The 57041-nt window shown below is 69.9% G+C and carries 55 protein-coding genes (2 of these 55 only partly in view); 12 read left to right on the top strand and 43 right to left on the bottom strand.

What is annotated here, in order from left to right:
• Positions 1 to 582, bottom strand: partial view of a dipeptidase gene (locus V6S02_RS05200; protein WP_248242888.1) — the 5' end (the start) only. The gene continues 813 nt to the left of window position 1, outside the view; the window shows 582 of its 1395 coding nt (coding positions 1–582); it begins with the start codon at positions 580 to 582; its stop codon lies beyond the left edge, outside the window.
• 49 nt (positions 583 to 631) lie between these two features.
• Between V6S02_RS05200 and V6S02_RS05195 the strand changes: the two genes are divergently transcribed.
• The gene (locus tag V6S02_RS05195; RefSeq protein ID WP_336400115.1) at positions 632 to 1228 is read left to right on the top strand and encodes a DUF3043 domain-containing protein; all 597 of its coding nucleotides are present in this window, start codon (positions 632 to 634) and stop codon (positions 1226 to 1228) included.
• Between the two features lies 1 nt (position 1229).
• Here V6S02_RS05195 and V6S02_RS05190 read toward each other — a convergent pair whose 3' ends face one another.
• The 5 genes from V6S02_RS05190 to dnaE form a co-directional block, all read right to left on the bottom strand.
• A complete protein-coding gene (locus V6S02_RS05190; protein WP_336400114.1) occupies positions 1230 to 2270 on the bottom strand; it encodes a quinone-dependent dihydroorotate dehydrogenase in 1041 nt (346 codons plus the stop codon).
• Between the two features lie 10 nt (positions 2271 to 2280).
• Positions 2281 to 2766 (bottom strand): transcriptional regulator NrdR, encoded by a 486-nt coding sequence (gene nrdR, locus V6S02_RS05185; protein WP_248242891.1) that lies wholly within the window; start codon positions 2764 to 2766, stop codon positions 2281 to 2283.
• Between the two features lie 12 nt (positions 2767 to 2778).
• A complete protein-coding gene (gene hisD, locus V6S02_RS05180) occupies positions 2779 to 4077 on the bottom strand; it encodes a histidinol dehydrogenase (RefSeq protein WP_336400113.1) in 1299 nt (432 codons plus the stop codon).
• A 16-nt stretch (positions 4078 to 4093) separates the two neighbouring features.
• Positions 4094 to 5320 carry a hypothetical protein gene (locus V6S02_RS05175; protein WP_442927897.1) on the bottom strand — a complete coding sequence of 409 codons (1227 nt, stop codon included), beginning with the start codon at positions 5318 to 5320 and terminating at the stop codon, positions 4094 to 4096.
• Positions 5321 to 5506: 186 nt separating this feature from the next.
• Positions 5507 to 8971, bottom strand: a complete 3465-nt coding sequence (dnaE, locus tag V6S02_RS05170; RefSeq protein ID WP_442927916.1) for a DNA polymerase III subunit alpha — start codon at positions 8969 to 8971, stop codon at positions 5507 to 5509.
• A gap of 123 nt (positions 8972 to 9094) precedes the next feature.
• Between dnaE and V6S02_RS05165 the strand changes: the two genes are divergently transcribed.
• Positions 9095 to 9568: an NUDIX domain-containing protein gene (locus V6S02_RS05165; RefSeq protein WP_336400110.1), complete on the top strand. Its 474-nt coding sequence runs from the start codon at positions 9095 to 9097 to the stop codon at positions 9566 to 9568.
• A gap of 12 nt (positions 9569 to 9580) precedes the next feature.
• Here V6S02_RS05165 and V6S02_RS05160 read toward each other — a convergent pair whose 3' ends face one another.
• The 20 genes from V6S02_RS05160 to V6S02_RS05065 form a co-directional block, all read right to left on the bottom strand.
• Entirely contained in the window at positions 9581 to 10150 is a 570-nt protein-coding gene (locus tag V6S02_RS05160) for a GNAT family N-acetyltransferase (RefSeq protein ID WP_336400109.1), read from the bottom strand.
• A gap of 38 nt (positions 10151 to 10188) precedes the next feature.
• Entirely contained in the window at positions 10189 to 11109 is a 921-nt protein-coding gene (locus tag V6S02_RS05155; protein WP_336400108.1) for an RluA family pseudouridine synthase, read from the bottom strand.
• A 1-nt stretch (position 11110) separates the two neighbouring features.
• On the bottom strand, positions 11111 to 11692 hold the full coding sequence (gene lspA / locus V6S02_RS05150; RefSeq protein WP_336400107.1) for a signal peptidase II: 582 nt from the start codon (positions 11690 to 11692) through the stop codon (positions 11111 to 11113).
• A gap of 3 nt (positions 11693 to 11695) precedes the next feature.
• The gene (locus V6S02_RS05145; protein ID WP_248242897.1) at positions 11696 to 12289 is read right to left on the bottom strand and encodes a DivIVA domain-containing protein; all 594 of its coding nucleotides are present in this window, start codon (positions 12287 to 12289) and stop codon (positions 11696 to 11698) included.
• A gap of 120 nt (positions 12290 to 12409) precedes the next feature.
• Positions 12410 to 12712 (bottom strand): YggT family protein, encoded by a 303-nt coding sequence (locus tag V6S02_RS05140; protein WP_124293021.1) that lies wholly within the window; start codon positions 12710 to 12712, stop codon positions 12410 to 12412.
• A gap of 9 nt (positions 12713 to 12721) precedes the next feature.
• Positions 12722 to 13177, bottom strand: a complete 456-nt coding sequence (locus tag V6S02_RS05135) for a cell division protein SepF (RefSeq protein ID WP_179559412.1) — start codon at positions 13175 to 13177, stop codon at positions 12722 to 12724.
• 33 nt (positions 13178 to 13210) lie between these two features.
• A complete protein-coding gene (locus tag V6S02_RS05130; RefSeq protein WP_336400106.1) occupies positions 13211 to 13933 on the bottom strand; it encodes a YggS family pyridoxal phosphate-dependent enzyme in 723 nt (240 codons plus the stop codon).
• Positions 13934 to 13949: 16 nt separating this feature from the next.
• Positions 13950 to 15110: a cell division protein FtsZ gene (gene ftsZ / locus V6S02_RS05125; protein WP_248242899.1), complete on the bottom strand. Its 1161-nt coding sequence runs from the start codon at positions 15108 to 15110 to the stop codon at positions 13950 to 13952.
• A 215-nt stretch (positions 15111 to 15325) separates the two neighbouring features.
• Positions 15326 to 16372 (bottom strand): FtsQ-type POTRA domain-containing protein, encoded by a 1047-nt coding sequence (locus tag V6S02_RS05120; RefSeq protein ID WP_336400105.1) that lies wholly within the window; start codon positions 16370 to 16372, stop codon positions 15326 to 15328.
• A gap of 4 nt (positions 16373 to 16376) precedes the next feature.
• Positions 16377 to 17846 carry a UDP-N-acetylmuramate--L-alanine ligase gene (gene murC / locus V6S02_RS05115; RefSeq protein WP_336400104.1) on the bottom strand — a complete coding sequence of 490 codons (1470 nt, stop codon included), beginning with the start codon at positions 17844 to 17846 and terminating at the stop codon, positions 16377 to 16379.
• Between the two features lie 53 nt (positions 17847 to 17899).
• Entirely contained in the window at positions 17900 to 18991 is a 1092-nt protein-coding gene (locus tag V6S02_RS05110) for a UDP-N-acetylglucosamine--N-acetylmuramyl-(pentapeptide) pyrophosphoryl-undecaprenol N-acetylglucosamine transferase (RefSeq protein ID WP_336400103.1), read from the bottom strand.
• Complete coding sequence (ftsW, locus tag V6S02_RS05105; RefSeq protein ID WP_336400102.1) at positions 18988 to 20214, bottom strand: putative lipid II flippase FtsW; 1227 nt, start codon at positions 20212 to 20214, stop codon at positions 18988 to 18990. Before ftsW ends, V6S02_RS05110 begins: the two co-directional genes overlap by 4 nt.
• Positions 20162 to 21721 carry a UDP-N-acetylmuramoyl-L-alanine--D-glutamate ligase gene (murD, locus tag V6S02_RS05100; RefSeq protein ID WP_336400101.1) on the bottom strand — a complete coding sequence of 520 codons (1560 nt, stop codon included), beginning with the start codon at positions 21719 to 21721 and terminating at the stop codon, positions 20162 to 20164. Before murD ends, ftsW begins: the two co-directional genes overlap by 53 nt.
• On the bottom strand, positions 21703 to 22815 hold the full coding sequence (mraY, locus tag V6S02_RS05095; protein ID WP_124293012.1) for a phospho-N-acetylmuramoyl-pentapeptide-transferase: 1113 nt from the start codon (positions 22813 to 22815) through the stop codon (positions 21703 to 21705). Before mraY ends, murD begins: the two co-directional genes overlap by 19 nt.
• A complete protein-coding gene (locus tag V6S02_RS05090) occupies positions 22812 to 24224 on the bottom strand; it encodes a UDP-N-acetylmuramoyl-tripeptide--D-alanyl-D-alanine ligase (RefSeq protein ID WP_336400100.1) in 1413 nt (470 codons plus the stop codon). Before V6S02_RS05090 ends, mraY begins: the two co-directional genes overlap by 4 nt.
• Positions 24225 to 24242: 18 nt before the next feature.
• Complete coding sequence (locus tag V6S02_RS05085) at positions 24243 to 26030, bottom strand: peptidoglycan D,D-transpeptidase FtsI family protein (RefSeq protein ID WP_336400099.1); 1788 nt, start codon at positions 26028 to 26030, stop codon at positions 24243 to 24245.
• A 5-nt stretch (positions 26031 to 26035) separates the two neighbouring features.
• The gene (locus V6S02_RS05080) at positions 26036 to 26644 is read right to left on the bottom strand and encodes a hypothetical protein (RefSeq protein WP_124293009.1); all 609 of its coding nucleotides are present in this window, start codon (positions 26642 to 26644) and stop codon (positions 26036 to 26038) included.
• Entirely contained in the window at positions 26641 to 27597 is a 957-nt protein-coding gene (rsmH, locus tag V6S02_RS05075; RefSeq protein WP_124293008.1) for a 16S rRNA (cytosine(1402)-N(4))-methyltransferase RsmH, read from the bottom strand. Before rsmH ends, V6S02_RS05080 begins: the two co-directional genes overlap by 4 nt.
• A 101-nt stretch (positions 27598 to 27698) precedes the next feature.
• On the bottom strand, positions 27699 to 28130 hold the full coding sequence (gene mraZ, locus V6S02_RS05070; RefSeq protein ID WP_124294432.1) for a division/cell wall cluster transcriptional repressor MraZ: 432 nt from the start codon (positions 28128 to 28130) through the stop codon (positions 27699 to 27701).
• Positions 28131 to 28342: 212 nt separating this feature from the next.
• Positions 28343 to 28711: a DUF3040 domain-containing protein gene (locus V6S02_RS05065; RefSeq protein WP_141938128.1), complete on the bottom strand. Its 369-nt coding sequence runs from the start codon at positions 28709 to 28711 to the stop codon at positions 28343 to 28345.
• A 62-nt stretch (positions 28712 to 28773) separates the two neighbouring features.
• On the opposite strand from V6S02_RS05065, the gene V6S02_RS05060 reads away from it, so the two are divergent.
• Positions 28774 to 29877: a polyprenyl synthetase family protein gene (locus V6S02_RS05060; RefSeq protein WP_336400098.1), complete on the top strand. Its 1104-nt coding sequence runs from the start codon at positions 28774 to 28776 to the stop codon at positions 29875 to 29877.
• 10 nt (positions 29878 to 29887) lie between these two features.
• Here V6S02_RS05060 and V6S02_RS05055 read toward each other — a convergent pair whose 3' ends face one another.
• Positions 29888 to 30235 (bottom strand): Rv2175c family DNA-binding protein, encoded by a 348-nt coding sequence (locus V6S02_RS05055; protein WP_124293005.1) that lies wholly within the window; start codon positions 30233 to 30235, stop codon positions 29888 to 29890.
• A 126-nt stretch (positions 30236 to 30361) separates the two neighbouring features.
• Between V6S02_RS05055 and V6S02_RS05050 the strand changes: the two genes are divergently transcribed.
• Complete coding sequence (locus V6S02_RS05050; RefSeq protein WP_336400097.1) at positions 30362 to 31384, top strand: LysM peptidoglycan-binding domain-containing protein; 1023 nt, start codon at positions 30362 to 30364, stop codon at positions 31382 to 31384.
• Positions 31385 to 31448: 64 nt separating this feature from the next.
• The gene (gene pknB / locus V6S02_RS05045) at positions 31449 to 33389 is read left to right on the top strand and encodes a Stk1 family PASTA domain-containing Ser/Thr kinase (RefSeq protein WP_336400096.1); all 1941 of its coding nucleotides are present in this window, start codon (positions 31449 to 31451) and stop codon (positions 33387 to 33389) included.
• Positions 33390 to 33450: 61 nt separating this feature from the next.
• Here the strand turns inward: pknB and V6S02_RS05040 are convergent, their stop codons facing one another.
• From V6S02_RS05040 to V6S02_RS05030, 3 genes are read right to left on the bottom strand one after another with little or no spacing between them, the layout of a single operon-like run.
• Positions 33451 to 34788 (bottom strand): class II 3-deoxy-7-phosphoheptulonate synthase, encoded by a 1338-nt coding sequence (locus V6S02_RS05040; protein ID WP_336400095.1) that lies wholly within the window; start codon positions 34786 to 34788, stop codon positions 33451 to 33453.
• A 52-nt stretch (positions 34789 to 34840) separates the two neighbouring features.
• Positions 34841 to 35536 carry a lysophospholipid acyltransferase family protein gene (locus tag V6S02_RS05035; protein WP_124293001.1) on the bottom strand — a complete coding sequence of 232 codons (696 nt, stop codon included), beginning with the start codon at positions 35534 to 35536 and terminating at the stop codon, positions 34841 to 34843.
• A 6-nt stretch (positions 35537 to 35542) separates the two neighbouring features.
• The gene (locus V6S02_RS05030; RefSeq protein ID WP_336400782.1) at positions 35543 to 36478 is read right to left on the bottom strand and encodes an ROK family glucokinase; all 936 of its coding nucleotides are present in this window, start codon (positions 36476 to 36478) and stop codon (positions 35543 to 35545) included.
• A 134-nt stretch (positions 36479 to 36612) separates the two neighbouring features.
• Here V6S02_RS05030 and V6S02_RS05025 point away from each other — a divergent pair, with 134 nt between their 5' ends.
• The gene (locus V6S02_RS05025) at positions 36613 to 38439 is read left to right on the top strand and encodes an AMP-dependent synthetase/ligase (RefSeq protein WP_336400094.1); all 1827 of its coding nucleotides are present in this window, start codon (positions 36613 to 36615) and stop codon (positions 38437 to 38439) included.
• Positions 38440 to 38496: 57 nt separating this feature from the next.
• Here the strand turns inward: V6S02_RS05025 and V6S02_RS05020 are convergent, their stop codons facing one another.
• The 3 genes from V6S02_RS05020 to V6S02_RS05010 are packed head-to-tail and all read right to left on the bottom strand — an operon-like array spanning position 38497 to position 44114.
• The gene (locus V6S02_RS05020) at positions 38497 to 38988 is read right to left on the bottom strand and encodes a peptide deformylase (protein ID WP_124292999.1); all 492 of its coding nucleotides are present in this window, start codon (positions 38986 to 38988) and stop codon (positions 38497 to 38499) included.
• A gap of 10 nt (positions 38989 to 38998) precedes the next feature.
• A complete protein-coding gene (locus V6S02_RS05015) occupies positions 38999 to 40648 on the bottom strand; it encodes a MinD/ParA family ATP-binding protein (RefSeq protein ID WP_336400093.1) in 1650 nt (549 codons plus the stop codon).
• 58 nt (positions 40649 to 40706) lie between these two features.
• Positions 40707 to 44114 (bottom strand): pyruvate carboxylase, encoded by a 3408-nt coding sequence (locus tag V6S02_RS05010; RefSeq protein WP_336400092.1) that lies wholly within the window; start codon positions 44112 to 44114, stop codon positions 40707 to 40709.
• A 74-nt stretch (positions 44115 to 44188) separates the two neighbouring features.
• On the opposite strand from V6S02_RS05010, the gene V6S02_RS05005 reads away from it, so the two are divergent.
• Positions 44189 to 44998 carry a ParA family protein gene (locus V6S02_RS05005; RefSeq protein WP_124292997.1) on the top strand — a complete coding sequence of 270 codons (810 nt, stop codon included), beginning with the start codon at positions 44189 to 44191 and terminating at the stop codon, positions 44996 to 44998.
• A gap of 42 nt (positions 44999 to 45040) precedes the next feature.
• Here V6S02_RS05005 and V6S02_RS05000 read toward each other — a convergent pair whose 3' ends face one another.
• The 3 genes from V6S02_RS05000 to V6S02_RS04990 form a co-directional block, all read right to left on the bottom strand.
• Positions 45041 to 45586: a MerR family transcriptional regulator gene (locus V6S02_RS05000; protein ID WP_124292996.1), complete on the bottom strand. Its 546-nt coding sequence runs from the start codon at positions 45584 to 45586 to the stop codon at positions 45041 to 45043.
• A 115-nt stretch (positions 45587 to 45701) separates the two neighbouring features.
• Positions 45702 to 46397 (bottom strand): transcriptional regulator FtsR, encoded by a 696-nt coding sequence (ftsR, locus tag V6S02_RS04995; RefSeq protein WP_336400091.1) that lies wholly within the window; start codon positions 46395 to 46397, stop codon positions 45702 to 45704.
• Positions 46397 to 46888, bottom strand: a complete 492-nt coding sequence (locus V6S02_RS04990; RefSeq protein WP_124292994.1) for an FHA domain-containing protein — start codon at positions 46886 to 46888, stop codon at positions 46397 to 46399. Before V6S02_RS04990 ends, ftsR begins: the two co-directional genes overlap by 1 nt.
• Positions 46889 to 47068: 180 nt before the next feature.
• Between V6S02_RS04990 and V6S02_RS04985 the strand changes: the two genes are divergently transcribed.
• Positions 47069 to 47407 carry a hypothetical protein gene (locus tag V6S02_RS04985; RefSeq protein ID WP_336400090.1) on the top strand — a complete coding sequence of 113 codons (339 nt, stop codon included), beginning with the start codon at positions 47069 to 47071 and terminating at the stop codon, positions 47405 to 47407.
• A 19-nt stretch (positions 47408 to 47426) separates the two neighbouring features.
• On the opposite strand, the gene V6S02_RS04980 is transcribed toward V6S02_RS04985, so the two are convergent.
• Positions 47427 to 47825 carry a hypothetical protein gene (locus V6S02_RS04980; protein ID WP_124292993.1) on the bottom strand — a complete coding sequence of 133 codons (399 nt, stop codon included), beginning with the start codon at positions 47823 to 47825 and terminating at the stop codon, positions 47427 to 47429.
• A gap of 103 nt (positions 47826 to 47928) precedes the next feature.
• Here V6S02_RS04980 and V6S02_RS04975 point away from each other — a divergent pair, with 103 nt between their 5' ends.
• Positions 47929 to 48585, top strand: coding sequence for a copper resistance CopC family protein (locus tag V6S02_RS04975; RefSeq protein ID WP_336400089.1), 657 nt, complete (start codon positions 47929 to 47931; stop codon positions 48583 to 48585).
• A 9-nt stretch (positions 48586 to 48594) separates the two neighbouring features.
• Entirely contained in the window at positions 48595 to 49992 is a 1398-nt protein-coding gene (gene lpdA / locus V6S02_RS04970) for a dihydrolipoyl dehydrogenase (protein WP_336400088.1), read from the top strand.
• A 5-nt stretch (positions 49993 to 49997) separates the two neighbouring features.
• Here the strand turns inward: lpdA and V6S02_RS04965 are convergent, their stop codons facing one another.
• Together V6S02_RS04965 and V6S02_RS04960 are read right to left on the bottom strand one after the other, a co-directional pair.
• Complete coding sequence (locus V6S02_RS04965; protein WP_124292990.1) at positions 49998 to 50636, bottom strand: CYTH domain-containing protein; 639 nt, start codon at positions 50634 to 50636, stop codon at positions 49998 to 50000.
• Complete coding sequence (locus tag V6S02_RS04960) at positions 50608 to 50826, bottom strand: response regulator (RefSeq protein ID WP_124292989.1); 219 nt, start codon at positions 50824 to 50826, stop codon at positions 50608 to 50610. Before V6S02_RS04960 ends, V6S02_RS04965 begins: the two co-directional genes overlap by 29 nt.
• Positions 50827 to 50899: 73 nt before the next feature.
• Here V6S02_RS04960 and glgP point away from each other — a divergent pair, with 73 nt between their 5' ends.
• Positions 50900 to 53461 carry an alpha-glucan family phosphorylase gene (glgP, locus tag V6S02_RS04955; protein WP_336400087.1) on the top strand — a complete coding sequence of 854 codons (2562 nt, stop codon included), beginning with the start codon at positions 50900 to 50902 and terminating at the stop codon, positions 53459 to 53461.
• Positions 53458 to 54198 carry a glutamine amidotransferase gene (locus V6S02_RS04950; protein WP_336400086.1) on the top strand — a complete coding sequence of 247 codons (741 nt, stop codon included), beginning with the start codon at positions 53458 to 53460 and terminating at the stop codon, positions 54196 to 54198. The genes glgP and V6S02_RS04950 overlap by 4 nt, the downstream gene beginning before the upstream one ends.
• A 10-nt stretch (positions 54199 to 54208) precedes the next feature.
• Here the strand turns inward: V6S02_RS04950 and V6S02_RS04945 are convergent, their stop codons facing one another.
• The 4 genes from V6S02_RS04945 to V6S02_RS04930 form a co-directional block, all read right to left on the bottom strand.
• A complete protein-coding gene (locus V6S02_RS04945; RefSeq protein ID WP_336400085.1) occupies positions 54209 to 54910 on the bottom strand; it encodes an NAD(P)H-hydrate epimerase in 702 nt (233 codons plus the stop codon).
• The gene (locus V6S02_RS04940; protein ID WP_336400084.1) at positions 54897 to 55976 is read right to left on the bottom strand and encodes a YihY/virulence factor BrkB family protein; all 1080 of its coding nucleotides are present in this window, start codon (positions 55974 to 55976) and stop codon (positions 54897 to 54899) included. Before V6S02_RS04940 ends, V6S02_RS04945 begins: the two co-directional genes overlap by 14 nt.
• A gap of 109 nt (positions 55977 to 56085) precedes the next feature.
• Positions 56086 to 56583 carry a prepilin peptidase gene (locus V6S02_RS04935; protein ID WP_336400083.1) on the bottom strand — a complete coding sequence of 166 codons (498 nt, stop codon included), beginning with the start codon at positions 56581 to 56583 and terminating at the stop codon, positions 56086 to 56088.
• Between the two features lie 84 nt (positions 56584 to 56667).
• Positions 56668 to 57041, bottom strand: the end of a protein-coding gene (locus V6S02_RS04930; protein ID WP_336400082.1) for an aldo/keto reductase. It continues 619 nt past the right edge of the window; the window shows 374 of its 993 coding nt (coding positions 620–993); the start codon falls outside the window, past its right edge; it ends in the stop codon at positions 56668 to 56670.

The raw sequence follows: 57041 nt of genomic DNA, 5'->3' as shown, positions 1-57041 counted from the left end.
CACGACGATCACGTCGGCGCGAAGGGTCTCGGCGTTGTCGGAGAGGAACTGCGCGAACGAGCGCGAACCGGCCTCCTCCTCCCCCTCGATGAACAGGGCGATGCCGAGTCCGAGGTCGTCGCCGGCGGCGTCGCGCAGAGCCCGCACCGCGGCGATGTGCGCCATCACACCGGCCTTGTCGTCGGCGGCACCCCGCCCGTAGAGCCGCCCGGCGCGCACCGTCGGCTCGAAGGGCGGCGACTCCCACAGCGACTCATCGCCGACCGGCTGGACGTCGTGGTGCGCGTACAGCAGGATGGTCGGCCGCCCCGGCGCCGCGGCACGCGTGGCCAGCACCGCCGGCATCCCGCGCTCGTCGCTGTCGGGGATGGCGGCGTCGACGATCCGGACGTCGTCGAAGACCTCCGTCTCCCGTGCGAGGGTCGCCACCGCCTCCGCCGAGCGACGCACCTCGGCGTGGTCGAAGCCGGGGAAGGCCACCGAGGGGATGCGCACGAGCGCCCCCAGATCGGCCAGTGCGGTGGGGATGCCGGAGAGCGCGGCGTCGCGGACGGCATCGCGCCGGGTGGGGGTGGAGGTCATGCGGGTAATCTTAAGCGGACACCCGTCCTCCGCTTCCAAGGATCTCCCCGTGGCCAAGACTCCCGGCGCACCCACCCCCGCAGCCCCCACTCCGAAGGACGCGCCCGAGAGCGCCACATCCGCCACCGGCAAGGGCCGTGCGACGCCGACCCGCGCTGAGCGCGAGGCCGCCCGCAAGCGCCCCCTCGTCCCCGACACCAAGGAGGCCAAGGCCCGAGCCCGCGCCGACCTCGCCGCACAGCGCGAGAAGGCGCGCGCGGGCATGGCCGCCGGCGACGAGCGCTACCTCCCGGTTCGCGACAAGGGTCCGCAGCGCCGCTGGGTGCGCGACTTCGTCGATTCGGGTTTCCACCTGGGCGAGGCGGTCATGCCGGCCATGGTCCTGGTCATCGTGGCGACCTTCGTCCCGGTGCTGGCCGTGCAGTACTGGTCGTTCGTGGTGCTGTGGATCTTCATCCTCTTCGTCATCGGCGACATGATCATCACCTCCATCCGCGTCAAGCGGGGCGCGAAGGAGAAATTCGGGGCCGACAAGATGGAGAAGGGCCTGGGATGGTACGCCGCGATGCGCAGCATCCAGATGCGGTTCCTCCGCCTTCCCAAGCCGCAGGTCAAGCGCCGCGGATTCCGCGGCGGCGTCGCCTGACTCAGCCGCGAGCGCGCGGCGCCGAGCGGGCGAGCGACCGGTTGATCTGACGCGCCCAGAGCGGGCCGCGGTACAGGAAGCCGGTGTAGCCCTGCACCAGGGTGGCGCCGGCGTCCAGTCGTTCGCGCACGTCCTCCCCCGTTTCCACCCCGCCCACGGAGATCACCGCGAAGGACGCGGGAACGCTTCGGCGGAGCAGTTGCAGCACGGCGAGCGAACGGTCACGGAGGGGCGCTCCGGACAGGCCGCCGGCGCCCGCGGCGGCGACCGTCGCGGGATCGGTGCGAAGGCCTTCCCGGCCGATGGTGGTGTTCGTCGCGATGATGCCCGCGAGACCGCCCTCCACCGCGAGACGGGCGACCTCGACGATGTCGTCATCTGCGAGATCGGGCGCGATCTTCACCAGGAGCGGGGTGGTGCCCGCGGCATCCTTCACCGCCTCCAGCAGCGGCCGGAGACTGGCGACGGCCTGCAGGTCGCGGAGGCCGGGGGTGTTGGGTGAGGACACATTCACGACCAGGTAGTCAGCGAGGGGGCCGAGCAGACGCGTGCTGTGGACGTAGTCGGCGGTCGCGTCGGCCACCTCCACGATCCGGCTCTTGCCGATGTTCACCCCGATGACGGGCCGCCGCCGACGTCGTCGGAGAGCCCTGAGCCTCGCGGCCGCCGCCTCGGCGCCGGCGTTGTTGAACCCCATGCGGTTGATCACGGCACGGTCGGGGATCAGCCGGAACAGGCGCGGACGCGGATTCCCCGGCTGCGCGTGGGCGGTGATCGTGCCCACCTCGATATGGCCGAATCCGAGCGCGAACAGTCCCCGCGCGGCGCGGACGTCCTTGTCGAAGCCTGCGGCCACCCCGAACGGCGTCGGGAAGGTCAGGCCGAGCGCGGAGGTCTCCAGCGTCGGCGCCGGCCGGGTCAGACGCGCGGTGAGGGCCGCCAGGGGCGGCACCCCGAGCACCCGGATGACGGCCACCGCCGCGTGGTGGGCGGTCTCGGGGTCCATGCGCGCGAGCAGCGTGCGGAAGAGGAGGGGGTACATCACCTCCAGGCTATCGAGTCGCGTCCGTGGTGCCCGCGCGCACACGATCACCGTGGTCGGCGCGGAGCCCGGCGATGGCCGACTCGAAGTCCTCGAGCGAATCGAACGCCTGATAGACACTGGCGAAACGGAGGAAGGCGACCTCATCGAGCTCGCGCAGCGGCCCCAGGATCGCCAAGCCGATCTCGTTCGTGTCGATCTGCGACGCGCCGGTCTGGCGCACCGCCTCCTCGACCGACTGGGCGAGCACCGCGAGGTCGCCCTCGGTGACGGGCCGCCCCTGACACGCTTTCCGCACGCCGGACATGACCTTCTCGCGGCTGAACGGCTCGATCACCCCGGATCGCTTGATCACGTTGAGACTCGCCGTCTCGATGGTCGAGAATCGTCCGCCGCACTGCGGGCACTGCCGGCGGCGCTTGATGCTCAGCCCGTCGTCGCTCGTACGCGAATCGATGACACGGGAGTCGGGGTGGCGGCAGAAGGGACAATGCATGGCGAGAACAGGTTACGCCGAGAAGCGGGCTGTCACCGCTTCGCCGTGCGCCGGCAGGTCTTCGGCCTCGGCGAGCGTCACGACGGCGTCACGGACCTCCGCCAGCGCGTCGTGGTCGTACGTCACCACCTGCTGCGGGCGGAGGAACGTCGATGCCGACAACCCGGCGGCGTAGCGGGCCTGCCCGCCGGTGGGAAGCACGTGGTTGCTCCCGGCGAGGTAGTCGCCGAGACTCACCGGCGTGTGCCGACCGACGAAGACCGCACCGGCGTGGACGAAGTCCTGCGGGCGGGGGTCGGCAAGGTGCAGCTCGAGGTGCTCGGGAGCGTAGGCGTTGCTGAACGCGGCCGCGGCGTGCTGATCGTCCACGAGGACGATGGCCGACTGCGCGCCGGCCAGCGCCGTCTGCACCCGCGTCGCGTGCCGGGTGACGGCCGACCGCCGGGCAACGGCGGTGGCGACCGCGCCGGCCAGCGCCGGCGAGTCGGTGACGAGGACCGCGGATGCCTGCTCGTCGTGCTCGGCCTGGCTGATGAGGTCGGCGGCGACGATGTCGGCGTCGGCGGTGTCGTCCGCGACGATGAGGATCTCGGTGGCGCCGGCCTCGGAATCCGTTCCGACGAGCCCCGCCACCGCGCGCTTCGCTGCGGCGACGAAGTTGTTGCCCGGACCGGTCACCACATCGACCGGCGCGAGCCCGATGGATGACACGCCGTGCGCGAAGGCTCCGATCGCCCCCGCACCCCCCATGGCGTAGACCTCGTCGACGCCCAGAAGCCGCGCGGCGGCGAGGATCACGGGGTGGACCCGTCCGCCGTGCTCGCGCTGCGGGGGCGAGGCGAGCGCGATCTCGGCGACGCCGGCGATCTGAGCGGGAACGACGTTCATCACCACGCTCGAGGGGTAGACCGCCTTCCCCCCGGGCACGTAGAGACCCACCCGTCGCACCGGCTGCCAGCGCTGCACGATGCGGGCGCCCGGACGGACGTCCGTGACGATCTCTGCGGGCACCTGCGCGGCGGAGCCGACGCGGACGCGGGCGATCGCCTCCTCCAGCGCGCTGCGGATGTTGGGGGCGAGGGCGGCCAGCGCCTCGTCGAGGTGCGCCGCCGGAACCCGGAGGTCATGCCCGGTGACCCCGTCGAACCGCTCCGCCTGGTCGCGCAACGACGCCTCGCCGCGCGCGGCGATGTCGGCGACGATGTCGGTGGCCGCGGCGAATGCCGCCTCCCGCGTGCCGGCCGCACGCGGGACGGCGGCGAGCAGGTCTGCGGGCGTGAGGGCGCGCCCGCGCAGGTCGATCGTGCGCATGTCGACGGGGTTCTCCTCAGCCGCGGGTGACGCCGGAGACGTCGTGAAGGTACCCGGTGCGACCGTCCTCGTGGCGGACGACGAAGTGGGTCTGACGATCTTCGATCACGAGGGCCCACGCCGTCGGACCGATGCGGAACAGCGTGCTGCCGCTCTCATCGACGATGTCGCGCTCTTCGGGAACGAGGGCCCAGAACGCCTGGTAGCGGGTCTCGGGTTGGATCACCGTCGTCGCGGTCTGGTCGGCCGAATCAGCGGCGGTGTCGGCGGTGTCGGCAGAGTCGGCCGAAGTCCCGGAGGACACGGTGTCGGCGGACACGGTGTCGGCGGACACGGCGTCGGCGACCGCCGTTCGCGGCTGGGCGTCGTCGGTCTCGAGACGCTCGGTGCGGGTGGGCCCGAACATCGACTCCAGCGCGCCCGTCTCGCTGTCGTCGCCGGCACGTCGGTCGTCGGTTCCGCCCATGGTGTTGGGGCCGACGGGCACACCTGCCGAGGCGTGCGCTCCGGCTGAGGCGGGCGCGTAGGGGTTCACACCGTACGCATCGGTGTCGTACGCCCCGTTGTCCTCTCCTCCGGTGCCCTGCGCGGACACCGGCGCCGGTGAGGCGGCGGGAGCGGGCTTCGGCGGACGCGGCGCCCGCGGGCGCGGTGCGACCGGGCGTGCCGGGCGGGCGAAGCGGTGCGCGACGATCTCACGACGGTCCTGGAAGTCCTCGGCCAGCGCGGGGATGAGGGGCGCGAAGACGGTGAGCACGACACCCGCCAGCATGAGGAAGAACTCCACCCAGATCACCCAACCGCGCAGCCAGGGGCCGCCGGCGATGACGATGGCGACGGTCTCCCAGATCAGGTGCAGCCAGATGACCGCCGAGACGGTGAAGGCCACGGAGGCGAACTGGTCGATGCCGAGCGAGCCGACACGTCTGATGCCCTCGGGCGAAAGGCGGCGCAGCGCCAGCAGGAAGACCGCGGCCGTCGGCGTGCCGATGGTGAGGATCCACCACAGACCCGTGGTCCACACCGAGCTGAACTGCACCGTACTGAACGAGAAGAACGACACGATGAAGGCCACGAGCCAGACGCCGCCGATGATCACCTCGCGCAGAGAGAACGGGCCCACGCCGTACTGCACGCCGGTGTCGGGGCGGCCGGCGACGGCGGGTGCGTCATCCTCCGCAGGCGTCGTCGCGGGGGTGTCCACGGTCGGTTCGTCGTTGCTGATTCCGTCGGTCACAGTCATCCTTCCCGGGGGCCACGCGGTCCGCGCGGCGACTCCCGATCTTACCCGCGCCGCCTCCGCCGCTCGTGGGGTTGCCGCGGCGCGACGAGGTCGCTCACCTTCGAGACGCTCAGCCACCCTGAGCAAGTGCGGCCACCTCGAGGCCGGCGGCTCCCCGAGGCACTCCGTCGATGGACGACGCCGGTGCTACCCCAGGCACTGGGGCCCGAGGAGGCCCTTCAGCTCGCCGTACAGGTCGGCGGTCACCGTCACCGGCAACGGCACCTCGAAGACTTTGGCCATACCGCCCTTGTGCAGGCGCAGGGTGACCTCGGTGTCGCCGCGATGACGTGTCAGCACCTGGGCGAGCTCGGTCACCACCGTCTCGGTCGCCCGGTGCTCGGGGACGAGCAGGACCAGCGGTCCCGTGGCATCCACCGCCCCCAGATCGGGGACGAACGCCGACACCGCGTGCAGGTTCATCCCGTCATCGCGTCGCGACACCCGCCCGCGCACCACGAGGATCGAGTCGGCCTGCAGCATCGACTGGAACTCGATGTACGTCTTGCCCATGAACATCACGGTCACTTCTCCATCGAAGTCCTCGACGGTGATCATGCCGTAGGGATTGCCGCTGGACTTGGCGACCCGATGCTGCACGCTCGTGACGAGCCCGGCCACCGTGACCTGTTCGCCGTCGGCGATGTCCTCTGAGGCCAGAAGGTCGTGGATCGACAGCGAGGCATGCTTGGCCAGGGGGATCTCCAGCCCCGCGAGCGGGTGATCGGAGACGTACAGCCCGAGCATCTCGCGCTCGAAGGCGAGCTTGTCCTTCTTTGTCCACTCCGGTCGGTCGGGCACCTTCTGCACCTGCTGCGGTTCATCCCACAGCGAATCGAAGTCGAAACCGACCTCGCCGTTGGCCTCACGACGCTTGTCGAGGACGGCCTGCTCGGTGGCATCCTCATGGATCTCCATCAGCGCCCGACGAGTCGATCCGAGCGAGTCGAAGGCGCCGGCCTTGATCAGCGACTCCACCGTCCTCTTGTTGGCGACGTGGACGGGCACCTTGCCGAGGAAGTCGTGGAAGGAGGTGAAGGGCGCCTCCTGCCGCGCGGTGACGATGGCGTCGACGACGTTGGCCCCGACGTTGCGCACCGCGCCGAGACCGAAGCGGATGTCTTCGCCGACGGCGGCGAAGTAGCGGATGGACTCGCCCACATCCGGCGGCAGCACCTTGATGCCCATCCGGCGGCACTCGTTGAGGTAGACGGCCATCTTGTCCTTCGAGTCGCCGACGCTCGTGAGGAGCGCGGCCATGTACTCGGCGGGATAGTGGGCCTTCAGGTACGCCGTCCAGTAGGAGACGAGACCGTAGGCGGCGGAGTGCGCTTTGTTGAAGGCGTAGTCCGAGAAGGGGAGCAGGATGTCCCACAGGGCCTTGATCGCGGCCTCGCCGTAGCCCCTCTCCTTCATTCCGCCGGAGAAGCCTTCGTACTGCTTGTCGAGCTCGGACTTCTTCTTCTTGCCCATCGCGCGACGGAGGATGTCGGCCTGTCCGAGCGAGAACCCCGCCACCTTCTGCGCGATCGCCATGACCTGCTCCTGATAGATGATCAGGCCGTAGCTGATGTCGAGGATGTCCCGCAGCGGCTCTTCGAGCTCCGGGTGGATCGGGGTGACCTCCTGCTGCCCGTTCTTGCGGAGCGCGTAGTTGATGTGCGAGTTCGCCCCCATGGGACCGGGACGGTACAGGGCGATGACGGCCGAGACGTCCTCGAAGTTGTCGGGCTTCATCAGACGCAGGAGAGAGCGCATCGGCCCCCCGTCGAGCTGGAAGACGCCGAGGGTGTCGCCGCGGGTGAGCAGCTCGTACGCCGCCGCGTCGTCGAGTGCGAGGTGCTCAAGGTCGAGCTCCTCGCCCCGGTTCATGCGGATGTTGTCCAGCGCGTCGGAGATGATGGTGAGGTTGCGCAGCCCCAGGAAGTCCATCTTGATGAGACCGAGTGCCTCACAGGACGGGTAGTCGAACTGGGTGACGATCTGCCCGTCCTGCTCGCGGCGCATGATCGGGATGATGTCGAGCAGCGGCTCCGAGGACATGATGACGCCGGCGGCATGGACGCCCCACTGGCGCTTCAGCCCCTCGAGTCCGAGCGCGCGGTCGAACACCGTCTTGGCCTCTGGATCGGTGTCGATGAGGGCCCGGAATTCGCTGGCCTCCTTGTAGCGCGGATGCTGGGGGTCGTACATGCCGCTCAGCGGCATGTCCTTGCCCATGACCGCAGGGGGCATCGCCTTGGTCAGACGCTCCCCCATGCTGAAGGGGAACCCCAGGACCCGTCCGGCGTCCTTCAGCGCCTGCTTGGACTTGATCGTGCCGTACGTCACGATCTGCGCGACCCGCTCCGAGCCGTACTTCGCGGTGACGTAGTCGATCACCTCGCCGCGGCGGCGGTCGTCGAAGTCCACATCGAAGTCGGGCATCGACACGCGGTCGGGGTTGAGGAAGCGCTCGAAGATGAGTCCGTGCTCGAGCGGGTCGAGGTCGGTGATGCGCATCGCGTAGGCCACCATGGACCCGGCGCCCGATCCGCGCCCGGGCCCGACCCGGATGCCGTTGTCCTTGGCCCAGTTGATGAAGTCGGCGACGACGAGGAAGTAGCCCGGGAAACCCATTTGCAGGATGATGCCGGTCTCGTACTCCGCCTGCCGGCGCACCCTGTCGGGGATCCCGCCGGGGTATCGGTAGTGCAGGCCCTTCTCGACCTCCTTCACCAGCCAGCTGTCCTCGGTCTCTCCGTCGGGGACGGGGAAGCGGGGCATGTAGTTGGCGCTGGTGTTGAACTCGACCTCGCAGCGCTCGGCGATGAGGAGGGTGTTGTCGCACGCCTCGGGGTGCTCGCGGAAGATCTGCCGCATCTCCTGCGCGGTCTTGACGTAGTACCCGTCGCCGTCGAACTTGAACCGGTTGGGGTCGTCGAGGGTCGATCCGGACTGCACGCATAGCAGCGCCGCGTGGGCGTCGGCCTCGTGCTGGTGGGTGTAGTGGGAGTCGTTGGTCGCCACCAGCGGGATGCCCAGATCCTTGGAGATGCGGATCAGATCGGTCATGACCCGCCGCTCGATGGCGAGTCCGTGATCCATGATCTCGGCGAAGTAGTTCTCCTTGCCGAAGATGTCCTGGAACTCCGCGGCTGCCGCCCGCGCCGCGTCGTACTGGCCGAGGCGCAGACGCGTCTGCACCTCGCCCGACGGGCATCCCGTCGTGGCGATGAGGCCCTTGCCGTAGGTCTCGAGCAGCTCGCGGTCCATGCGGGGCTTGAAGTAGTAGCCCTCCATGCTCGACAACGAGCTGAGGCGGAAGAGGTTGTGCATGCCCTCCGTGCTCTGGCTCCACATCGTCATGTGGGTGTACGCCCCCGAGCCCGAGACGTCGTCGCTGCGCTGCTCGGGAGTGCCCCACTGCACCCGCGACTTGTCGCTGCGATGCGTGCCGGGCGTGACGTAGGCCTCGAGCCCGATGATCGGCTTGATTCCCGCCGCCTTCGCGGCGTTGTAGAACTCGAACGCGGCGAAGGTGTTGCCGTGGTCGGTGACGGCGATGGCAGGCATGCCGTAGTCGGCCGCGGCCTGGGTCATCGCACCGATCTTGGCGGCGCCGTCGAGCATCGAGTACTCGCTGTGCACGTGCAGGTGAACGAAGGAGTCGGATGCCACGGATCCAGCGTACGCGGCGGGTCGGACACCGACGGCGTGTCGGATAGCGTGGCAGCCGGACAGAGGGAGAACGCCATGCCGACACCTGATTTCGTGCGAGAGCTCCGCCGCTTCATCGGCACCCGCCCCCTCCCCCTCGTCGGGGTGACGGCGGTGATCGAGCGCGACGGCGAGGTCCTGCTGGGTCGCCGCAGCGACAACGGACGACTCACGCCGATCACGGGCATCGTCGATCCCGGCGAGGAGCCCGCCGACGCCGCCTGCCGGGAGGCGGAGGAGGAGGCGGGGGTGGTCGTGCGCGCACTGAGGCTGGCCCTCGTGCACCAGATCCCGCGGATCACGTACGACAACGGCGACCAGAGCGACTACCTCGACCTGACCTTCCGGTGCGCGTGGATCTCCGGCTCCCCCGAGCCCGTCGACGGGGAGATGACCGAGGTCGGCTGGTACCCCGCCGATGCGATCGAGGAGATCCTCGACGACGACATGGCCGAGCGCGTCCGTCATGCCCTCCAGGACGGACCGGCGATCTTCCGTCAGGCGCGCTGAGCGGTCGCCCGCTCAGGTCAGGTCGCGTCTCATGAGGACGCGCGGAAACCCGTTCAGCACCGAGGTGGTGTCGGCCGCATGCACGAACCCGGCCCGCTCGAACAGGGCCCGGGTGCCGACGTAGGCCATCGTGAGATCGACCTTCGCTCTCCGGTTGTCGACCGGATAGCCCTCGATCGCCGGCGCGCCGTTGTCGCGTGCGAAGTCCACCGCACCGCCGAGCAGCGCATGGGAGATCCCGCGTCCGCGATGACCGGGGCGGACGCGGATGCACCACACGCTCCAGACATCCTCGTCGTCGACGTGCGGGATCCTCCGGTTCGTGGCGAACGAGGTGTCGGCGCGCGGGTGCACCGCCGCCCAGCCGACCACCTCGCCGTCGTCGTACGCCAGGACGCCCGGGGGCCCTTCAGCGAGCAGCTCCCGCACCTTCTCGCCGCGCGCGGGTCCGGCCAGAGCACGATTCTCGCCGCCGGGCAGGCGGTAGCTCAGACACCAGCAGACATTCGACGTCGGCTTCTTCGGACCGACCACCGTGCGGATGTCGTCGAACTCCGCGGCCGGTCTCACCTGGATCACCATGACGCCACCCTGCCGCCGGCCGCCGACATCGTCGCGTGTCACTCGCCGCGGAGAATCTCCAACGCGGCAGCGAGATCGGGGGGATAGTCCGAGGCGAACTCCGTCCACGCCCCGGTGCCGGGGTGGGTGAAGGCGAGGCGGTGAGCATGCAGCCACTGCCGGGACAGCCCCAGCCGCGCACTGAGGGTCGGATCGGCGCCGTAGAGAGGGTCGCCGACGCAGGGATGCCGGTGGGCGGCCATGTGCACGCGGATCTGGTGCGTCCGCCCCGTCTCCAGGTGGATCTCCAGCAGTGAGGCGCCGGGAAAAGCCTCGAGGGTCTCGTAGTGGGTGACCGAGTCCTTCCCCGAGGGCGTCACCGCGAACTTCCAGGAGTGGGTGGGGTGCCGTCCGATCGGCGCATCGATCGTGCCCGCCAGCGGGTCGGGGTGCCCCTGGACGACGGCGTGGTAGACCTTCTCGACCTCGCGCTCTTTGAAGGCGTGCTTGAGTGCGGTGTACGCCGCCTCCGTCTTCGCGACGACCATGAGGCCGCTCGTCCCGACGTCGAGGCGGTGGACGATGCCCTGACGCTCGGCCGCGCCGGTCGTGGCGACGCGCACGCCCGCCGCCGCGAGGGCACCGAGGACCGTGGGGCCCTCCCATCCGACCGACGGATGTGCGGCGACGCCGGCCGGCTTGTCCACGACGATGAGGTCGTCATCCTGGTGCACCACGCCGAGGTCGGGCACGGCCACGGGGATCACGCGAGGCTCTTCCTTGGCCGCCCACTCGACATCGAGCCAGGCACCCCCGCGGAGGCGATCCGACTTCACCAGGGCGCGCCCGTCCATCCGCGCCCCACCGGCTTCGAGCACCTCGCCGGCGAACGTGCGGGAGAAGCCCAGCATCTTCGCCAGGGCCGCGTCGGCGCGGGTGCCGTCGAGGCCGTCCGGGACGAGGAGATGTCGTGACTCCACGTCAGTCGGCCGCCCGCTCGGAGCGCGGTGCGGAGTCGGCCGGGGCGGGTTCCCCCTTGCGCGCGGAGCGCTCCTGAGGGGTGCCGTCGAGGTGCGGACCGAACAACACGAGGGCGGCGACGGAGATCATCATCGTCACGATGAAGATGTCGGCCACGTTGTAGATCGCAGGCATCATCCACGGGGTGTTGATGAAGTCCACCACGTGACCGACCGGGAACCCGGGTTCGCGGAGGAGCCGGTCGGTGAGGTTGCCCAGGACCCCGCCGAGAAGCAGACCGAGGACGACCGCCCAGAGGCGGGAGCGCAGCCGCGTCAGTGCCAGGAAGACGATGACGACGGCGACCACCGCGAGGGCGATGGTGAAGATCCAGGTGACGTCCTCACCGAGGGAGAAGGCAGCACCGGGATTGCGGGTGAGGTAGAAGACCAGGAAATCGCCGAGGATGCGGACCGGCTCCTGATAGGGCAGGTTCTCGAGGGCGAGGTACTTCGTGAACTGGTCGGCGGCCAGCACGATCGTCGCGAGGATCACGACGATGATGCTGGCCGCCGCCCGGTGAAGCGGGGTTCGACCGGTCAACGACTACAGGCCGACGGCCGGCACGGGGGCAGACCCCGTCGCGGTCGAGGATGCGTCCAGATCGCGCAGGTGCCCCTCGATGTAGCTGCGCAGCTGCGTGCGGTAGTCGCGCTCGAACTGGCGCAGCTCGCTGATGCGGCCCTCCAGGGTGGCGCGCTCCTTCTCGAGGCGGGCGATCTCGTCGCGGCCCCGGGCCTCGGCCTCGGACACGATCGAGGCGGCCTGGGCCTGCGCGTCGGAGATGAGCTGGTCGCGCTTGGCGCGGCCCTCGGCGACGTGCTCGTCGTGCAGACGCTGCGCGAGCTCGATGATCCCCGCGCTCGCCGCACTCGGCGAGCCGGCGTCGGCGGCGGGCGCGGCCTCGGGGGCGGCTGCCGGAACCTCGGCGACGGGGGCGGCGACGGGCGCCGGGGCGGCGGACTCGCCCGACTCGAGCGCGGCGAGCTTGGCCTTCAGCTCCTCGTTCTCGGCGATGGTCTTGCGCCATTCGACGACGATCTCGTCGAGGAAGTCGTCGACCTCGTCCGGGTCGAAACCCTCCTTGAAGCGGACGTGCTGGAACTGCTTGGTGACGACGTCATCGGGGGTCAATGCCATGGTGATTCCTCTTTCGAGCTGGTCGTTGGCCGACGTCGCGGCCCTCCCACCGTCCTGCGGCGGTCGTATCCAGCCAAGCATAGCCCCGGGCCCCGGAGGTGTCGAAGGCGCCGGAGGGGGTCAGACCATCGTGAGCGAGCGGGTGACGGCGAGCAGGATGAAGCAGAGCAGCATCGTCAGCGCGAAGCCGAAATCCAGTGCGACCGGCCCCACCCGCAGGGGCGGGATGAAGCGCCGGAACATCTTGATCGGCGGATCGGTGACGGTGTAGACGACCTCGGCGAGCACCAGGCCTACGCCCTTCGGCCGCCATTCGCGGTTGAAGAAGGGGATCCACTCGAGCACCAGGCGCCCGAGCAGGACGAAGACGTAGATGAAGAGGATCGCGTTGAGGATGGAAGCGATGAACGCGATGACGGGCACGTACTAAGGCTACGAGAAGGGCACGGCTTCCGGGTCCGCGTGCGCGATCGCACCATCTCCGGACACGGCGACATTCTCGGGCGAGAGCAGGAACACCTTGCTGGTGACACGCTCGATACGGCCGTAGAGTCCGAGCGAAAGACCGCTGGCGAAGTCGATGAGGCGTCGCGCATCGGCATCGGACATCTGCGACAGGTTGATGATCACGGGGATACCGTCCCGGAAGTTCTCGGCGATGACCTGGGCGTCCCGATACTGCTTGGGGTGCACGGTCAGGATCTCGCTCACCGCCGTGGGCGCCGGCTGACGGACCACCGCGGGACGGTGGATCGGGGTGATGGGGGCCGCTTTCTCGACCGCCTGCGGCTTCTGCCGAGCTGCCGGCTGGGACGCGGGCTCTTCGTAGACCTCTTCCTCATCGGCGAGGCCCAGGTACACCATGGTCTTCTTGAGCGGGTTCGACATCGGATCCTCCGTTTGCTCGTGTCCTTTCCGAGGTTAACCGCGCTCGGGCCGCGGGCCGGTGATTGCCGTGCCGATGCGTAGGTGTGTCGCGCCGACGGCGATCGCCTCGGCGAAGTCTCCGGTCATCCCCGCCGACAACCAAGTCGCATCGGGGACGACGGTCCGCACCGCCTCCGCGTACCGCGCGAGACGCTCGAAGGCCGCCGCAGGGGCCTCGTCGAGGGGAGCGACGGCCATGACGCCGCGGACGCGCAGCGTGTCGCGGGCTGCGGCGTGGACCGCAAGGGCGGTCAAATCGCCGGGCGCCACGCCGCCTCGCCCGGGGTCGTCGGTGAGGTTGACCTGGAGGAAGACATCCAGCGGAGGCTCGGACTCCTCGGCGGCCCGATCGAGGGCGTCGGCGATCTTCGGCCGATCCACCGAGTGCACGACGGAAGCGGCCGAGCGGATCGCCCGGGCTTTGTTGGTCTGCGCCTGCCCGATGAAGTGCCAGCGGAGACCTGCCAGTGAGCCGACGGCCTCGTGCTTGGCCGAGAGCTCCTGCTGACGGTTCTCACCCACGTCGCGGACGTCCAGCTCGTACAGCCGCTCCACGAGACGGGCGGGGTGGAATTTCGTCACCACGATCCGGGTGATCTCCTCGGGCCTGCGACCCGACGAGCGCGCCGCGTCGGCGATGCGCGCATCCACGGCGGCGAGCCGCCGGGCGAGGTCGTCCTCGTCCGGCGGCTCGCCGTGTGTCGCGGGGATGCTCATCGCGCGGCGATGTGCGTCACTTCAGGAAGTCGGGGATGTCGAGGTCGTCATCACCGAACGCCGAGTCGTACCCGGTGTCGGGCACGGACGCACCCACCGAGACGGACTCCTTCTTCGGCTCGACCCGCTCGGGCTCGACGTCGCGCGCAGCATCGACAGCGGGCATCGCGGGCACGACCGGCACGGTGGCCGGGCGGGCCGCGGCGACCGGATCGATCCGCAGCGACGGCTCGCCGCCGTCGAATCCGGCTGCGATGACCGTCACACGGACCTCGTCGCCCAGGGTGTCGTCGATCACCGTGCCGAAGATGATGTTGGCCTCGGGGTGCGCGGCCTCCTTCACCAGCTGCGCAGCATCGTTGATCTCGAAGATGCCGAGGTTGGAACCACCCTGGATCGACAGCAGCACGCCGTGCGCACCCTCGATCGACGCCTCCAGCAGGGGCGACTCCACAGCGAGCTCGGCGGCCTTGATGGCCCGATCGGCCCCGCGGGCGGAGCCGATGCCCATCAGCGCCGACCCGGCACCCTGCATGACCGACTTGACGTCGGCGAAATCGAGGTTGATCAGACCGGGAGTCGTGATCAGATCGGTGATGCCCTGCACACCGGCGAGCAGCACCTGATCGGCGGTGGCGAAGGCCTCCACCATGGAGATGCCGCGATCGCTGATCTCGAGCAGGCGGTCGTTCGGCACGACGATGAGGGTGTCGACCTCTTCCTTCAGCCGCGCGACGCCGGCCTCGGCCTGGCTCTGCCGGCGACGGCCTTCGAAGGAGAAAGGCTTGGTGACCACACCGATGGTCAGGGCGCCGATGGACTTGGCGATCTTCGCGACCACCGGGGCGCCGCCGGTGCCGGTGCCGCCGCCTTCGCCCGCCGTGACGAAGACCATGTCGGCGCCGCGCAGGGCCTCTTCGATCTCCTCCGCGTGGTCCTCCGCCGCACGACGCCCCACCTCGGGGTCGGCGCCTGCGCCCAGACCGCGCGTGAGTTCCCGGCCGACGTCGAGTTTGACGTCGGCGTCGCTCATGAGCAGCGCCTGGGCATCGGTGTTGATCGCGATGAACTCCACGCCGCGCAACCCGAGTTCGATCATGCGGTTGACGGCGTTCACGCCGCCGCCACCCACGCCGACCACCTTGATCACGGCGAGGTAGTTCTGGTTCTGGCTCATGCCGGCCTCCGTCTTCCCGAACCTTCAACCTCTACTAGAGGTATAAAGAATTGCTCGGTATGCAATTCCTGTTCTTGAAGGTAAGGGGCCGACGCGGCTCGGCGCGGAGGGACACGGCGTGTCGCGACATCCTGATTCGCAAGCCCCGCCTCGGCTCCGTCCGGTTGCCCCGCGACGCCCATCACGACCGCGAATTCACGACCATGTGACCCGCGTCAGCGGATCACGACGGCGTCAGGCGAGGAGACGTCGTACTCCGTGACGGTGTCGGCCGGCCGCGCGGCCATGACGGTCTCGAGAACGCGGGCCTTCATCGCCGATTCCTCCGCACTCCCCCACACCACGCGGGAGGACGAGGTCAAGGTCAACGTCACGTCGAAGGCCGACGTCGCACTCACGGCCGTCACCTGGTCGCCGATCGAGGCCGGAAGCGCCCGCATCACCCTGCCGACGGCCGCGAACGCATCGCCGTCGACCCCGCCGCGGACATCGAGGACCGGCTCGCCGGCCGGCGGTTCCGTGCTGGCGGCGAGGACGACCCCCGCGGCATCGACGACGGAGTACCCCGAGGCCGACGCGATCGCGCCGATGGGCGTGCGTTCGACGATCCGGACGACGAGCTCGTGCGGCGGCCGCGCCTCGAGGGTGTAGCTCTGCACGAACGGGAAGTCCGAGAGCGTGTCCTGGATGGCCGCTTCGTCGACGAGCGGAAGCGGCGTGCCCAGCTGCGAAGCCAGCGCCGCCTCGACACCGCCGGCGTCGAGCTGGACCGCTCCGACGACCCGCACACGTTCGACGGCGAAGAGCGGACTGTACGCGACGGCGGCGGTCACCCCCGCCACGACGAGGATCGCGCCGATCGCCGACACCCACAGCGCCCGCCGGCGGCGCTGTCGCACGGTGAAACGCCGGACTTCTGCGCGCAGCGCCTTCCTCCGGGCCCGCGACGCGCGCCACACCGCCAGCAGGCCGACCGGCTGCTCCACCGGCTCGATGTCGTCGGCGGGTGGGGCGTCCGGCCCGGCGCCCGACGCTCCCCGCGCCGCGCCGTCGGGCTCCGATCCGGGCCCCTCGCCGGCGTCCTGTCCGCCGGAACGTCCCCGTGCTCTCCCGCGCGAGCCCGGCGCGGAACCGACGGCGGTCGGGAGCGGGAGGATGACCCCCGAGCCCTCGTCACCGTCGACCGTGTCGTCCGCCGTCGCCGCAGACCCGCGCCGCGCCGGCGCGGCCGGCGGCGGGAGGGGGGACGGCCGACGGACCACCGGATCAGCCTTCGACGGCGGCGGTATCGGTGTCGCTGAAGACAGGAGTGTCGCTGGAGACCGCGGGAACGGGGGCGCCCGGACGGATGCGGGTCAGCGCCTCGAGGATCTGCGGGACGATGAGGTTCACGTTCCCGCAGCCGAGGGTGATGACGTAGTCGCCCGGTCGCGCGACCGCCGCGGCGTGGTCCGCAGCACGCTGCCAGTCGGCGACGAAGCGCACCCGATCGGGATCGGAGAAGGCGTGGGCGACGAGATCGCCCGTGACGCCGGGGACGGGATCCTCCCTCGCGCCGTACACGTCGAGGACCACGGTGTGGTCGGCATGGCGTTCGAGCACTTCGGCGAACTCCCGGTACATGTGCTGCGTCCGCGAGTAGGTGTGGGGCTGGTGGACGGCGATGATGCGACCGTCGCCGATGACGCTCCGAGCGCCGGCGAGGGCAGCGGCGACCTCGGTCGGGTGGTGGGCGTAGTCGTCGTAGACGCTCACCCCGCGCTCGATGCCGTGCAGTTCGAACCGCCGGTCGGTTCCGGCGAAGCCGGTGACCGCGTCGGCCGCGGAGCCGAGCGGGAAGCCGAGGCCGACGAGCGCGGCCACCGCGCCCGCGGCGTTGACGGCATTGTGCACACCCGGGATCTGCAGGCGGACCTCGACCGTCTCGCCCTCATGCGTCAGTCGGAAGCCGACGGGCCCGTGCGCGTCGATGTCGCTCAGGCGCACGTCGGCCTCGGCGCCGAGGCCGAACGTGATCACGCGAGGGTGAGCGAGCAGCGCCGCGACCTCTTTCGCGCCGGGGTCGTCAGCGGAGATCACCACCGCCTCGCGCGCCTCGCCGCCGAACCGGGCGAAGGCCTCGACGAAGGCCTCGGCGGATCCGTAGTGGTCGAGGTGGTCGGGGTCGACGTTGGTGATGAGGGCGACCGAGGTGTCGTAGAGGAGGAACGTGCCGTCGGATTCATCTGCTTCGATGACGAACAGGTCGTCCGCACCCGTTCCGCTGGAGACGCCGAGCTGCGCGATGACACCGCCGTTGACGAAGGTGGGGTCTGCACCCAGAGCCTGCAGCGAGGTGACGATCATGCCCGTCGAGGTGGTCTTCCCGTGCGCACCTGCGACGGAGATCAGTCGGCGCGCGCCGATGAGCCAGTGCAGCGCCTGCGAACGGTGGATGACGGCGAGACCGCGCTCTTTCGCCGTGACGTACTCGGGGTTCTCCGGCCAGATGGCTCCCGTGTGCACGACCGTGTCGGCGTCGCCGAGGTGCGCGGCGTCATGGCCGACGTGCACCGTCGCACCGAGCGCCGCAAGAGCCCGAAGGGACGGGCTGTCGGCTCGGTCGGAGCCGGACACCCGGATTCCTCGAGCCAGGAACATCCGGGCCAGTCCCGACATCCCGGATCCTCCGATGCCGATGAAGTGGGCGGCGCGGATGTCATCCGGAATCGGCAGAGACAGGTCAGGTCTGATCATGGCCCGTCAATCCTAGATCGGCCTCCTGCGCACCCCCTCCCGGCGCGCTGAGGTCACCGGGCGCGGGCGAGCGCCTCGTCGATGAGGGCGAGGACCGCCTCACTTCCCGAGCGCGAGCCGACGGATGCCGCGGCGCGGCGCATCGCCTCCAGGCGCGCCGGCTCCGCGAGGAGCGGGATGACCTCGCGACGCACCCGCTCGGCGGTGAAGTCCGCATCCAGGATCAGTGCCGCCGCCCCGGCGGCGACGGCTGATGCCGCGTTGAGCGCCTGTTCGCCGTTTCCGACCGCATAGGGCACGTAGACCGCGGGGATGCCGAGCGCGCTGATCTCGCTGACGGTCGCTGCTCCGGCGCGGGAGACCACCGCGTCGGCCAGCGCGAACGCGAGATCCATCCGATCGATGTAGCGGCGCACAGAGTACCCGGCGACGCCCGGATCGGGGGTGGTGCTTCGCTCCCCCGTGACGTGCAGCAGCTGCCAGCCGGCATCGAGCACGTCCCGCCAGGCTGCGCCGCCGTCTTCCCCGAAGGCCTCGTTCAGGCGCTGCGCGCCGAGCGACCCGCCGAACACCAGCAGCACGGGCCGCGCCGGGTCGAGACCGAACACCGCCGCAGCCTCGCCGCGCCGCGCGCCGGCGTCGAGGTCGACGATCTCCCGGCGCAGCGGCATCCCGACGACCCGGGCCCCGCGCAAGCGCGTCCCCGGGAAGGCGACACCCACCGCCGCCGCGCGTCGCGCCCCGAGCACGTTGGCAAGCCCCGGCCGCGCGTTGGCCTCGTGAACGACGGTCGGGATGCGCTCGCGCCGGGCCGCGACGTAACCCGGCGCCGCGGCGTATCCGCCGAAGCCGACGACGACCTCGACCCCCCGATCGCGCAGGTGACGCCGCACCTGCGCGACTGCCCGCCCGAATCGCTGCGGGAACATCGCGGCGGCGCGATCAGGACGCCGGGGGAAGGGCACCTTGTCGACGAACAGCAGCTCGTAGCCGCGTTCGGGGACGAGTCGGGCTTCCAGACCCTCTCGCGTACCGAGGACGAGCACCTCGGCGTCGGGCTCCCGCGCGCGGAGAGCGTCGGCGACCGCCAGCAGCGGATTGACGTGCCCGGCGGTGCCGCCGCCGGCCAGGAGGTAGGTCGTCACCCGACGACACTAACCGCCCGTCTGGGTGGGAGCGAACGCGCGAAGGACAGCAGCACGCCCGACGCCACGAGCACCGAGACGAGCGACGTCCCGCCCTGCGACATGAACGGCAGCGGCACCCCGAGCACAGGGAAGACACGCAGGACCACGCCGATGTTGATCAGTGCCTGACCGACGATCCAGACCGTGATGCCGCCGGCCACGATGCGGACGAACGGGTCGTCGGTACGCCGGATGACGTGGAAGGCGCCCACGGCGTAGAGGGCGATGAGGCCGAGCACCACGGCGCATCCGATGAGGCCGAGCTCCTCGCCCACGATGGCGAAGATGTAGTCGTTGGCCGCGGCGGGGAGCCAGTCGTACTTCTCTTTCGAGTTCCCGAGCCCGAGGCCGAAGACACCGCCCCCGGCCAGGCCCCACATGCCGTGGAGGGGCTGATAGCAGTCGTTGAAGTAGTCCTCGAGGCAGTTGGGATTGAGGAAGCTGAGGAAGCGCCGCATGCGGTCGGGGCTCGTCACAGCGAGCACGGCGACCGCCGCTGCCGCGGCGATGGCGGGAAGGATGAAGATGCGCAGCCGAACGCCCGAGAAGAACAGCGCCCCGAGCACGAGGAGCACGAGGATCATCGCCGTGCCGAGATCGCGGCCGGCGAGCACCGTCGCGATGGCGAGGCCCGCGACCGGGACGAGCGGGATGTAGACGTGCCGCCACATCGCCAGCAGTGTGCGCTTGCGGTAGAGGACGTACCCCACCCACAGGGCCAGCGCGAGCTTGAGGAACTCCGAGGGCTGCGCCTGGAACCCGGCGAGCGTGATCCAGTTGCGGTTTCCGTCCGCGCCGTGGCCGAGGGGTGTGAAGACCAAGAGCTGGAAGGCGACCGCTCCGATGAGGGCGGGCCACGCGATCCGTTTCCAGAACGTGATCGGCAGGCGACTGGCGATGAACATCAGGGGGACGCCGATGACCGCGAACACCGCCTGCTTCATCGCGGCATCCCAGGGGGCCTGGCCTGCGGCGGTGGAGGTGGCGGAGGTGGCGGAGAGCACCATCACCAGACCGAAGATCGTCAGCAGCAGCGCCGTGGAGGCGATGAGGAGGAATTCGCTCGGCACCGGGGCGAAGACCCTGCCGAGCGACACGCGGGCCGCGAGTCCACGCCGTTCGTCGACGTCAGGCGTGCGTGCCGTGCGGGGGGTGCGGGTCTGCGTCGTCGTCACCGTCATCCCCCATCTCGATCCACCGCTGCACGGCGGCAGCGAACTTCCTTCCGCGGTCGGCGTAGGACGAGAACTGGTCGAACGACGCCGCGGCGGGGGCGAGGAGGACCACATCCCCGTCACGGGCGACCTGCGCGGCCAATTCGACCGCCTGCGCCATGACGTCCTCAGTCTCGCCGCGGGTGACCTCGTAGACGGGGACGTCCGGCGCGTGTCGCGAGAACGCCGCGATGACCGTGGCCCGGTCCTCACCGATGACGACGGCGGCGCGCACCTTCCCTGCGACCTGGGCGACGAGCGGGGCGATCTCCACGCCCTTCAGCAGTCCCCCGACGATCCAGATCGCCCCGGGGAAGGCCGAGAGCGACGACGCCGCGGCGTGCGGGTTGGTGGCCTTCGAGTCATCCACCCAGACGATCCCGCGGTGGGACGCGACGACCTCGATGCGGTGAGGGTCGAGCCGGAACCCGCGGAGCGCGTCGCGGATCGCCGCCGGGGCGACATCCAGCGCCCGGGCCAGGGCCGCAGCGGCGAGGATGTTCGCCACCATGTGCGGTGCGGCGAGGCCGCGCTCGGCGAGTTCGGCGACCGTCGTCAGCTCCAGGGCGCTGGTGCGGCGATCGTCGAGGAAGGCACGGTCGACGAGGATCCCGTCGACGACGCCGAGGTCGCTCGGCCCCGGAACGCCCAGGTCGAACCCGATGGCGCGTGCGCCCTCGACGACCTCCGCCTCCTCCACCATGGTGCGGGTCGCGACATCCGACTTGTTGTAGACGCACGCGACGCGGGTGTTGTCGTACACGTGCGCCTTCGCATCGCGGTACGCCTCGAACGAACCGTGCCATTCCAGGTGGTCCTCAGCGAGATTCAGGCACACGCTGCCGTGCGGTGAGACGCGCGACGGACCGGTCTGGCGTCCGAGGTACCAGAGCTGATGGCTGGAGAGCTCGACGACGAGGACGTCGAAGCCGCCGGGGTCGCGGACGGCGTCGAGCACGGGAGTGCCGATGTTGCCGACCGGGGCTGCCCGCAGCCCGCCCGCGACGAGCATCTCGGCGACGAGGCGCGTCGTGGTCGTCTTGCCGTTGGTCCCGGTCACCAGGACCCAGTCGGCGGGTCTGCCGTCCTGGCGGACCACCTTGTCGCGCACACGCCACGCCAGTTCGATGTCGCCCCACAGGGCGATGCCCTCGTCTGCGCACCACGCGATGACGGGGTGGTTCGGAGAGAAGCCCGGCGAGGCGATGACGACCTCGGGCGCGAAGGCGCGCAGCGCCCCGGGAACCGTGCCGAGGGGCCCGATCACGGCGTCGACGCCGATGACGGGAAGGAGCCTCTCGTATTCGGGCTCGGCCGCCTCGGAGAAGACCCGCACCTCCGCGCCGAGTTCGGCGAGGGTGTCGGCGGCGGCGAAGCCCGTCACCGACAGTCCCAGGACTGCGACGCGCAGCCCCGACCAGTCCGCGTGCCAGCTCGTGAGGCCGTCCAGACGCGTCATGTCTGCGAGAGCCATTCGACGTAGAAGAACCCGACACCCGAGACCGCGAGGAGCCCGGCGATGATCCACATCCGCACCACGATGGTGATCTCCGACCACCCGCGCATCTCGAGGTGATGGTGCAGGGGACTCATGAGGAACAGCCGTTTGCCGCGCGTCACCTTGAAGTACACGCGCTGGAGGATGACCGATCCCGAGGCGATCACGTAGACACCGGCGACGAGCACCATGAGCAGTTCGGTGCGGGTCAGGATCGCCATCGCGGCGAGGACGCCCCCGATCGCCATCGATCCGACATCGCCCATGAAGACCTGCGCCTTCGGCGCGTTCCACCAGAGGAAGCCGACCAGCGCCCCGACGAAGGCGGCGGAGACGATCGCGAGGTCGAACGGGTCCCTCGTGGCGTAGCAGGCCGAGAGCCCGCCCGGACTCAACTCCCCGCCGCCGAAGCAGGCCTGATTGAACTGCCAGAAGGCGATGAGGCTGTAGGCGCCCACGACGAAGATGCCGGCTCCCGCAGCCAGACCGTCCAGCCCGTCGCTGACGTTGACCGAGTTGGATGCGGCGACACCGATGAACGAGATCCAGGCCAGGTACAGCAACCAGCCGAGGATGGGACCGAGGGCGAAGAACCACAGCACCTGGACGTCGCGGAACACCGAGATGTAGGGCGACGCGGGCGTTTCGTTGTAGATGTTGGGGAAGTTCAGCGCGACGATGCCGAACGGCACCGCGACGATGACCTGACCCACGATCTTCCGCCACCCGCTCAGGCCGAGACTGCGCTGACTGCGGACCTTCATGAAGTCGTCGATGAAGCCGACGGTGCCGAACCCGACCATCATCCACAGCACCAGAAGACCCGACACGGTGGGTGGGTTGTTCCCCGCCACACCGCCGACGAGATAGCCGATGATGGTGCCGGCGATGAAGATCGTCCCGCCCATGGTGGGCGTGCCGCGCTTCTCGCCATGGCTGGGGTTGCGGATGTCGTCGGGTGTGCGGATCACCTGACCCCAGCCCCACTTGCGGAACAGGCGCAGGAACACCGGGGTGAGAAAGAGCGTGAAGGCCAGCGAGATCGCCGCGGCGGTCAGGAGGGATCTCACGAGAAGAATTCTCCCAGTCGGTCGCCGAGGAACCTCAGGCCCGCGGAATTGGATGACTTCACCAGCACCCGGTCGCCGTCGCGCAGTTCACCGGTGAGGTAGTCGTAGGCCTCGTCGGCGGTGGCGAAGAACACCGCCTCACCGTCCCACGACCCCTCGCCCACGGCGGCGAGGAAGAGGCGGCGGGCCTCCGGGCCGATCACGACGATGCGCTGGATGCCCAGGCGCACGGCCTGAAGTCCGATGCGGTCATGCTCCTCGCCGGCATACTCCCCCAGCTCGCTCATCGCACCGAGGACGGCGACCATGCGCTCACCGGGTCCGGTGATCTGGGCGAGCGTCCGCAGGGCCGCGGACATCGAATCGGGGCTGGCGTTGTAGGCGTCGTTGATGATGCGGACACGCGCGGACCCCAGCGGCTGCATGCGCCACCGCTCGGCGAGTTCCACCGTCTCCAGCCGGGCGACGGCATTCGCGAGCGACACACCGAGGGCGGTCGCGGCGGCGATGGCGGCGAGGGCGTTCATGACGTGGTGCTCGCCGAGCACACGCAGCCGCAGCGACGCGGACACGTCGTCGACGAAGACCGTGCACGAGGTGCCGTCGGCGGTCACCTCGACATCTTCGGCCCGCACCTCGGCGGCGCCCCCTCGGCCGAACCAGCGCACCGCGGCTGGTCTCTCCGCGGCGATCGGGGCCATCTGGACAACGCGCGGATCATCGGCGTTCAGGACGGCCACACCACCGGGCCGCAGTGCCTGGACGAGTTCGGACTTGGCACGGAACGTGCCCTCGATTCCGCCGAAACCGCCGGCGTGGGCCATGCCGACCATGAGGACGACCGAGATGTCGGGGTGGACGAGACCGGCGAGGGCCGCGATCGCCCCCGGACCGCTCGCACCGAATTCGCTCACGAGGTAGCGGGTGTCCTCGGTCACGCGGAGCATCGTCAGCGGAGCCCCGACCTCGTTGTTGTACGAGGCGCGAGGGGCGATGGTCTCGCCCTCATCCTGAAGGATGCGCGCCAGGAGGTTCTTCGTCGTGGTCTTGCCGTTGGAGCCGGTGATCCCGATGACCTTCAGCGCGCCACGGGAGCGCACCCGCGCGACGACCTCCCGCGCGAGATCGGCGAGGGCCTGCACCACGTCGGGAACGACGATCTGGGTGATGGGCTCGTCGACCGGCCGCTCGACGATCGCGAGCACCGCACCGGCCCGATGGGCCGCCGGGACGAACAGATGACCGTCGGTGGTCTCACCGGGCTTGGCGACGAAGATGTCGCCCGGCCCGATGGCGCGGGAGTCGGTGTCGACGGCCCCGGAGACCTCGGTGTCGACGGTGTCGTCACCGACGAGCAGAAGGTCTCCGCCGAGTGTCAGGGCGATGTGGTGCAGGGAAAGGGAGATCATGTGTCAAAAGGGAGATCGTCAGCCGAACTTCGGCAGGACAGGCGGTTCCGTCGTGGACGGCATGACCCGGTAGGTCTTGAGCACCTGCGTCATCGCCTGCTGGAATGCCGCGGCGTTGGCCACAGAAGACTTTACCTTGGTGGGCTCGTCGAGCGTCACGGCGACGACGTACTGCGGGTCGTCCGCGGGCGCGAATCCGATCATCGTGGTGAAGTACGCGCCGCTCTTGTACCCGCCCGTCACGGGGTCGGACTTCTCACCCGTGCCGGTCTTGACGGCGATGCGATAGCCCGGCACCGCGATCTCGTCGGCGTAGTTGGCCTGCAGGGCGACGTTCTCGAGGATCTGCTGCACCTGGGTCGCGGTGTCTTCGCTCACCACGCGGACCGGATCGGGCGTGTCGGGGGTGGTCACGGTTCCGTCGGCTGCGGTGCAGCTCTCCACGAGCGTCAGGGGGACACGCTCTCCGTCGTTGGCGATCGCCCCGTAGGCCCCCACGAGTTCGGGGAGGGTCGTGGTGAGGCCCTGGCCGTAGGTGGTGTTGTAGACCGTCTGGTTGTCCCACTCGGACGCCGGTCGCAGCAGACCCGTCTGCTCGCCGGGGAAATCCACCGCGCTCCCCTCGCCGACGCCGAAGCGCTGCAGGTACTCGTAGCGCGTCTGGGAGTCGACGGTCTCGCTGATGCGGGAGATGGCCGCGTTGGAGGAGTCGATGAGGACGCCGGTGAGGGTGTAGTTGTAGGCCGGGTGGACGAAGGAGTCCCGCACGCGCGCACCGTTGGCGAAGGTCTCGGTGCTGGCGGCGACCACCGTCGACTGGGCGTTCTGTCCCCCGGCATCGATCACCGTGGCGGCCGTGAGGGCTTTGAACGTCGACCCGGGTTCGAACCAGTCGGTGAAGATCCGGCTCCTACGGTCGTCGTCGGGGGAGGCCGCGACGTTGTTGGGGTCGACGGCGGGGAACTCCGCCGCCGCGCGGATCTTGCCGGTGCCGACCTCGGTGACCATGATCGACCCGCTCAGAGCCCCCATGTCCTGCACCTGCTCGGCGATCAGCTGCATGAGGTACCACTGCAGGTCCCGGTCGATGGTCAACTCCAGGGTGCCGCCGTCGACAGCGGGATCCTCGACCTCGGTGCCGGGGATGATCACGCCGTCCTTGCCGCGCTGGAAGCGGAGCTGCCCGTCTGTGGCGGTGAGACAGCCGTCCTGGCTGAGCTCGAGTCCCGCGAGGGGCACCTCGTCGGTGCCCATGAACCCGATGAGGTTTCCCGCGACCGCGCCGTCCGGGTAGGTCCGAGCGGGATGCTGCTCGAAGGTCAGGTAGGGCAGCTTCAGGTCGGCCAACGCCCGGTACTGCTCGGTGGAGATCCCTCGCTGGATGAACTCGTACTGGTCGGCGGGATCGGCGGCCAGGGCCGACGCGACGATCCGCTGGATGTCGTCGGCCTCCTGTCCGGTGACGGACCCGATGAGACCCGACGCCTCGGGCCACGTCAGTGTGGATTCGACATCGTCGTCGTCCGCCCTGGTGATGTCGCCGGTGTTCTTGGGATCGATCACCACGTCGTAGCGCAGGATGCTGCCGGCGAGGGTGTTGCCGGCGGTGTCGACGATCGCCCCTCGCGAGCCGTGGAGATCGCGGGATCCGCTGAACGCCCACTCCATCGAGTCTTCGATGTGCTCGTCGGCGTTGACCACCTGGATGTCGACGAGGCGGACGATGAAGCCGACGAGGACCGCCAGGACGACGGCCAGCGCGACCACCGTGCGGCGGCGTGGACTGCGGCTTGCTCGGGTGGTCATTGCTCTCAGTGTGTGGCGGGGGTCGGCAGAGTGTCGGCTACCGGCGGCGGCGTGTCGGTGAGCCCGTCCCCGGTGCTGGCCACCGGGGCCCCCTGGATGGTGGCGTCCGGTTCGGTCACCAGCGGCCGGTCGGCGATGAGGTTGTTCGCGACCGAGCCGCGTCCGAGCGCGTCGATCGAGACGCCGCCCTCCGCAGCGATCCCCGGGCCGAGCACGGCGCCGTCGCTCAGACGCAGGTAGTTCGGCGACTCCTCGATGACCATGCCGAGCGCCGCCGCGTTGGCCGCGAGGTACTGGGGCGAGCTGAGGCCTGCGACATCGTCGGAGAGCATCTGCCGCTGCCACTGCAGCTCGCTCTGCTGCTGGGTGAGGGACGAGATCTCGTAGGAGCTCTGGGTGGTGAGGATCGAGAGCATCATCTGCACCCCGGCGATGGCGAGGGCGGCCACCACGGCGACGATTCCGTAGGCCAGCCGTGGCCGGCGCCGCGCGCCGGGCACGGTCTGCTCGACCGGGCGCAGCCGGCGCTCCGTCGTCCGGTCGGGGGCTCCCGGACGCGCCGGCCGCGGCCCGGTGGGAGACGTCAGCGGTGCGGCGATCAGGGGTGCGCTCATGCCGCGGCCTCTCTCACTCGTTCGACGGCACGCAGCCGTACCGGGGTGGCGCGGGGGTTGTGCGCCTTCTCGTCGGCATCCGCCTGCTCTGCTCCGCGGACCAGGAGCCGGAAGCGGGGGGCGTGCTCGGGGAGCTCGACCGGGAGCCCGCGCGGGGAGGTGGATGCCACGGCGTCGGCGAAGACGCGTTTGACCAGCCGGTCCTCCAAGGACTGGTAGGACAGCACCACCATGCGCCCGCCGACGACCAACCGATCGAGAGCGGCGGGGATCGCCGCTTCGAGGGCGGCCAGTTCGCCGTTGACCTCGATCCGCAGCGCCTGGAACACCCGCTTGGCCGGGTGGCCGCTCCGCTGCGCGGCATACGGGGTGGCGCGGGTGAGGATGTCGACGAGCTGTCCGGAGCGCTCGATGGGTGCATCCGCCCGTGCGGCCACGATGGCCCGGGCGTAGCGGCCGGCGAGCTTCTCCTCGCCGTAGCGTTCGAAGATCCGCCGCAGCTGACCTTCGCTGAAAGTGGCGACCACGTCTGCGGCCGTGACCCCGGTCGACTGGTCCATCCTCATGTCGAGGGGGGCGTCGCGCGAATACGCGAAACCGCGGTCGACCTCATCCAGTTGGAGCGAAGAGACGCCGAGGTCGAACAGGATGCCGTGAACGGCGTCGACCCCGAGGCTCTCGAGCGCGGCGTCGATGCCGTCGTAGACCGTGTGGACCAGGTCGACCCGGTCACCGAAGGGTGCGAGGCGTTCCTCGGCGATCCGAAGCGCGTCGCGGTCGCGATCGAGTCCGATGAGGTGGAGGTGGGGGAACCGTTCGAGGAACGCCTCGCTGTGTCCTCCCATGCCGAGCGTGGCGTCGACGAAGACCGCTCCGGGCGCTTCGAGCGCAGGGCCGAGCAGCTCGAGACAGCGCTCGAGCAGGACCGGGGTGTGGATGTCGCGAAGGTTCATGATCGTGGGGCCGGTCCCCCGGCTCTGATCCCCATCCGCTTCGACCTGGCGCCGGGGAAGTGCGACAGGGCGGCAGCGGCTGGGAGTCACAGCCGGGGGCGTCAGAACAGGCCGGGGATCACCTCCTGCTCCATCTCCGAGTAGCTGTCTTCGTTGGCGAGGGCGTAGGCGTTCCAGGCCTCGGCGTCCCAGATCTCGGCGTGGGCGCCGACACCGGTGACCACGAGGTCCTTGCCCAGTCCCGCGTAGGCGCGCAGCGGCGGCGGGATGGTGATGCGGTTCTGGCCGTCGGGCTTCTCGGCGCTCGCCCCCGACAGGAACATCCGGAGGAAGTCGCGCGCCTGCTTGTTGCTCAGCGGCGCCTCGCGGATGCGGTCGTGCACGCGCTCGAACTCGCTTTCGCTGAAGACGTAGAGGCAACGCTCCTGGCCACGGGTGATGACGATGCCGGCGCCGAGATCGTCGCGGAACTTGGCGGGCAGGATGACCCGACCCTTGTCGTCGAGCTTGGGAGTGTGCGTACCCAGCAGCATCGGCACACCACCCCCTTCTTCGTCCGGCCTTCGAAGATGCTCGCCACTTTACTCCACTTTCCTCCACTTTGATACCCTGCGCAGCTGTCCACCCGCGATTTTCCGCGCATTCGAGCGCGCTGGTGACCACCCTTTTCCTGCACCGGACGCAAAAAAGAGCACCGACCCGAAGGTCGGTGCTCTGGAAGTGGATGCCGGCAGTCAGCCGGTGATCATCGCTCGCCCTGTCGGCGATCCCAGCGATCGTTCATGCGGTCCATGAAGGAACCGCCGGCGGCGGCGCGCCCGGGGTTCGTCTTCACCGGACGAGGCGCGGTCTTCGGGGCGCCCCGCGCAGGCGTCACGGCGAGGATGACACCGCCCAGCATCACCACGAACGCGATCACCCCGACGACGATGAGCTTCAGCGCCACACCGGCGATCAGGCCGCCCAGGCCCAGCAGCACGAGGATCGTGCCGTACACGATGTTGCGATAGCTGAGGGCGCGCCCTTCACGCGCGCTGACCACGTCGGCGTCGTTGCGCATGAGATGACGTTCCATCTCATCGAGCAGACGCTGCTCCTGTTCGGAGAGTGGCATGGGTCCCCCTCTGGATCCGGTTGGACGATTCTACGCGTCCCGCTGATTACTAGGCTAGGGCCGTGTCATCTTCCGCGGGCGCCGTAGAGGCTGTTTCTCAGCGACTGAACAACTTCCTTGCACGTCAGCGTGCCCAGGCGAAGGAGCTCGGCGACGAGGCGGCGATGATCATCGACGCCGCCGCCGACGCCCTGACCGGCGGCAAGCGCTTGCGGGGACGCTTCCTCATCGCCGGTTGGCGGGCGGTGCACGAGGCGCAGTCGCGCGCCGGCGACCCACCCGCGCCCGTGATCGGCGCCGCCGCGGCGCTGGAGGTCTTCCACGCCGCGGCCCTCGTGCACGACGACGTCATCGACAATTCCGACACCCGCCGCGGCCGACCCTCCGCGCATCGTGCACTCGAGGCGCGCCATCGCGCTTCGGGCTGGCGCGGCGACGCCGCGGCGTTCGGCCGTTCCGGCGCCATCCTGCTCGGCGACCTCCTGGTCGCGTGGAGCGACGATCTCTTCGAGGAATCCCTCGCCGAGATGGATCGGGCGCAGGATGCCGCGGCCGCGACCGCGCGGGAGGAATACGCCCGCATGCGTCGTGAGGTCACGGTCGGACAGTTCCTCGACATCGCCGAGGAGTCCGCCTTCCGTGTCGCGCCCGATGAGGAGCACGCCGAGCGCGCCCTGCGGGTGGCGTCGTTCAAGTCGGCGCGCTACAGCATCCAGCAGCCGCTCGTCATCGGCGCCGCCCTCGCGGGGGGCTCCGACGCCCAGCGCGCCGCCCTCGCCGCCTTCGGCCACCCCCTCGGCATGGCATTCCAGCTGCGCGACGACGTGCTCGGCGTCTTCGGCGACTCCGCCGAGACCGGCAAGCCCGCCGGTGACGACCTGCGCGAGGGGAAGCGCACGGTGCTCATCGCCTACGCCCGCGAGGGCATCGGCGCCTCGGCACGACAGATCGTCGATGAACTCATCGGAGACCCCGACCTGGACGACGAGCAGATCGCATCGCTTCAGCGCACCATCATCGACAGCGGGGCCCTGAGCCGGGTCGAGACCCTCATCGAGGAGTACTCCTCGGAGGCCGGCCGGGCGCTGTCGGGGGCGGAGCTCGGTCACGCGGCCGTCAACGACCTGCGCGAGCTGGCACGCGCGGCGACCGTTCGCGTGGCCTGATCGCGCGCGCTCAGGCGAGGGTCTGAGCGACCCGCCTCACTTCGCTCTTGCGGCCGGCGCGCAGCGCCTCGATCGGCGCGACGCCGATCGACTCCTCCGGGTTCAGCAGCCAGTCGATGGCCTCGTCGTCGCTGAACCCGGCATCGCCGAGCACGATGACCGTCCCGCGGAGGGAACCGAGCGGCTTTCCGTCGACGATGAACACGGCCGGCACCGAGAGGGCCCCGTGTCGCCGAGAACCGATGAGCGCGCGGTCGTCGAGCAGACGACGAACGCGCCCGAGGGGAAGGTCGAGCGCCTCGACCAGTTCGGGAAGGGTGAGCCACTCGGTGGGTACAGGTGCGTCTTTCTCCGCCACGCAGCAACTATCTCATCTCGGACACATGAGGACATCCTCATGTTTCACATCCGTCACTTTCGTTGACAGTGGTTTACACGCGTGACACGGTAGCTGGCGGGGAGAATCCCCGTAGGGAGGACCGCCATGTCTCGCTCACGAACCGTCCGGCTCACCGCGGCCCGCCTCGGCCTTCCCGCAACCGCCCTCGGCGCCCTCGCGGTCGCGATGCTGCCGGCGCCCATCGCCTCTGCGAACGAGGCCGCTCCCCTGGCCCGCGAAGGCGCGGGGCGGATCTCGCTCGGCGGCGCCGTGTCGTCGACGGGTCGCGCACCCGCGATGGTGCCCGCCCACAGCGCCGGACCCGAGAGCGTCGTGGTCCAACCCGGAGACACGATCAGTGCGATCGCGGCCCGCCACGGACTCCGGACCACCGACGTCCTGGCTCTGAACGGACTGGGGTGGAGCAGCGTCATCCATCCGGGGCAGGTGATCCGTCTGACCGGCGCGCCCGCAGCTGCGGCAGCGCCCGCGGCTCCGGCGGCGCCCGCCGCGGCGACGGCGTACACCGTCGTGGCGGGCGATACGATCAGCGCGATCGCACGCCGTCATGGGGTGTCGACCCAGGCGGTGCTCGACGCGAACGCCCTGCAGACGTCGTCCATCATCTACCCTGGCCAGGCGATCGCGATCCCGTCGCCGACCGCGCCGGCGCCGGCCGCCGCCCCCGCGCCTGCGCCTGTCCTGGCGGCAGAGACCGTCACGCTGGACGACGAGCAGATCGGCAATGTGCGGACCATCATCGCCGTGGGGCGCGAACGGGGAGTCTCCGATCGCGGTATCGCCATCGCGCTCGGAACGGCGATGGTCGAGTCGTGGCTGCGCAACCTCGACTGGGGCGACAGGGATTCCCTGGGCCTGTTCCAGCAGCGACCCAGCACGGGGTGGGGAAGCGCCGACGAGGTCCGCGACCCGGTCCGGGCGACCGCGGCGTTCTTCGGGGGCCCCGCCGATCCCAACGGCCCGCGCACCCGTGGCCTGCTCGACATCCCCGGCTGGGAGTCGATGTCCTTCGCCGGCGCGGCGCAGGCCGTGCAGATCTCGGCGTTCCCGGATCGTTATGCGAAGTGGGAGGCGCCCGCCTACGCGTGGCTCGCGACCTACGGGTGATCCGTGTGGCTGCCGGGGTGAGCCGCTGCCCGGGCTCCCACCCCGCCGTCCGTAGACTCTGACCGTGAGCACGAGTCAGCAGGCCGACCCGCTGATCGGACGTCTCGTCGACGGCCGATACCGGGTCCGTGCGCGCATCGCGCGCGGGGGCATGGCGACCGTGTACGTGGCCACCGACCTGAGGCTCGAGCGCCGCATCGCCCTGAAAGTGATGCATGGCCACCTCAGCGACGACTCCGTCTTCCAGAGCCGCTTCATCCAGGAGGCCCGTGCCGCCGCGCGGCTGGCCGATCCGCACGTGGTCAACGTCTTCGACCAGGGCCAGGACGGCGACATGGCCTACCTCGTCATGGAGTACCTGCCGGGGATCACGCTGCGCGAGCTGATGCGCGAGCAGCGCCGCCTGACGATCCCGCAGACCATCACGATCATGGACGCCGTGCTCTCGGGCCTGGCCGCCGCACACCGCGCCGGCATCATCCACCGCGACGTCAAACCCGAGAACGTCCTCCTCGCCGAGGACGGTCGCATCAAGATCGGCGATTTCGGCCTCGCGCGTGCGGCGACGGCGAACACCGCCAGCGGGGCTCAGCTTCTCGGCACGATCGCCTACCTCGCCCCGGAGCTGGTCACGCGGGGGGTGGCCGACGCGCGCTCCGACATCTACGCCCTCGGCATCATGCTCTACGAGATGCTCGTGGGCGAGCAGCCCTACAAGGGCGAGCAGCCGATGCAGATCGCCTTCCAGCACGCCACCGACTCCGTGCCCCGCCCGAGCGCGAAGAACCCCGGCGTTCCCGAGCAGCTGGACGAACTCGTCCTGTGGTCGACCGAGAAGAACCCCGACGAGCGTCCGGTCGATGCCCGGGAGATGCTCGACAGACTGCGCGAGATCGAACGACAGCTGGGCGTCGCACCGCAGGTCACGAGGACCGCCGGTCGTGGCATCCCCGATGACGACGGCCTTCCCTCGGGTGAGCTCACCCAGGTGCTGCCCGCCTCGGCGACCGGACCCGCTGCCATCGTCAGCGACACCGACAACGCCGCGCGTCTGCGCCAGGTGACCCGCCGCCGAGCCGCGAGGGGGGGATGGCTGATCGCGCTGGTCGTGATCCTCGCAGCCCTCGCCGCGGGGACGGGTTGGTGGTTCGGGTCGGGTCCCGGGTCGCTCGTGGCCGTTCCGGATGTGCGCGGCGCCACCTTCGCCGAAGCCCAGACCAGGCTCGCCGAGCAGTCGCTGCGCGCAGAGGAACGCGGCGAGTACAGCGTCGACGTGGAGACGGGTCTCGTGATCGAGACCGATCCCCCGCCGGGGGCGCGGGTGGACAAGGATGCGCTCGTCACCGTCATCGTCTCCCTCGGGCCCGCCGAGGTCGCCCTCGGCCGGGTGATCGACCTCCCCGCCGAACAGGTGCGCGATCTGCTGGCGCAGAACGTCATCACCACGCGCGCAGACGCGGAGTTCTTCACCGAAGCGCCGGCGGGCACGGTGGTCGGCATGCGCATCCACCCCCGCGCGGGCGGCGACGACATCGACTGCGGCGAGGGCTGCACCGCGCGCCAGGCCGACGAGGCGACGCTGTTGATCTCGCGCGGCCCGGTGCCGAACGTTGCGGGCGACTCCGTCGACGCCGCCCGGTCGGAACTCGGGGGCGTGCAACTCACGGTCGCCGATCAGGTCATCGAGCAGAGCAGTGACACCTACGCCTCCGGCGAGGTCATCGGCATCGCCGATCGCGAAGGCGGCGGCTGGTGGCAGCCCGGAGACACCGTCACGCTGATCGTCTCCACCGGGCCTCCCCTGTTCGAGATCCCGAACGTGGTCGGTCAGACCCGCGATGGGGCCATCGCCGCCCTGGAGGACGCGGGATTCCAAGTGGACTACGCGGTCTTCTTCGCAGCCATCCCCGACTCGCTGACCGAGGTGGTCAGCATGGACCCCGGCGCCGGGGAGTTCGTCGTCCGCGGCACGCGAATCTACATCCAGCTCACCGTCACCGGCTGAGACCGCCACCGGTCGACACTCTCACCGGTCGACACCGCCGCCGACCGACGCCGGTGCCGGTTCAGCGCTTCTCGAGCTCCTCGGCGACCAGGAACGCCAGTTCCAGGCTCTGCATGTGATTCAGGCGCGGGTCGCACAGCGACTCATAGCGTGTCGCAAGGGTGGCCTCGTCGATCATCTCCGATCCGCCGAGGCACTCGGTCACGTCGTCGCCGGTGAGTTCGACGTGGATGCCGCCGGGGAACGTGCCGACCGCCCGGTGCGCCTCGAAGAACCCGCGCACCTCGTCCACGACGTCGTCGAACCGACGCGTCTTGTAGCCCGTGGGGGTCGTGATGCCGTTGCCGTGCATCGGATCGGTGACCCACAGCGGCATCGCGCCGGAGCCCCGGACGGCTTCCAGGAGGGGCGGCAGTGCGTCGCGGATCTTCCCGGCGCCCATGCGGGTGATGAACGTCAGTCGGCCGGGCTCGCGCTCCGGATCGAGCTTGTCGATGAGGGCGAGAGCCGTCTCAGGCGTGGTGGTGGGCCCGAGCTTCACGCCGATGGGGTTGCGGATACGCGAGAAGTAGTCGATGTGCGCGCCGTCGAGGTCGCGCGTGCGCTCCCCGATCCAGACGAAGTGGGCCGAGGTGTTGTACGGAGTGCCGGTGCGCGAATCGATGCGGGTCATCGGGCGCTCGTAGTCCATGAGCAGACCCTCGTGCCCGGTGTAGAACTCCACGCGCTTGAGTTCGTCGAAGTCGGCGCCCGCCGCCTCCATGAACTTGATGGCGCGGTCGATCTCGCCCGCGAGCCGCTCGTACTGCTGGTTGGCGGGGTTCTTGGCGAATCCCTGGTTCCAACTGTGCACCTCGCGCAGATCGGCGAAGCCGCCCTGCGTGAAGGCCCGGATGAGGTTGATCGTCGACGCGGCGGTGTGGTACCCCTTCAGCAGCCGTGCCGGGTCGGCTTTGCGGGACTCCTCGGTGAAGTCGTACCCGTTGACGATGTCGCCACGGTAAGCCGGCAGCGTCACCTCGCCGCGGGTCTCGGTGTCGCTCGAGCGCGGCTTGGCGAACTGCCCCGCCATGCGCCCCATCTTCACGACCGGCATCGATGCGCCGTACGTGAGGACGACAGCCATCTGCAGCACGGTCTTGATGCGGTTGCGGATCTGCTCCGCCGTGGCACCCGCGAAGGTCTCGGCGCAGTCTCCCCCCTGCAGCAGGAAGGCCTGGCCGGCCGCTGCGCGGCCGAGACGCTCGCGCAGCATGTCGACCTCACCGGCGAAGACGAGCGGCGGGAGGGTGGCCAGCTCCGCGGAGGCCGCCGCCGCGGCATCGAGGTCATACCACTGGGGCTGCTGCTTGATGGGCAGGGAACGCCAGTGATCGAGACCGTCGAGGGGAGCGAGCATCCGCTCAGTCTAGCGACGCCGCCCATCCCTCCGGTGCGCTCCTCCGGGGTTGTTACGCCGCTCTGCCCCTGGGCTTCAGGCGGTCCTTGACCGTGGAGGCGTAGACATCCTCGTACTCCTGTGCCCCCAGTCGCTGAAGCGCCACCATGATCTCGTCGGTGATCGAACGCAGGATGTAGCGGTCGCCCTCCATGCCCGCGAAGCGGGAGAAGTCCAGCGGCTCGCCGATGACGACGCCCACCCGCGCGACGCGGGGAACGCGCGTGCCGATGGGCATCATCGTGTCGGTGTCGACCATGACGACGGGGACGACGGGGACGCGGGCCTCGAGCGCCATCCGCGCGATGCCGGTGCGACCGCGGTACAGCTTGCCGTCAGGGCTGCGGGTGCCCTCGGGATAGATACCGAGCAGATCACCTCGGCCGAGGACCTGGAGGCCGGTGTTCAGCGATGCCTCAGAGGCCTTGCCGCCGGATCTGTCGATCGGGAGCTGCCCCGTGGCCTTGAAGAAGACGCGGGTCGCCCAGCCCTTCAGACCCCTGCCCGTGAAGTAGTCGCTCTTGGCCAGGAACGACATCGGCCGGTCGATCATGAGCGGCAGGAAGATCGAGTCGGCGAACGACAGGTGGTTGCTCGCGAGGATCGCCGCGCCCTCCGCGGGGACGTTGCGCCGACCGACGACCCACGGCCGGAAGATGGCCTTGAGGATGGGTCCGATGACCACGTACTTCATCAGCCAGTAGAACATCGACGTTCACGCCTCCCGGCCGGCGAGGTCGGCGACACCGATGAGGCCGGCGTCGTTGCCGAGTCGGGCGATCGCGAAATCGGCCACGGGTCGTTCGCCGTACCCCGGGAGCGACGTCTCGTAGGCCAGACGCACAGGCTCGAGAAGGATGTCGCCGAGCTGAGCCACTCCCCCGCCGATGACGAAGAGTTCGGGATCGAGGACGGCCTGGAACCCACCGCAGGCCTCGCCGAGGGCCGTGGCGACGCGCCGCAGCGCCTCGAGCGCGCCGGGGTCGCCGGCCAGGATCAGGTCGGAGATGGCGTGACCGTTGAGCGTTCCGTGCGTGGCGCGTGCCTCGGCGAGAGCCCCGCCGAGGCCGCCGGAATCGGCGATGGTGTTGGCCTCGCGCTGCAGCGCGCGCCCCGAGGCGTACTGTTCGAGGCATCCGTTCTGGCCGCACCCGCATGGCAGACCGTTGCGGGTGAAGCGGATGTGGCCGAGCTCACCGGCGATCCCGTGGCCGCCGTGGAACATCCGGCCGCCGATGATGACCGCTCCCCCGACGCCGGTTCCCATGGTCAGCATCACCATGTCGTCGACCGCGGCGCCCGCACCGAAGCGGAACTCCGCCCACCCGGCGGCGTTGGCGTCGTTCTCGATGGTGACCGGTCGCCCGATCCCCGCCTCGAGCACGGCCTTGAGGGGTTCGTTGCGCCAGGCGATGTTGGGAGCGTGGATGACGGTGGCCTGCGCCTTGTCGATGAAGCCCGCTGCGGCGACACCGACGGCGACCGCGTCGTAGCGATCGATGTAGGACCGGGCCATCCCGACGACGGCGGCAGCGAGCTCGGTCGTGTCGGTGGGGGTGTCCACGCGTCCCTTGTCGAGGATGCGGCCCTCCTGATCGACGACGCCGCCGGCGATCTTCGTCCCACCGATGTCGATCCCGACTGTGAGCACGCGCATCCCTTCCGTCCTGGGCCCCGCCCGAGGAGGCGGATCGAGTCTAGTCGCGGCCCCGCGGACTGCGTGGCCGGATATGCCTCGACTAGAATCTGAGGACATCCGACCGAATCGGTACCGAAGGAGTTGCCGTGATCCAATTCGATGTTCCGGCCGTGGTCCCCGCCGACCCCCAAGCCAACATCAGCGACCTCCTCGTGGAGCGCGTCAAGGCGACCCCCGAGCGCGCGCTGTTCGCCGTCCCCGAAGGAGACGGCTGGCGAGACATCACGGGCGCCCAGTTCCAGTCCCAGGTCATCGCCCTGGCCAAAGGCCTGGTCGCCGCCGGCGTGGAGCCCGGCGACAAGGTCGCCTTCATCGCCCGCACGACCTACGACTGGACGCTTGTCGACTTCGCGATCTTCTTCGCCGGTGCCGTCATGGTGCCGATCTACGAAACGAGCTCCGCCGCGCAGATCTCCTGGATCCTCGCCGACTCCGGGGCCGTGGCCGTGATCGCGGAATCGGCCGAGCACGCCGGCCGCGTCGCCGAGGTCAGGGCAGAGCTCCCGCTGGTCCGCTCGGTGTGGCAGATGCAGTCCGGCGATCTCGACACCCTCGTCGCCCAGGGCAAGGACGTCACCGAGGACGAGATCGAGCGTCGTCGCAACCTCGCGGTCGGCGCCGACATCGCCACCCTCATCTACACCTCCGGGTCGACGGGCCGCCCGAAGGGGTGCGTCCTCACCCACAGCAACTTCGTCGAGCTGGCACGGAACTCGGCGGTCGCGCTGAGCGAAGTGGTGCAGACCCCCGGAGCATCCACTCTGCTGTTCATCACCACGGCGCACGTCTTCGCCCGGTTCATCTCGATCCTCAACGTCCACGCGGGCGTGAAGACCGGGCACCAGCCCGACACCAAGCAGCTGCTGCCCGCGCTCGGGTCATTCCAGCCGACGTTCCTGCTGGCGGTGCCGCGGGTGTTCGAGAAGGTCTACAACTCCGCCGAGCAGAAGGCCGAGGCCGGCGGCAAGGGGAGGATCTTCCGCGCGGCCGCCCACGCGGCGATCGAGCACTCCGCCCTGCTGCAGGACGGCAAGAAGATCCCGCTGGGCCTGCGCCTGAAGTTCCGTCTGTTCGACCGCCTGGTCTACAGCAAGCTCCGGGCGGCGATGGGCGGCCGGGTGACCTACGCGGTGTCGGGCTCCGCGCCCCTCGGCGAGCGGCTCGGTCACTTCTTCCACAGCCTGGGCGTCGTGATCCTCGAGGGCTACGGCCTCACCGAGACCACCGCTCCGGCCACGGTGAACCTCGCCACCAAGTCGAAGATCGGCACGGTCGGTCCGGCCCTTCCCGGGGTGAGCGTGCGACTCGCCGACGACGGCGAGATCGAGGTGCGCGGTATCAACGTCTTCAAGGAGTATTGGCGCAACCCCGAGGCCACCGCGGCCGCGTTCGACGGCGACTGGTTCAAGACCGGCGACATCGGCTCGTTCGACGCCGAGGGGTTCCTCAAGATCACCGGGCGCAAGAAGGAGATCATCGTCACCGCCGGCGGCAAGAACGTCGCCCCCGCGGCGCTGGAAGATCCGATCCGCGCCAACCCGATCGTCGGCCAGGTCGTGGTCGTGGGCGATCAGAAGCCGTTCATCTCGGCGCTGGTCACGCTCGACCCCGAGATGCTGCCCACGTGGCTTGCCAACAACGGGCTGCCGAGCGACATGTCGCTGGCCGACGCGGCGAAGAACGAGAAGGTCCGCGCCGAGGTCCAGCGCGCCGTCGACAACGCCAACACCACGGTCTCCCGCGCGGAATCCATCCGCAAGTTCACGATCCTGCCGTCGGAGTGGACCGAGGCCAGCGGCCACCTCACCCCGAAGATGAGCATCAAGCGGCACACGATCGTGAACGACTTCGCCGCGGAGATCGACGAGATCTATTCCGCCCCGGTCAACACCACGAACGTCTCGATCCCCTGACCCGACGGCGGGCACGAGCCGGGTCGACGCCGTTGAGCGGCATCGACCCGGCTCGTGTCAGAACCAGTCGGACTCGCGCACCTCGCGCATCGCGATCTTGCGATCCTCGGGGCGCAGCCGCGACAAGTAGAGCATGCCGTCGAGATGGTCGGTCTCGTGCTGGAGCGCCTGGGCGAGAAGGCCTTCGCCCTCGATGATGAGCTCCGCTCCGTCGAGGTCGATACCGCGCACCCGGGCGTAGGGATGACGCAGCGCGTCGTGCCAGAGGCCGGGGACCGACAGGCATCCCTCCCCCGTGGGCACAGGCTCGCCCGAGACCTCTTCGAGGACGGGATTGAGGATGTACCCGATGTCGCCGTCGATGTTGTAGCTGAACGCCCGCAGCGGCACGCCGATCTGCGGTGCGGCGACGCCCGCGCGACCCGGCAGCTCGACGGTGTCGAGCAGGTCCTGCACCAGGGCGCGGACGCCGTCGTCGATCGTCGTGATCGGCGCGCTCGGGGCGCGCAGCACCGGGTCGCCGAAGAGGCGGATGGGCCGAACCGTCATCGGATCGCGCTCACGCGGCCGGGGCGAGGGTCCGCAGGCCCTCGACGACGGTCGCCGCCAGCTCGCGCGCTGCGAGGCGCGTGGCCGGCTGGAGGTCGCGGAAGGTGATGGCGCTCCCCGCGGCGATCTGCGGGTCGAACGGCATCCTGACCACGGCGCGGACGCGGCTTCGGAAGTGGATCTCCAGCTCGTCTGGCCGCACGACGGGCGGACCGGGCCGGGAGTTGTTCAGCACGACCACGGCGTTCTTCACGTGCTCGGCATATCCGTTGGTCTCCAACCACGTCAGGGTCTCCGATGCCAGGCGCGCCTCGTCGACGCTCAGGCCGGCCACGACGACGAGCTGGTCGGCGAGCTCGAGCGTGGCGCCCATGACGGAGTGGACGATCCCGGTGCCGGTGTCGGTCAGCACGATGGAGTAATAGTGCGCCGCGAGCGTGGCCACGTCGTGGTAGTCGCGGTCGCTGAAGGCTTCCGACACCCGCGGGTCGGCGTCGGAGGCGAGGACGTCAAGTCGGGTCTCGTCGCGCGCGACGATCTGCGAGATGTCGTTGTAGCCGCTGACCTCCGAGCGGGCACGCGCGAGATCGCGGACCGTCTTGCCGTTGGCCCGGGCGATGCGCTCGGCCAGCGTCCCCCGGTCGGGGTTGGCGTCGACGGCGATGACGCGATCGTCGCGTGCATCGGCCAGCGCCATGCCGAGGAGCGTGGTGACGGTGGTCTTGCCGACACCGCCCTTTCGCGACAGGACGGGGACGAAGCGTGCTCCGCCGGTCAGGGGTGCGCCGATGCGACGGTCGAGCTCCTTGCGGGCTCGCGCGCGCTTGCTGTCACCGAGGTTCACCCGCCGGCCGGTCAGTGAGTAGACCAGGTGACGCCACATTCCCTCGGGCTCGGCCCGGACGAGGTGGCGCTGATCGAGCAGCCGGTCGGCGGTGAGGAGATCGGGGGTCTCCCGGCCCCCCTCGAACTCGCCGAGGCGCTTGGAGGACAGGGCGACCTCGTTGCGGGTCGTCACGCGCTCCGCTGAACGGGCGCGCTGCGGGCGCTCGGGCTGATCGGGATGCTGCAGCTCCCATCGCGTCGCGGGGACGGAACCGGTGCGCGTGGTCCGCGCGCTGATGCCCGACGCGGGCCCGGCACTCGTCGGGGTCGATACGACGTCCGCTGACGCCGTGGTCGCGGGAACCGGATCGGATGCCGTCGTCTCCGCAGCAGCCCCGCCGGCCGCGGCGGCGACCGCGGTGGCGGGCTCCAGCGCGTCCTCGACGATCTCGGCATCCACGTGATCAGGGTGGGCGGCGTGCGCGTCGTCGTCCGCGTGCTCAGGCTGTGCGTCGTCCTCGACGATCTCCGCCTCGGCGGTCTCGGCGGGGGGCTCGATGGCGATCGGCCCGCTCACCGGCGAGTCTGTGTCCGCGGCATCCGGAGCCTCGCGCACGGGGATCTCCGCGTCGTCGGTCGCCGGCGGGATCTCATCGTCGACGACGTCCTCGTCGTCGAGAGCGTCGTCGTCGGTCGAGGAGGGAAGGATGACACTGACTTGCGCGGTCTGGCCGCTCAGTACTCCGAGAGCGGTCGTATCGATGCTCACGGTGTCGGGGAGGACGCCGTTCTCATCGTCGTCCTCGGGCGTTTCATCGAAGGCGTCGGGCGTCACTGCGGGTCTCCTGGAACAGGCACATCACTGCGCACTCACGGTGAGGCGCCGTTCCAGGCTAGTGCGCGGGGCGGATGACGACCAAAAGGTCGCCCGCCTCGACCTGCGCGGTCGCGGCGATCGCGATGCGCTCGACGACGCCGTCGACGGGCGCGGTGATCGCCGCCTCCATCTTCATCGCCTCTATCGAGGCGATCGGCGCGCCCGCGGTCACCGTGGTGCCGACCTCGGTCTTGACGGTGACGACGCCCGCGAACGGCGCAGCGACCTGCCCGGGTCGAGACGTGTCGGCCCGCTCGGCCTGACGGGTCTCGACGCTGATGCTGCGGTCCCGCACGTAGACGGGGCGGAGCTGCCCGTTCAGCGTGGTCATGACCGTCCGCATGCCCTTGGCATCGGCTTCACCGATGGCCTCGAGGCCGACGTAGAGCTGCACGCCCGGGTCGATCTCGGCGACGTGCTCCTCGCCGGGCTTGAGTCCGTACAGATAGTCGGGGGTGCCGAGGCTCGAGAGGTCGCCGTACGTCTCACGCGCCTTCTCGAACTCGCGTGCGGGACCGGGGAAGAGCAGGCGGTTGAGGGTCCGGCGCCGCGATGCGGCGTCGCCGTCCAGCCCCTCCTTCTCCTCCGGTGTGAGCGGCGGGATCTCGATGGACACGGTGCGACCGGCCAGCACCTTCGTGCGGAACGGCTCGGGCCAGCCTCCGGGAAGGTCTCCCAGCTCGCCGGCCATGAACCCCACGACGGAGTCGGGGATGTCGTAGTTCTGCGGATTCTCGGCGAAGTCGGCCGGGTCGGCCCCCGCCGCGACCAGTGCGAGGGCGAGATCGCCGACCACCTTCGACGAGGGCGTCACCTTCGGGATGCGTCCGAGGATGCGGTCGGCGGCGGCGTACATGTCCTCGATGAGTTCGAAATCGTCGGCGAGGCCCAGCGCGATCGCCTGCTGGCGCAGATTCGAGAGCTGACCGCCGGGGATCTCGTGGTGGTACACCCGGCCGGTGGGCCCGTCCAGTCCCGACTCGAAGGGGCGGTACAGGTGCCGCACGCCCTCCCAGTAGGGTTCGAGGTCGCTCACCGCCTGCAGGTCGATCCCGGTGTCGCGGTCGGTGTGCGCAAGGGCCGCGACCAGCGCCGACAGCGACGGCTGACTGGTCGTTCCGGCCAGGGGCGCCGCAGCCGCATCGACGGCGTCGACTCCGGCGGCGCTCGCAGCGAGGAGCGTCGCCAGCTGGCCACCTGCGGTGTCGTGCGTGTGCAGGTGCACAGGGAGATCGAAGCGTTCCCGCAGGGCCGCGACCAGGCGTGCGGCCGCGGCCGGACGCAGGAGCCCCGCCATGTCTTTGATCGCGAGGATGTGCGCCCCCGACGCGACGATCTGCTCCGCCAGGCGCAGGTAGTAGTCCAGCGTGTACAGCTGCTCGGCGGGGTTGAGGAGGTCGCCGGTGTAGCAGACAGCGACCTCGGCGACGGCGGTGCCGGTCTCGAGAACCGAGCGGATGGCGGGGACCATCTGGTCGACATCGTTCAGGGCGTCGAAGATGCGGAAGATGTCCACGCCCGTCGACGCGGCTTCACGGACGAAGGCGTCGGTGACCTCGACCGGTCTCGGTGTGTAGCCGACGGTGTTGCGGCCGCGCAGCAGCATCTGGACCGGGATGTTGGGAACGGCGTCGCGGATCGCCGCGAGGCGCTCCCAGGGGTCCTCGGCGAGGAACCGCAGCGCCACGTCGTAGGTCGCACCGCCCCAGGCCTCGATCGACAGCAGCTCGGGAGTCATCCGCGCCACGTGCGGCGCGCAGCGGACCAGGTCGCGCGTGCGCACACGGGTGGCGAGGAGTGACTGGTGGGCGTCGCGGTACGTGGTCTCGGTCACCGCCAACGGCGTCTGCTCCCGGAGGGCGCGGGCGAAACCTGCGGGACCCAGCTCGCGCAGACGCTGCAGGTTACCCGCCGGGGCCGGGGCGAGCAGATCGATGTTTGGGAGCTTGCTGCCGGGAGACACCGAGACCGGCTTCTCGCCGTAGGGCCGATTCACCGTGACATCGGCCAGCCAGTTCAGCAGCTTTGTCGCGCGGTCTCGCGACGGGTGGCTGGTGAGCAGGCGCGGGCGCTCCTCGATGAACGCGGTGCTGAGGTCTCCCTCGAGGAAGGAGGGATCGTCGAGGACGGCGCGCAGGAACGGGATGTTGGTGGCGACGCCGCGGATGCGGAACTCCGCCAGCGCGCGCTTGGCCCGCGCGACGGCGGCCGGGTAGTCACGCCCTCGACAGGTGAGCTTGGCGAGCATCGAGTCGAAGTGTGGACTGATCTGCGAGCCCGCAGCCGTCGTTCCGCCGTCGAGGCGGATGCCGGCGCCGCCGGGAGAGCGATAGGTGGTGATACGGCCGGTGTCGGGTCGGAACCCCTGCGAGGGATCCTCCGTGGTGATGCGGCACTGCAACGCGGCGCCGCGGAGCACGATCCGGTCCTGCGACAGTCCGAGGTCGTCCAGGCTCTCGCCCGCGGCGATGCGCATCTGCGACTGGACGAGGTCGACGTCGGTCACTTCCTCCGTGACGGTGTGCTCGACCTGGATGCGGGGGTTCATCTCGATGAAGACGTGCTGGCCCGCACGCTCCCCCGCCGTGTCGACGAGGAACTCGACGGTGCCGGCGTTGACGTAACCGATCGACTCGGCGAAGGCGACCGCATCGCGGTGGATGCGCTGACGCAGCTCGTCGTCGAGGTTCGGGGCGGGCGCGATCTCGATGACCTTCTGATGGCGGCGCTGCACCGAGCAGTCGCGCTCGAAGAGGTGAACGGTGTGGCCCGTCGCATCGGCGAGGATCTGCACCTCGATGTGCCGGGGCCGGACGACCGCCTGCTCGAGGAACACGCGCGGGTCGCCGAATGCCGCGCCGGCCTCGCGCATCGCCTCGGCGATCGCGGGCGGCAGCTCACCCGGGGTCTCCACACGACGCATGCCGCGACCGCCGCCGCCGGCGACGGCCTTGACGAAGATCGGGAAACCGATGTCGGGGGCCGCCGCGACGAGAGCGTCGACGTCATCGGAAGCCTCGGTCGAGCGCAGCACCGGAACACCCGCGGCGATGGCGTGCTCCTTCGCGGTCACCTTGTTCCCCGCCATCGCCAGCGCGCGGGCGGGAGGCCCGATGAAGGTGATGCCGTTCTCCGCGGCCCGAGAGGCGAGCTCGGGGTTCTCCGACAGGAATCCGTAGCCCGGGTAGATGGCGTCTGCGCCGGATTCCAGCGCGACCCGGATGATCTCGTCGACATCGAGGTAAGCGCGCACCGGATGACCCGGTTCGCCGATCACATACGACTCGTCGGCCTTCTGCCGGTGCAGCGATCCGCGATCTTCGAAGGGGAAGACCGCGACGGTGCGGGCTCCCAGTTCGTACGCGGCACGGAAGGCGCGGATCGCGATTTCACCGCGATTGGCGACCAGGATCTTCTCGAACATGCACACCTCGCGGTTGGGCCGTGTGGTCTGGGCTGAGTGTGCTCTCAGCCTAGGGGACGGTAACGTAGTGCCTCGTGCACGTACTCTCCGTCAGCTCGCTCAAGGGCGGGGTCGGCAAGACGACCGTGACGCTCGGACTCGCTTCCGCCGCTTTCGCACGCGGCGTCCGGACGTTGGTCGTCGACCTGGACCCGCAGTCCGACGTGTCGACGGGGATGGACATCCAGGTCGCCGGTCGCCTCAACATCGCCGACGTCCTGGCCAATCCCAAGGAGAAGGTCGTCCGCCAGGCGATCACCTCCTCCGGCTGGGCCAAGGTGCACCCCGGGACGATCGACGTGATGATCGGCAGCCCGTCCGCGATCAACTTCGACGGACCGCACCCGAGCGTCCGCGACGTGTGGAAGCTCGAAGAGGCCCTCGCCACGATCGAGGCCGATTACGATCTCGTCCTCATCGACTGCGCGCCCTCGCTCAACGCCCTCACGCGCACCGCGTGGGCCGCGAGCGACCGCGTCATCGTCGTCACCGAGCCCGGTCTGTTCTCCGTGGCCGCCGCCGACCGCGCGCTGCGCGCCATCGAGGAGATCCGTCGAGGCCTCTCCCCCCGGCTCCAGCCGCTGGGCCTCGTGGTGAACCGCGTGCGTCCCCAGTCGATCGAGCACCAGTTCCGGATCAAGGAGCTGCGCGACATGTTCGGTCCGCTCGTCCTGAGCCCGCAGCTTCCCGAGCGGACGTCGCTCCAGCAGGCGCAGGGCGCCGCGAAGCCGCTCCACATCTGGCCGGGAGACTCGGCGCAGGAGCTCGCCGCCGACTTCGACGCGCTGCTGGACCGCGTCATCCGCACGGGACGCATCCCCACGCCGGGCGAGACCCGCGTCTGACCCGCGGCATCCGCCGCCGCCGATGAGGCAGACCGGCTCGGCTCAGGCCGAGCGCGCGGTGCGGCGTGCAGCGAGCTCGTCGACGGGGTCGGGAGCCTGGGGATCGAACTCCACCAGAGTCGACTCGACCTCGCGCAGGACCTTGCCCACGGCAATGCCGAACACGCCCTGCCCACGGCTGACCAGGTCGATGACCTCGTCGTTCGAGGTGCAGAGGTAGACCGAGGCGCCGTCGCTCATGAGCGTCGTGCCGGCGAGGTCGCGGATGCCTGCGGCACGCAGCTGCTCCACCGCGGTGCGGATCTGCTGCAGCGAGATTCCGGTGTCGAGCAGCCGCTTGACGAGCTTGAGGACCAGGATGTCGCGGAAGCCGTACAGCCGCTGCGATCCTGAGCCGTTCGCTCCCCGCACGGTCGGCTCGACCAGTTGCGTGCGGGCCCAGTAATCCAGCTGCCGGTAGGTGATCCCGGCGGCGCGGGCGGCGACCGCGCCGCGGTATCCCACCTCATCGTCCATCTGCGGGAGCCCGTCGGTGAACAGGAGGTCGGCGACGAAGCCGGCTTCGTCGGCCGCTTCACGAGCGGTCATGCGATCCTCCTCACGGAACGGGGTGCGCACTCCACGCTAGATGAGCCCCGCCCCCCGGGCAACGACATCCGTGTCAACGCGTCGGCGTGTCGCGGCCGATCGGGGCTGCGGCGCCTCATCCGAGAAGACGATCGAGGGCGGAGCGCAACAGGATCGCACGCACCTCTTCGAGTTTGCGCGCGAGTTCGGGCGCGGCCTCTCCTGCTCGTCCCCGAGAAGCGGCGTCCGTCCGGCGCAGCAGCGGCGCGAGGGACGACTCGATGAGCGAGGCGTCGCGCTCGGCACTCTGCTTGACACTGCGGACGTGACGCGGCTCGATGCCGTGACGATCCAGGGCGACGAGGGCCCTCAGAAGCGTGACCGACTGATCGGTGTAGCTCTCGGCGGCGGTGATGATCCCGGTGCTGATGGCGTCGTTGAGCAGCTGCGGCGCCGCGCCGGCGGCTGCCAGCAGTTCATCCCGACGGTACCGGCGCGGCGCCGGGACGATCGAGGGCGGCGGCGCGGAGGTCGGCGGGGCGGGGTCGCGCCCGGCGTCGACGTCGGCGAGGTAGTCGCGGATGACGCTGAGGGGCAGGTAGTGGTCGCGCTGGAGCGTCAGAGCCAATCGCAGGCGGTCGAGGTCGGCCGGCGAGAACTTGCGGTACCCCGACTCGGTCCGAACCGGGGTCACGATCCCCTGCACCTCGAGGAACCGCAGCTTGCTCGAGGTCAGACTCGGGAATTCCGGCGACAGCCTCGCGAGCACCTGACCGATGCTGAGAAGGCCCGCTGACGATGATCGCTGGCGGGCGGAGGAGGCCGGAGCCATCAGCCCGCCTGCGGCAGATCTGCGGGCGAGACGAAGAAGTTGAGGCGGAACTTGCCGATGCGAAGCTCCGAGCCGTTGGTGAGCACGGCGCGGTCGACCCGCTCGCCGTTGACGTAGGTGCCGTTCAGCGAGCGCTGATCCACCAGCTCGAACGCCGTTCCCTGTCGGGTGATCTCCGCGTGCCGGCGCGAGACGGTGACGTCGTCGAAGAAGATGTCTGCTTCGGGGTGACGACCGACCGTGGTGACGTCGGTGTCGAGCAGGTAGCGCGCACCCGCTGTGGGGCCCGAGCGCACCAGCAGCAGTGCTGCGCCTGAGGGCAGCGCGTCGATCGACTCGAGCTCCGCGGTGTTCAGAGCACTGCCGAAGGGGACGAAGGACAGGTCGGCGTCGTGGCCGAACGTCTGCGTCGTGTCCGAACCGCGATCGGCGCCGTCATCGCCCGGCAGGCGTCGGATGTCACCAGAATCTGGTCGCCGATTGTCGTCCACGTCGTGCCCTCCTTCGGTGAGCCAGCCTATCCGACGCGTTCACGCCCTGACGACCGGCTCGACGCGCCTGTCGACGACGACGCCGCAGGGCGATTGTTTCGGCCTGTGTCGGCGAGGATGACCGCGGCGTCGCCGCGACCTAATCTGGCCGACATCCGAACCTACCCACAGGAGTCTGACGTGTCGAGTCCGCACCGCTTCCCCACACCCGTCGAGGTGAAGGGTCGCGCAGCCTGCATGTGCATGCTCGGACGTTCCTGCACCTCGGTCGCCCCCGGTCACGCGATGCATCTCATCCAGGCGCGCTTGATCGCCGCCACCCCGCTCGAATGGAGCGACGCGATCGTCACGTCGGTCGCGGGCGAGGCCATCGTGCTCCACACCCTCGACGGAACGCGCGTCGAGGTGTGGTCGGCGTCCCCGATCGAGGGACTGGAACCCGGCGCGCCCGTCGCCCTGCACGCGCGTCACCACGCCCTGGCCGTGGGGCGCGCCCGCGCCAACATCGCCGTCCTCTGACCCGACCGGCGCCGGGAGGTCAGGCCTGCGCGAGCACCGACTCCCGCATCGCCATGCACGCGTCCATGCAGGCCTGACAGGACTGTGCGCACATGCGGCACACCTCGCTCATGTCGGCGTGGCGCATGCACTCGTCCATGCAGAGCTGGCACATCGCGATGCACGCGTCGAGCATCGACACCATCACGGCAGGTGTCATGCCCGACATCCGCAGCATCGCCCGCAGCATCGTGTTGCACATGTCGGCGCAGTTCATGCATGCCGGCGCGCAGTCCATCATCTGCGCGGCGCAGACCGTGCAGGCCTGTTCGCAGGCGGCGCAGGCATCCATGCACGCCTGCATCAGGTCCATGTCCATGCGGGTGTCGCCGCCCATCATCGACGTCGAGCCCATCGCATCCATCATCATGCGGTCCATCCCGTACCTCGCTCTCGTCTCGCGCGACGGGGCAGGTGCACCCGCCTGAGCCCAGGTTAGGCGTCCAGGCTTCGTTGATGAAGACCCCCGTAGCGTGGGAATCGTGAGTCGTTCCGGTCTTCGCTTCTCCCCCGCTCGGGCGTTCCTCGGCGTCGTCGTGGCGCTGACGGCGGTCTTCGCCCTTCCTGTCGCCGCATCCGCGCACGACGAGCTGCTCGCATCGGACCCCGCGCCCGGCAGCACGATCGACCAGACCCCCGCGGCGGTCACCCTCACCTTCAGCGGTCTCATCTCGCAGGAACCCGGGGCCACGGTGATCGAAGTGACGGATGCCGCCGGCACGGCGCTCGTCGACGGATCACCCGCCATCACCGACAACGTCGTGTCGCAGCCGCTCACCGCGGCCCAGCCCGGCGCCGTCACGGTGCTCTGGAAGGTGGTCTCCAGCGACGGCCACCCGATCTCCGGGGAGCTGTCGTTCACCGTCGCGGCAGGGGCCGCACCATCGCCGAGCGCCGACGCCACGGCGGCTCCGTCGGCGCCCGACGCGTCCACATCCCCGTCCGCCTCGGCATCGGAGACGCCCTCGGCCACCCCGTCGCCGACCGACGCAGGCGAACCCGCGTCGTCGACGGCTGCGATCGTGCCGTGGATCATCGTCGGGGTCGTCGCGGCCGCCGCCGGTGGGGCGATCGTCGCGCTCCTGCTCGCCCGCGCGCGGGGCCGCACCGGCGGCACCGGCGGCGGTGCCGACCGATAGGCTGGAAGCATGCCTCACTACGACGTCGTCATCCTCGGCGCCGGCCCCGGCGGGTACGTCGCGGCCGTCCGGAGCGCCCAGCTCGGTCTTTCCGTCGCCATCATCGAAGAGAAGTACTGGGGGGGCGTCTGCCTGAACGTCGGGTGCATCCCCTCGAAGGCTCTGCTCAAGAACGCCGACCTCGCGCACCAGGTGCTCCACAAGGCCGACCTCTTCGGAATCTCCGGTGACGTGCACTTCGACTTCGGAGTGGCATGGGACCGCAGCCGGAAGGTGGCCGAGACCCACGTCAAGGGCATCCACTTCCTGATGAAGAAGAACAAGGTCACCGAGTACGACGGTCGTGGAACCTTCGTCGACGCGAACACCATCCAGGTGCAGAAATCGGACGGCGGGACCGAGACGGTCACGTTCGACAACGCGATCATCGCGACCGGCGCGAAGGTCCGCCAGCTGCCCGGCGTCGACATCGGCGGGAACATCGTCACCTACGAGGAGCAGATCCTCTCCCGCGATCTCCCCTCCTCCATCGTCATCGTCGGCGCCGGCGCGATCGGCATGGAGTTCGCCTTCGTGATGTCGAACTACGGCGTGAAGGTCGCCATCGTGGAGTTCCTCGATCGTGCACTGCCGAACGAGGACGTCGACGTCTCGAAGGAGATCGCGCGCCAGTACAAGAAGTACGGCATCGACATCCTCACCTCCACCAAGGTCGACACCGTCACCGATCACGGCGACAAGGTCACCGTCGCCTACACCGGCAAGGACGGGACCAGCGGCTCCATCGACGCCGACAAGGTGATGGTCTCGATCGGCTGGATTCCGAACGTCGAGGGCTACGGGCTGGACAAGACCGGCGTCGAGCTCACCGAGCGCGGTGCGATCGGCATCGACGACTACATGCGCACCAACGTGCCGCACATCTACGCCATCGGTGACGTCACCGCGAAGCTGCAGCTGGCGCACGTCGCCGAGGCGCAGGGCGTGGTGGCCGCCGAGACGATCGGCAAGGCCGAGACCATGCCGCTCGGCGACTACCGGATGATGCCCCGCGCGACGTTCTGCACCCCGCAGGTCGCATCGTTCGGTCTGACCGAGCAGCAGGCCCGCGACGCCGGCTACGACGTGAAGGTGGCGAAGTTCCCCTTCAGCGCCAACGGCAAGGCGAACGGCCTGGGCGAGCCGGTCGGTTTCGTCAAGCTCATCGCCGACGGCGAGCACCTCGAACTGCTCGGCGGTCACCTCATCGGCCCCGATGTCTCAGAGCTCCTGCCCGAGTTGACCCTCGCCCAGAAGTGGGACCTCACCGCGCTCGAGGCCGCGCGCAACGTGCACACGCACCCGACGCTGTCGGAAGCTCTCCAGGAGGGCTTCCACGGCCTCGTGGGGCACATGATCAACCTGTAGCCGACCTACCGCCCGAGCGCCCGCCCGATCTTCGACTCCGACGATGCAGGGCGGGCGCCGGCGTTTCGGGCGAGGTCGGCGATCTCGCTCAGGAAACGCTCGGCGTCATCGGGCGCCGCGGGCCCGAGTTCGATCTCCCACTCACGCCAGGAGCGCTCCGTCCCGGTCGCCTCGTCGCGGGTCTGCACGTGGTCGTCGAGGAATTCCGCGACGACGTCGCCCGCGGCATCCTTCATCTGCACAGCCAGCCTGCGATTGCGCACCCGGGCGATCGGGCGCACCGGATCGGCTGTGAGGCGTCGGATCTCGGCCTGCACCGCCGCGGGAAGAGCGTCGCCCTCCTCGAGCGGCCACCCGAGCTCCACCCGGCCGGCACCGTGACGCGGTCCCTTCAGATGCCACCCGGCATCGGGGCCGCCGGTGCGCCGGCGCAGCGCATAACCCGCACGCGCAAGGGCGAAATCCGTGGTGTCGAAATACCGGGCGTCGAGTTCGCGGACTTCGGGTCCGGTCAGCTCCGCCACCTCCGGAAGGCCCCGCCAGTCCGGAGCCGCCGTATCCGCGTCCACGTCGAGCTTGATCTCGATCTCCAGGGAACGGGTCGGCTCGTCCGGCTCAGTCGTCGTTCGAGGGTCCGATCTCATCGGTCGCCTCCACGAACCAGAACTCCGCCTCGGTCGGCCCGTCGTGCTCGCCGGTGTGCTGCGCCTCGCCCTTGCGGCGGTAGACGACCTGCCCTTCGCCGTAGGGGACGATGAGCGAATCGAGGTCGGGAGCCTCCAGGGGCAGGACCTGCCCGTCCAGCGGACCACCGTGCAATCGTGCAATAGCCATCCTCCGAGTGTATCGACGGCGATCTGCTCGGTCGCGGGGTTGCGCTTCATCCCGCTCGCCTACACTTCACAGCGTGAAGGCCATCCGCACGTTCGCCGTTCGTCCCGTTCTCTCCGAGCAGCTCGCCCCGCTCGACCGCCTCGCCACCAACTGGCGCTGGGCCTGGTCGGATGAGACGAAGGCACTGTTCGCCTCGATGGATCCTGCGCGGTGGGAGGAGGTCGGCGGCAATCCCGAGCAGCTCCTCGGCGCGCTCGGGCAGGAACGGCTCGATGCTCTGTCGCAGGATACGGATTTCGTCGCCCGCGTCCACGCCGAGGCGGAGCGCCTCGACGCCTACCTCCGCGACGACCGGTGGTACCAGGGACTCGACGGCGACAAGCCCGCCCACATCGCCTACTTCTCCCCCGAATTCGGCGTCGACGGCACGCTTCCGCAGTACTCGGGCGGCCTCGGCATCCTCGCCGGCGACCATCTCAAGAGCGCGTCCGACCTCGGCGTGCCCCTCACCGGCGTCGGGCTGTTCTACCGCGCGGGGTACTTCCGTCAATCGATCGGCGACGACGGCTGGCAGCGGGAGAGCTACCCGCTGCTCGACCCCTACGGTCTGGGTCTGACCCTGCTCCGCGATGGCGACGGGGCCCCGGTCGAGATCGGACTCGACCTCCCCGCCGGGCGGCACCTGGCCGCCCGCATCTGGGTGGCCCAGATCGGTCGGGTCCCTCTGCTGCTCCTCGACGCCGACACCCCCAGCAACCCCGACGACCTCCGCCAGGTGACCGACCGCCTCTACGGCGGGGGCGGCGAGCACCGCCTCCTGCAGGAGCTTCTCCTCGGCGTGGGCGGCGTGCGCGCGGTACGGGCGTGGTGCGCCCAGACCGACACGCCCCGCCCCGAGGTGTACCACACCAATGAGGGCCACGCGGGATTCCAGGGCCTGGAGCGGATGTCGGAGCTCATCGTCGACGAGGGCTTGAGCTTCGACCAGGCGCTCGCGCAGGTGCGGGCCTCGACCGTCTTCACCACCCACACGCCGGTTCCCGCCGGTATCGACCGCTTCCCCCGCGATCTGGTCGCCACGTACCTGCAGAGCCCGCTGTTCACGTCCCTCCCCGCAGATCCCGCCCTCGACCTGGGTCGGGAGTCCTACCCCGGCGGCGACCCTCACGTGTTCAACATGGCCGTTCTCGGACTCCATCTCGGGCAGCACGCCAACGGGGTGTCGCTCCTCCACGGCGCGGTGAGCCGACGGATGTTCGGGGCCCTCTGGCCGGGTGTCGACACCGACGACGTGCCGATCACCTCGATCACCAACGGCGTCCACGCCCCGACCTGGGTGCACCCCGCCCTCACCGGCCTGAGCGAGCGCGTCTTCGGCGACGCGCACACCGATCGCCACGACTGGCGCTCGCGCGAGGTCGTCAGCGACCAGGAGCTGTGGGGGGTGCGCACCCAGATGAAGCAGGAGCTCGTCGCCGAGGCCCGGCGGCGTCTGACCGCAGCCGCCCGTTCGGCGGGCAACGCTGCGGTTCCCGCATGGATCGACGACATCCTCGACCCGGGCGTGCTGACGATCGGCTTCGCCCGGCGCGTACCGACCTACAAGCGTCTGACGCTGATGCTCCGCGACCCTGAGCGCCTCACGCGCATCCTCACCGATCCCGAGCGACCGGTTCAGCTGGTCATCGGCGGCAAGTCCCATCCGGCAGACGATTCCGGCAAGATCCTGATCCAGCAGCTCGTGCGGTTCAGCCGCGATCCGCGGGTGCGCGGCCGCATCGTGTTCCTCCCCGACTACGACATCACGCTGGCGAAGACCCTGTACCCCGGCTGCGACGTGTGGCTGAACAATCCGCTGCGGCCCCTCGAGGCGTGCGGCACGTCGGGCATGAAGGCCGCCTTGAACGGGGTGCTGAATCTGTCGATCCTCGACGGCTGGTGGGACGAGTGGTACGACGGCCGCAACGGCTGGGCCATCCCGACCGCCGACACGGCGGCGACCGACGAGGAGCGGGACGATGCCGAGGCGGCCGCGCTCTACGACCTCATCGAGCACCAGCTCGTGCCGCGCTTCTACGAGCGCACGGGCGGTGTGCCGGCCGGGTGGCTCGACATGGTGCGCCACACGATGACCGACCTCGGCAAGAAGGTCACCAGCGACCGGATGGTGCGCGACTACGTCACGCGCCTCTACGTGCCCTCCGCGGTGAACGATCGCGCGCTTCGTGCCGATGACTTCGCCCAGGCCCGCTCGCTCGCCGCGTTCGTCAGCCGGGTGCGCAGCGCCTGGGGCACCGTGGCGATCGCCCATGTGGAGGGTTCCGATGCCACCTCCCGGGCGTCGACCGGCGAAACCCTCGAGATCGAGGCATCCGTGCGCTTGGACGGCCTCTCCCCCGACGATGTCGTGGTGGAACTGGTCTACGGACGCACCGACGAGGACGATGTCATCGGTGCCGACCGCACCGCCGTGCCGCTGGAGGCCCAAGGGACGGCCGTGGACGGGGTCACCCCCTATCGCGGCTCTCTGCCGCTGCAGCTCACCGGCACCTTCGGCTACACGGTGCGGGTCGTGCCGCGGCATCCGTTCCTGGTGTCCCCGGTGGAGCTGGGCCTTGTGACGTACGCGGGATGACCGGGCCGAAACCCTTCGTCCTCCTCGCCACCCGCGCGGAGGACGTTCCCGCCGACGAGGAGTACGAGCTCTTCCTGCGCTTCACCGGGCTCGAGGAGCGCGACCTCCTCCGGGTCCGCATGGAGGCGGGTCCCCTCCCCGATCTGGACCTCGACGCGCTGTCGGGGATCTTCGTCGGCGGTGGTCCGTTCAACGCCTCCGATCCGCCGGAGAAGAAGTCGGCGGTGCAGCGGCGCGTCGAGGCGGAGTTCGCCCGTCTGCTCGATGAGGTGGTCGCACGCGACTTCCCGTTCCTGGGCGCCTGCTACGGGATCGGAACCCTCGGGAGCCACCAGCGCGCCGTCATCGACCGCACCTACTCCGAGCCGATCAGCGTGGTGCCCGTGAGCCTCACCGACGCCGGCGCCGCCGACCCGCTGCTCGCGGAGTTCCCGCGCACCTTCGACGCCTACGTCGGCCACAAGGAGGCGGTGTCGGTCCTCCCCGACTCGGCGGTGCTGCTGGCGTCGTCACCGACCTGCCCGGTGCAGATGTTCCGGGTCGGTCGCAACGTCTACGCCACGCAGTTCCACCCCGAACTCGACCTCGACGGCATGCAGACGCGGGTGCACGCCTACGCCGGCTACGGCTACTTCGCCGCCGACGAGCTGGAGCTCACGCTCGCTGCCGTGCGTCGGGCGCCGGTGACCCACCCGCCGCGTCTGTTGCGGGCGTTCGTGGAGCATCACGCCCGTTAGAGCGGGTGGCTCAGGCCCGGACGACCTCCGCGATCTCGATCTCGCCGACCGGTACGGCGCCGGCGAGCGCCAGGCCGATGTCGACGAGGGTGATGCGCCCCGCCAACGCGGGGCCGCGCCCCCGGGCCAGACCCGCCTTCGCGGCGCCGAAGGTGATGGTCTCGTGGGCGGGCAGCACGAGTCCGTCGCCCTCCCCGATGTCCGGGTCCAGACCGCTCGGCAGGTCGACGGCGAGGATCCGCGGACCCGCCGCAGCATCCGGGGCGAGGGCGATCGCCGCCTCGCGTGCACCGCCGCGCAGCGATCCACGGCCGCCGAGCCCGATCATCCCGTCGAGGATGAGCCCGTACTCACGCAGGTCGAGCCGGCTCAGGTCGACCCTGTGGGCCCCCGCCGCGACCGCGGCGGCGAGGCCGGCGTCGTGGGCGTCATCACCGACGAGCAGGACATCCACACCCAGCCCGGCCGCGGCAAGCTCGGCACCGGCGAACAGGGCGTCCCCACCGTTGTCGCCCCTGCCGGCGAGGACGAGTGCGCGGCGAACGGATGCCACGGCGAGCCGCGCCGCGGCGATCTCCGCCAGCGCGTGCGCGGCGCGCGCCATGAGCGGCACCCCGGCAGCGAGGAGCGGGGCCTCAGCGGCGCGGATGTCGGCCGCCCGGTAGGTCGGAACCCGCAGATGGGCCACCGAAGGGGTGTCAGCGATCGTCACGTCGCGCCCCGGCATCCGATGGCGTCGTTTCGTCCTTCTTCCGGTTGGCCTTCGCGGCGGCGTCGGCCTTCATCCTCCGCTCCTCCGCCTCAGCGGCACGGGCCGCGTCCAGCTCATCAGCGGCGGCCTGCACCGACAGCTCGGCGCGCTTGACGCGCCGCTGGAGGAAGGTCCTCGCGCCGAAACGGGCGCGCACCCGGTCGACATCCTCCTCGATGCCGGTGACGATGTAGGCCGACGCGATGAGGATCACCTGCGCCGAGAGGTTCAGCCACAGCAGCAACGCGATGAGCGAAGCGAAGGTCGCCAGCAGCGGGTTCGACCCCGCACCGCCGATGAAGAGGCTCGACAGCTGCTGCAGAACGGTGAGCCCCGCGGCGCCGAGGAGAGAGCCGCTGAGGAGCGAGCGTCGCGACGGCTTCGTGCCCGACAGCGAGCGGAACGCCACGGCGATGACGGCGGCATCGAGGAGGAAGACCACGACGATGGTGGTGGCCCGCGTGGCGATCTGCAGCAGCAGGTCGTCCTCGGCGAGCCCGAGCCACCCGCCGACGAGGGAGATCCCCGCGCTGCCGACGACCGTGGCCACGGCCGATGCGGCCAGCGCCGCGCCGATGCCGATCGCGAGCAGCAGGTTGCGCAGCAACACCCACAGCCAGAACGAGTCGTCGGTCAGTTCGTTCGCGAGCCGCCGGATGGCCGTGCGGAGCGACCCGATCGCGCCGATGGCGGCGCCGACGAGAGCGATCGAGGCGATCACCCCCGTCACGGTGAGACCCGCGGGCGCCTGGATGTCATCGAGGTCGATCAGGCCGCCCTCGCCGACGAGGCCGGGCACCGCGGAATCGACGGCGTCGATCAGAGCCTGCCAGGCGACAGGATTGCCGGCGAGCCACAGCGACGCGATGGAGAAGCCGAGCAGCACCCCGGCGAACAGGCTGAACAACGTGCGGTACGTCACACTGTCGGCGAGCATCGGGCCCTGTCGTTCGGTGTACAGCAGAAGGGCGCGCACGGGCTTCAGCGTGAGCGCGCGTGCGATCACCCGCTCGATCAGATTCGGCATGGGCGGAGTCCCCCGTCGACGGTCGATGACTGATGTCCCACCCACAAACTATGGGGTGTCGCCACCCGCGTCGGGGCCGTTGAGAAATGACCGGGCGCAGGGTAGGGGCTTATGCGACCACGGGCCCGGCGACGGTGCCGGCGACGCTCACTCCGATCACGAGCCATGCGCCGATGAGCATCGCGGGCCCGAAGGCGATGCGGGTGCGGCGGTCGGCGCGTCGGGCGAGCATCAGGAGGACGCCCGTCGCGCCGCCGACGACGAAGCCGGCGAGAGCGCCGATCGCGAGGGCCTCCCACCCCAGCCAGCCGAGGTAGAGCCCGAGGACGCCGGCCAGTTTGACGTCCCCACCCCCGAGGCCCCGGCGGGAGAGGATGCGAAGCAGCAGGTAGAAGCCGAACAGGACGATCATCCCGACCAGGGCACGCCCGAGTGCGGGCGCCGGCGCTCCGAAGAGCACCGCACCCAGGAGAAGGGCTCCGCCGACGCCGTAGCTGGGCAGCACGATCCGATTCGGCAGACGATGGTGGCGCACATCGATGACGGCGAGCACGACACTGATCACCCCGAGGTAGGCGAACGCCGTGATCTCCAGAGCCGTTGACACGCGAGCGAAGCTAACAGAACCGCGGAAGCCGTCCCGGCGAAGCATCCGTCGCTGTGGAGAACTCGCCGGATCGCGCGCCGCGGGTCACCACAGCGGGTGGATGGCTGCGCGCAGGTGGCGGTCGTAGACCTCGTGCACGGCGGCGTCGAAGCCGCTGAGATCGGCGCCACCGTCGAGCAGCGCACCGGCCGCGGCGTTCGACGTCGCCTGCGCGACATTGCGCGCACCCGGGATGACGGTGGTGACACCGGGCTGCGAGGCGATCCAGGCGAGGGTCGCCGCCGGGAGGCTCACTCCCTCAGGCAGGGCACGCGCCAGTTCGGATGCCGCGGCGAGACCGATCTCGTAGTCGACCCCCGAGAAGGTCTCCCCGCGGTCGAACGCCTCACCGTGACGGTTGTAGCTGCGATGGTCGTTCTCGGCGAACGTCGTGTCGGCGGTGTACTTCCCCGACAGCA

It is taken from the genome of Microbacterium sp. CCNWLW134 (assembly GCF_037083565.1).
Classification (GTDB): Bacteria; Actinomycetota; Actinomycetes; order Actinomycetales; family Microbacteriaceae; genus Microbacterium.
The sequence above is the reverse complement of the archived record's forward strand: the minus strand, read 5'-3'. Positions and strand labels throughout refer to the sequence as shown.

Bases quoted from the DNA above. Each gene is read 5' to 3' on its own strand.
- V6S02_RS05190 (WP_336400114.1), bottom strand. From the start codon at position 2,270: ATGTACCCCCTCCTCTTCCGCACGCTGCTCGCGCGCATGGACCCCGAG.
- V6S02_RS05165 (WP_336400110.1), top strand. From the start codon at position 9,095: ATGCCGACACCTGATTTCGTGCGAGAGCTCCGCCGCTTCATCGGCACC.
- V6S02_RS05160 (WP_336400109.1), bottom strand. From the start codon at position 10,150: ATGGTGATCCAGGTGAGACCGGCCGCGGAGTTCGACGACATCCGCACG.
- V6S02_RS05065 (WP_141938128.1), bottom strand. From the start codon at position 28,711: ATGCCACTCTCCGAACAGGAGCAGCGTCTGCTCGATGAGATGGAACGT.
- ftsW (WP_336400102.1), bottom strand. From the start codon at position 20,214: ATGACGGTGACGACGACGCAGACCCGCACCCCCCGCACGGCACGCACG.
- V6S02_RS05085 (WP_336400099.1), bottom strand. From the start codon at position 26,030: ATGACCACCCGAGCAAGCCGCAGTCCACGCCGCCGCACGGTGGTCGCG.
- V6S02_RS04950 (WP_336400086.1), top strand. From the start codon at position 53,458: ATGACCGGGCCGAAACCCTTCGTCCTCCTCGCCACCCGCGCGGAGGAC.
- V6S02_RS04965 (WP_124292990.1), bottom strand. From the start codon at position 50,636: ATGAGATCGGACCCTCGAACGACGACTGAGCCGGACGAGCCGACCCGT.
- lpdA (WP_336400088.1), top strand. From the start codon at position 48,595: ATGCCTCACTACGACGTCGTCATCCTCGGCGCCGGCCCCGGCGGGTAC.
- dnaE (WP_442927916.1), bottom strand. From the start codon at position 8,971: ATGCTCGACGGCGCCGCCAAGATCGGTGCGATGACCCAGGCCGCGGCC.
- V6S02_RS05135 (WP_179559412.1), bottom strand. From the start codon at position 13,177: ATGTCGAACCCGCTCAAGAAGACCATGGTGTACCTGGGCCTCGCCGAT.
- ftsR (WP_336400091.1), bottom strand. From the start codon at position 46,397: ATGGCTCCGGCCTCCTCCGCCCGCCAGCGATCATCGTCAGCGGGCCTT.
- V6S02_RS05000 (WP_124292996.1), bottom strand. From the start codon at position 45,586: ATGACCGCTCGTGAAGCGGCCGACGAAGCCGGCTTCGTCGCCGACCTC.
- V6S02_RS04940 (WP_336400084.1), bottom strand. From the start codon at position 55,976: ATGCCGAATCTGATCGAGCGGGTGATCGCACGCGCGCTCACGCTGAAG.
- V6S02_RS04960 (WP_124292989.1), bottom strand. From the start codon at position 50,826: ATGGCTATTGCACGATTGCACGGTGGTCCGCTGGACGGGCAGGTCCTG.
- V6S02_RS05145 (WP_248242897.1), bottom strand. From the start codon at position 12,289: ATGGCATTGACCCCCGATGACGTCGTCACCAAGCAGTTCCAGCACGTC.
- V6S02_RS05175 (WP_442927897.1), bottom strand. From the start codon at position 5,320: ATGACTGTGACCGACGGAATCAGCAACGACGAACCGACCGTGGACACC.
- V6S02_RS05010 (WP_336400092.1), bottom strand. From the start codon at position 44,114: ATGTTCGAGAAGATCCTGGTCGCCAATCGCGGTGAAATCGCGATCCGC.
- murC (WP_336400104.1), bottom strand. From the start codon at position 17,846: ATGATCAGACCTGACCTGTCTCTGCCGATTCCGGATGACATCCGCGCC.
- mraZ (WP_124294432.1), bottom strand. From the start codon at position 28,130: ATGCTGCTGGGTACGCACACTCCCAAGCTCGACGACAAGGGTCGGGTC.
- V6S02_RS05090 (WP_336400100.1), bottom strand. From the start codon at position 24,224: ATGATCTCCCTTTCCCTGCACCACATCGCCCTGACACTCGGCGGAGAC.
- V6S02_RS05130 (WP_336400106.1), bottom strand. From the start codon at position 13,933: ATGAGCATCCCCGCGACACACGGCGAGCCGCCGGACGAGGACGACCTC.
- murD (WP_336400101.1), bottom strand. From the start codon at position 21,721: ATGGCTCTCGCAGACATGACGCGTCTGGACGGCCTCACGAGCTGGCAC.
- V6S02_RS04980 (WP_124292993.1), bottom strand. From the start codon at position 47,825: ATGGACCGCATGATGATGGATGCGATGGGCTCGACGTCGATGATGGGC.
- V6S02_RS05040 (WP_336400095.1), bottom strand. From the start codon at position 34,788: ATGCTCGCTCCCCTCGACGGTCTCGATCACTGGCGTTCCCTGCCCATC.
- nrdR (WP_248242891.1), bottom strand. From the start codon at position 2,766: ATGCATTGTCCCTTCTGCCGCCACCCCGACTCCCGTGTCATCGATTCG.
- V6S02_RS05035 (WP_124293001.1), bottom strand. From the start codon at position 35,536: ATGTTCTACTGGCTGATGAAGTACGTGGTCATCGGACCCATCCTCAAG.
- V6S02_RS05020 (WP_124292999.1), bottom strand. From the start codon at position 38,988: ATGACGGTTCGGCCCATCCGCCTCTTCGGCGACCCGGTGCTGCGCGCC.
- V6S02_RS05080 (WP_124293009.1), bottom strand. From the start codon at position 26,644: ATGAGCGCACCCCTGATCGCCGCACCGCTGACGTCTCCCACCGGGCCG.
- rsmH (WP_124293008.1), bottom strand. From the start codon at position 27,597: ATGAACCTTCGCGACATCCACACCCCGGTCCTGCTCGAGCGCTGTCTC.
- hisD (WP_336400113.1), bottom strand. From the start codon at position 4,077: ATGCGCACGATCGACCTGCGCGGGCGCGCCCTCACGCCCGCAGACCTG.
- V6S02_RS05050 (WP_336400097.1), top strand. From the start codon at position 30,362: ATGTCTCGCTCACGAACCGTCCGGCTCACCGCGGCCCGCCTCGGCCTT.
- ftsZ (WP_248242899.1), bottom strand. From the start codon at position 15,110: ATGAGCCAGAACCAGAACTACCTCGCCGTGATCAAGGTGGTCGGCGTG.